Annotated in this window: 55 protein-coding genes (2 of these 55 cut by a window edge); 28 read left to right on the top strand and 27 right to left on the bottom strand. The window is 30.8% G+C overall.

The genetic code is table 11. The features are described 5' to 3' along the window. The 3 genes from ES045_RS02055 to ES045_RS02045 form a co-directional block, all read left to right on the top strand. Window positions 1–245: the end of a 2-hydroxyacid dehydrogenase gene (locus tag ES045_RS02055; protein ID WP_147111584.1), read on the top strand. 694 nt of this gene lie to the left of the window's left edge; the window shows 245 of its 939 coding nt (coding positions 695–939); its start codon lies beyond the left edge, outside the window; the stop codon is at window positions 243–245. A gap of 120 nt (window positions 246–365) precedes the next feature. Continuing rightward, the gene (locus tag ES045_RS02050) at window positions 366–704 is read left to right on the top strand and encodes a hypothetical protein (RefSeq protein WP_147111582.1); all 339 of its coding nucleotides are present in this window, start codon (window positions 366–368) and stop codon (window positions 702–704) included. Window positions 705–716: 12 nt separating this feature from the next. After that, a complete protein-coding gene (locus ES045_RS02045) occupies window positions 717–1115 on the top strand; it encodes a DoxX family membrane protein (RefSeq protein ID WP_147111580.1) in 399 nt (132 codons plus the stop codon). A gap of 143 nt (window positions 1116–1258) precedes the next feature. Here the strand turns inward: ES045_RS02045 and ES045_RS02040 are convergent, their stop codons facing one another. Genes ES045_RS02040 through ES045_RS02025 form a run of 4 tightly spaced genes read right to left on the bottom strand, consistent with a single transcriptional unit; the run spans window position 1259 to window position 7902 of the window. Beyond that, on the bottom strand, window positions 1259–2116 hold the full coding sequence (locus tag ES045_RS02040) for a class I SAM-dependent methyltransferase (RefSeq protein ID WP_147111578.1): 858 nt from the start codon (window positions 2114–2116) through the stop codon (window positions 1259–1261). Window positions 2117–2169: 53 nt separating this feature from the next. Continuing rightward, on the bottom strand, window positions 2170–4047 hold the full coding sequence (gene mnmG / locus ES045_RS02035) for a tRNA uridine-5-carboxymethylaminomethyl(34) synthesis enzyme MnmG (RefSeq protein WP_147111575.1): 1878 nt from the start codon (window positions 4045–4047) through the stop codon (window positions 2170–2172). A 40-nt stretch (window positions 4048–4087) separates the two neighbouring features. Next, the gene (gene ybeY, locus ES045_RS02030; RefSeq protein WP_147111572.1) at window positions 4088–4504 is read right to left on the bottom strand and encodes an rRNA maturation RNase YbeY; all 417 of its coding nucleotides are present in this window, start codon (window positions 4502–4504) and stop codon (window positions 4088–4090) included. After that, a complete protein-coding gene (locus tag ES045_RS02025) occupies window positions 4504–7902 on the bottom strand; it encodes a DUF4175 family protein (RefSeq protein ID WP_147111568.1) in 3399 nt (1132 codons plus the stop codon). Before ES045_RS02025 ends, ybeY begins: the two co-directional genes overlap by 1 nt. Window positions 7903–8145: 243 nt before the next feature. Here ES045_RS02025 and gltX point away from each other — a divergent pair, with 243 nt between their 5' ends. Continuing rightward, on the top strand, window positions 8146–9666 hold the full coding sequence (gene gltX / locus ES045_RS02020) for a glutamate--tRNA ligase (RefSeq protein ID WP_147111565.1): 1521 nt from the start codon (window positions 8146–8148) through the stop codon (window positions 9664–9666). A gap of 150 nt (window positions 9667–9816) precedes the next feature. Then, window positions 9817–10743, top strand: a complete 927-nt coding sequence (locus ES045_RS02015; RefSeq protein WP_189662997.1) for an SPFH domain-containing protein — start codon at window positions 9817–9819, stop codon at window positions 10741–10743. Window positions 10744–10900: 157 nt separating this feature from the next. Here the strand turns inward: ES045_RS02015 and ES045_RS02010 are convergent, their stop codons facing one another. The 3 genes from ES045_RS02010 to rnr all read right to left on the bottom strand — a co-directional run bounded on the left by ES045_RS02010 (window position 10901) and on the right by rnr (window position 14157). After that, the gene (locus ES045_RS02010; protein WP_147111562.1) at window positions 10901–11089 is read right to left on the bottom strand and encodes a twin-arginine translocase TatA/TatE family subunit; all 189 of its coding nucleotides are present in this window, start codon (window positions 11087–11089) and stop codon (window positions 10901–10903) included. 62 nt (window positions 11090–11151) lie between these two features. After that, window positions 11152–11841 (bottom strand): head GIN domain-containing protein, encoded by a 690-nt coding sequence (locus ES045_RS02005; protein WP_147111559.1) that lies wholly within the window; start codon window positions 11839–11841, stop codon window positions 11152–11154. A gap of 90 nt (window positions 11842–11931) precedes the next feature. Then, a complete protein-coding gene (gene rnr, locus ES045_RS02000; RefSeq protein WP_147111557.1) occupies window positions 11932–14157 on the bottom strand; it encodes a ribonuclease R in 2226 nt (741 codons plus the stop codon). Window positions 14158–14295: 138 nt separating this feature from the next. Here rnr and ES045_RS01995 point away from each other — a divergent pair, with 138 nt between their 5' ends. The 4 genes from ES045_RS01995 (at window position 14296) to ES045_RS01985 (ending at window position 17268) form a co-directional block, all read left to right on the top strand. Then, window positions 14296–15222 carry a diacylglycerol/lipid kinase family protein gene (locus tag ES045_RS01995; protein WP_147111555.1) on the top strand — a complete coding sequence of 309 codons (927 nt, stop codon included), beginning with the start codon at window positions 14296–14298 and terminating at the stop codon, window positions 15220–15222. 233 nt (window positions 15223–15455) lie between these two features. Further along, window positions 15456–15629: a hypothetical protein gene (locus ES045_RS16285; RefSeq protein ID WP_189662996.1), complete on the top strand. Its 174-nt coding sequence runs from the start codon at window positions 15456–15458 to the stop codon at window positions 15627–15629. Between the two features lie 656 nt (window positions 15630–16285). Beyond that, window positions 16286–16720 (top strand): ribose 5-phosphate isomerase B, encoded by a 435-nt coding sequence (gene rpiB / locus ES045_RS01990; RefSeq protein ID WP_147111552.1) that lies wholly within the window; start codon window positions 16286–16288, stop codon window positions 16718–16720. Between the two features lie 101 nt (window positions 16721–16821). Next, complete coding sequence (locus tag ES045_RS01985) at window positions 16822–17268, top strand: GNAT family N-acetyltransferase (RefSeq protein ID WP_147111550.1); 447 nt, start codon at window positions 16822–16824, stop codon at window positions 17266–17268. Here ES045_RS01985 and ES045_RS01980 read toward each other — a convergent pair. The 3 genes from ES045_RS01980 to ES045_RS01970 are packed head-to-tail and all read right to left on the bottom strand — an operon-like array spanning window position 17265 to window position 21266. Next, window positions 17265–19820, bottom strand: a complete 2556-nt coding sequence (locus ES045_RS01980; RefSeq protein ID WP_147111548.1) for a carboxypeptidase-like regulatory domain-containing protein — start codon at window positions 19818–19820, stop codon at window positions 17265–17267. The genes ES045_RS01985 and ES045_RS01980 overlap by 4 nt on opposite strands. Further along, window positions 19783–20697, bottom strand: a complete 915-nt coding sequence (locus tag ES045_RS01975) for a FecR family protein (protein ID WP_147111545.1) — start codon at window positions 20695–20697, stop codon at window positions 19783–19785. The genes ES045_RS01980 and ES045_RS01975 overlap by 38 nt, the downstream gene beginning before the upstream one ends. Before the next feature lie 59 nt (window positions 20698–20756). After that, complete coding sequence (locus ES045_RS01970; protein ID WP_147111543.1) at window positions 20757–21266, bottom strand: RNA polymerase sigma factor; 510 nt, start codon at window positions 21264–21266, stop codon at window positions 20757–20759. 180 nt (window positions 21267–21446) lie between these two features. Here ES045_RS01970 and ES045_RS01965 point away from each other — a divergent pair, with 180 nt between their 5' ends. From ES045_RS01965 to ES045_RS01955, 3 genes are all read left to right on the top strand, one after another. After that, window positions 21447–22499: a hypothetical protein gene (locus ES045_RS01965; protein WP_147111541.1), complete on the top strand. Its 1053-nt coding sequence runs from the start codon at window positions 21447–21449 to the stop codon at window positions 22497–22499. Window positions 22500–22602: 103 nt separating this feature from the next. Next, window positions 22603–23385: a membrane metalloprotease gene (locus ES045_RS01960; RefSeq protein ID WP_147111538.1), complete on the top strand. Its 783-nt coding sequence runs from the start codon at window positions 22603–22605 to the stop codon at window positions 23383–23385. Window positions 23386–23410: 25 nt separating this feature from the next. Further along, a complete protein-coding gene (locus ES045_RS01955) occupies window positions 23411–23998 on the top strand; it encodes a porin family protein (protein ID WP_147111535.1) in 588 nt (195 codons plus the stop codon). 180 nt (window positions 23999–24178) lie between these two features. Here the strand turns inward: ES045_RS01955 and ES045_RS01950 are convergent, their stop codons facing one another. Both ES045_RS01950 and ES045_RS01945 read right to left on the bottom strand, forming a co-directional pair. Beyond that, window positions 24179–24745: a pseudouridine synthase gene (locus tag ES045_RS01950; RefSeq protein WP_223267163.1), complete on the bottom strand. Its 567-nt coding sequence runs from the start codon at window positions 24743–24745 to the stop codon at window positions 24179–24181. A 4-nt stretch (window positions 24746–24749) separates the two neighbouring features. Next, the gene (locus ES045_RS01945; RefSeq protein WP_147111532.1) at window positions 24750–25541 is read right to left on the bottom strand and encodes an aldose 1-epimerase; all 792 of its coding nucleotides are present in this window, start codon (window positions 25539–25541) and stop codon (window positions 24750–24752) included. Window positions 25542–25654: 113 nt separating this feature from the next. Here ES045_RS01945 and recA point away from each other — a divergent pair, with 113 nt between their 5' ends. Beyond that, window positions 25655–26662, top strand: a complete 1008-nt coding sequence (recA, locus tag ES045_RS01940; RefSeq protein ID WP_147111529.1) for a recombinase RecA — start codon at window positions 25655–25657, stop codon at window positions 26660–26662. 76 nt (window positions 26663–26738) lie between these two features. Further along, window positions 26739–27275 carry a GNAT family N-acetyltransferase gene (locus tag ES045_RS01935; protein WP_147111526.1) on the top strand — a complete coding sequence of 179 codons (537 nt, stop codon included), beginning with the start codon at window positions 26739–26741 and terminating at the stop codon, window positions 27273–27275. A 1-nt stretch (window position 27276) separates the two neighbouring features. Here ES045_RS01935 and ES045_RS01930 read toward each other — a convergent pair whose 3' ends face one another. The 3 genes from ES045_RS01930 to ES045_RS01920 form a co-directional block, all read right to left on the bottom strand. Then, entirely contained in the window at window positions 27277–27429 is a 153-nt protein-coding gene (locus ES045_RS01930; RefSeq protein ID WP_147111524.1) for a PspC domain-containing protein, read from the bottom strand. Between the two features lie 88 nt (window positions 27430–27517). After that, window positions 27518–27949: a dUTP diphosphatase gene (dut, locus tag ES045_RS01925; RefSeq protein WP_147111521.1), complete on the bottom strand. Its 432-nt coding sequence runs from the start codon at window positions 27947–27949 to the stop codon at window positions 27518–27520. Beyond that, window positions 27930–28823: an alpha/beta hydrolase gene (locus tag ES045_RS01920; RefSeq protein WP_147111517.1), complete on the bottom strand. Its 894-nt coding sequence runs from the start codon at window positions 28821–28823 to the stop codon at window positions 27930–27932. The genes dut and ES045_RS01920 overlap by 20 nt, the downstream gene beginning before the upstream one ends. Window positions 28824–28918: 95 nt before the next feature. Between ES045_RS01920 and ES045_RS01915 the strand changes: the two genes are divergently transcribed. From ES045_RS01915 to ES045_RS01905, 3 genes are read left to right on the top strand one after another with little or no spacing between them, the layout of a single operon-like run. Next, entirely contained in the window at window positions 28919–29914 is a 996-nt protein-coding gene (locus tag ES045_RS01915; RefSeq protein ID WP_147111513.1) for an NAD(P)H-dependent glycerol-3-phosphate dehydrogenase, read from the top strand. A 43-nt stretch (window positions 29915–29957) separates the two neighbouring features. Continuing rightward, window positions 29958–30617: a hypothetical protein gene (locus ES045_RS01910; RefSeq protein ID WP_147111511.1), complete on the top strand. Its 660-nt coding sequence runs from the start codon at window positions 29958–29960 to the stop codon at window positions 30615–30617. A gap of 3 nt (window positions 30618–30620) precedes the next feature. Beyond that, on the top strand, window positions 30621–31889 hold the full coding sequence (locus tag ES045_RS01905) for an MFS transporter (protein WP_147111508.1): 1269 nt from the start codon (window positions 30621–30623) through the stop codon (window positions 31887–31889). Window positions 31890–31954: 65 nt separating this feature from the next. Here ES045_RS01905 and ES045_RS01900 read toward each other — a convergent pair whose 3' ends face one another. Continuing rightward, window positions 31955–32716 (bottom strand): DUF547 domain-containing protein, encoded by a 762-nt coding sequence (locus ES045_RS01900; RefSeq protein WP_147111505.1) that lies wholly within the window; start codon window positions 32714–32716, stop codon window positions 31955–31957. Window positions 32717–32738: 22 nt separating this feature from the next. Between ES045_RS01900 and ES045_RS01895 the strand changes: the two genes are divergently transcribed. Further along, on the top strand, window positions 32739–33443 hold the full coding sequence (locus tag ES045_RS01895; RefSeq protein WP_147111502.1) for a TIGR04283 family arsenosugar biosynthesis glycosyltransferase: 705 nt from the start codon (window positions 32739–32741) through the stop codon (window positions 33441–33443). 57 nt (window positions 33444–33500) lie between these two features. Here ES045_RS01895 and ES045_RS01890 read toward each other — a convergent pair whose 3' ends face one another. Further along, the gene (locus ES045_RS01890; protein WP_147111498.1) at window positions 33501–33836 is read right to left on the bottom strand and encodes a hypothetical protein; all 336 of its coding nucleotides are present in this window, start codon (window positions 33834–33836) and stop codon (window positions 33501–33503) included. Window positions 33837–33980: 144 nt separating this feature from the next. Next, on the bottom strand, window positions 33981–35627 hold the full coding sequence (locus ES045_RS01885; RefSeq protein WP_147111496.1) for a glycerol-3-phosphate dehydrogenase/oxidase: 1647 nt from the start codon (window positions 35625–35627) through the stop codon (window positions 33981–33983). Between the two features lie 168 nt (window positions 35628–35795). Here ES045_RS01885 and ES045_RS01880 point away from each other — a divergent pair, with 168 nt between their 5' ends. Continuing rightward, window positions 35796–36230, top strand: a complete 435-nt coding sequence (locus tag ES045_RS01880) for a TerB family tellurite resistance protein (protein ID WP_147111493.1) — start codon at window positions 35796–35798, stop codon at window positions 36228–36230. Between the two features lie 17 nt (window positions 36231–36247). Here ES045_RS01880 and ES045_RS01875 read toward each other — a convergent pair whose 3' ends face one another. Beyond that, window positions 36248–36724: a pyridoxamine 5'-phosphate oxidase family protein gene (locus ES045_RS01875; protein ID WP_262712855.1), complete on the bottom strand. Its 477-nt coding sequence runs from the start codon at window positions 36722–36724 to the stop codon at window positions 36248–36250. A 137-nt stretch (window positions 36725–36861) separates the two neighbouring features. Here ES045_RS01875 and ES045_RS01870 point away from each other — a divergent pair, with 137 nt between their 5' ends. Next, on the top strand, window positions 36862–38337 hold the full coding sequence (locus tag ES045_RS01870) for a Na+/H+ antiporter NhaC family protein (protein WP_147111490.1): 1476 nt from the start codon (window positions 36862–36864) through the stop codon (window positions 38335–38337). A 640-nt stretch (window positions 38338–38977) separates the two neighbouring features. Here the strand turns inward: ES045_RS01870 and ES045_RS01865 are convergent. The 8 genes from ES045_RS01865 to pheS all read right to left on the bottom strand — a co-directional run bounded on the left by ES045_RS01865 (window position 38978) and on the right by pheS (window position 47749). Next, window positions 38978–39373: a hypothetical protein gene (locus ES045_RS01865; RefSeq protein ID WP_147111487.1), complete on the bottom strand. Its 396-nt coding sequence runs from the start codon at window positions 39371–39373 to the stop codon at window positions 38978–38980. A gap of 9 nt (window positions 39374–39382) precedes the next feature. Further along, window positions 39383–39934 (bottom strand): TetR/AcrR family transcriptional regulator, encoded by a 552-nt coding sequence (locus ES045_RS01860; protein ID WP_223267161.1) that lies wholly within the window; start codon window positions 39932–39934, stop codon window positions 39383–39385. 55 nt (window positions 39935–39989) lie between these two features. Continuing rightward, window positions 39990–41408, bottom strand: coding sequence for an efflux transporter outer membrane subunit (locus ES045_RS01855; RefSeq protein ID WP_189663011.1), 1419 nt, complete (start codon window positions 41406–41408; stop codon window positions 39990–39992). 4 nt (window positions 41409–41412) lie between these two features. Then, window positions 41413–44556, bottom strand: coding sequence for an efflux RND transporter permease subunit (locus ES045_RS01850; protein WP_147111477.1), 3144 nt, complete (start codon window positions 44554–44556; stop codon window positions 41413–41415). Window positions 44557–44578: 22 nt separating this feature from the next. After that, window positions 44579–45712, bottom strand: coding sequence for an efflux RND transporter periplasmic adaptor subunit (locus ES045_RS01845; protein WP_147111474.1), 1134 nt, complete (start codon window positions 45710–45712; stop codon window positions 44579–44581). A gap of 13 nt (window positions 45713–45725) precedes the next feature. Further along, a complete protein-coding gene (locus ES045_RS01840; protein ID WP_147111471.1) occupies window positions 45726–46229 on the bottom strand; it encodes a GbsR/MarR family transcriptional regulator in 504 nt (167 codons plus the stop codon). A 237-nt stretch (window positions 46230–46466) separates the two neighbouring features. Next, window positions 46467–46730 (bottom strand): hypothetical protein, encoded by a 264-nt coding sequence (locus ES045_RS01835; protein WP_147111468.1) that lies wholly within the window; start codon window positions 46728–46730, stop codon window positions 46467–46469. Beyond that, a complete protein-coding gene (pheS, locus tag ES045_RS01830) occupies window positions 46730–47749 on the bottom strand; it encodes a phenylalanine--tRNA ligase subunit alpha (protein WP_147111464.1) in 1020 nt (339 codons plus the stop codon). Before pheS ends, ES045_RS01835 begins: the two co-directional genes overlap by 1 nt. Window positions 47750–47961: 212 nt before the next feature. On the opposite strand from pheS, the gene gdhA (ES045_RS01825) reads away from it, so the two are divergent. From gdhA (ES045_RS01825) to ES045_RS01790, 8 genes are all read left to right on the top strand, one after another. Further along, window positions 47962–49305: an NADP-specific glutamate dehydrogenase gene (gdhA, locus tag ES045_RS01825; RefSeq protein ID WP_147111461.1), complete on the top strand. Its 1344-nt coding sequence runs from the start codon at window positions 47962–47964 to the stop codon at window positions 49303–49305. A gap of 115 nt (window positions 49306–49420) precedes the next feature. After that, complete coding sequence (locus ES045_RS01820) at window positions 49421–52453, top strand: PEP/pyruvate-binding domain-containing protein (protein ID WP_147111458.1); 3033 nt, start codon at window positions 49421–49423, stop codon at window positions 52451–52453. A gap of 179 nt (window positions 52454–52632) precedes the next feature. After that, complete coding sequence (gdhA, locus tag ES045_RS01815; protein ID WP_147111454.1) at window positions 52633–53970, top strand: NADP-specific glutamate dehydrogenase; 1338 nt, start codon at window positions 52633–52635, stop codon at window positions 53968–53970. An 85-nt stretch (window positions 53971–54055) separates the two neighbouring features. Then, window positions 54056–54679, top strand: coding sequence for a LysE family transporter (locus tag ES045_RS01810; RefSeq protein WP_147111452.1), 624 nt, complete (start codon window positions 54056–54058; stop codon window positions 54677–54679). Further along, the gene (locus ES045_RS01805; protein WP_147112110.1) at window positions 54654–55307 is read left to right on the top strand and encodes a LysE family transporter; all 654 of its coding nucleotides are present in this window, start codon (window positions 54654–54656) and stop codon (window positions 55305–55307) included. The genes ES045_RS01810 and ES045_RS01805 overlap by 26 nt, the downstream gene beginning before the upstream one ends. A gap of 6 nt (window positions 55308–55313) precedes the next feature. Beyond that, complete coding sequence (locus ES045_RS01800) at window positions 55314–56159, top strand: alpha/beta hydrolase family protein (RefSeq protein WP_147111447.1); 846 nt, start codon at window positions 55314–55316, stop codon at window positions 56157–56159. Window positions 56160–56181: 22 nt separating this feature from the next. Further along, window positions 56182–57264 carry a DNA polymerase IV gene (gene dinB, locus ES045_RS01795; protein ID WP_147112107.1) on the top strand — a complete coding sequence of 361 codons (1083 nt, stop codon included), beginning with the start codon at window positions 56182–56184 and terminating at the stop codon, window positions 57262–57264. A gap of 57 nt (window positions 57265–57321) precedes the next feature. Beyond that, window positions 57322–57671 carry the start of an NAD(P)/FAD-dependent oxidoreductase gene (locus tag ES045_RS01790; RefSeq protein WP_147111443.1) on the top strand. It continues 817 nt past the right edge of the window, so 350 of the gene's 1167 nt are visible here — the first part of the coding sequence; the start codon lies at window positions 57322–57324; its stop codon lies beyond the right edge, outside the window.

The following is a 57671-nucleotide window of genomic DNA, read 5'->3' as shown; positions in this document are numbered from 1 at the left end:
CTACAAAAGATTTAGTTGCTGCTTTAAAAACCGGCAAAATTTTAGGAGCAGGATTAGATGTTTTAGAATATGAAAAATCTTCTTTCGAAAACCTATTTTCTGAGGATAAAATGCCAGAAGCTTTTCAATATTTAATCAATTCTGAACACGTAATTTTGTCTCCTCATGTAGCAGGTTGGACTGTTGAAAGCAAAGAAAAATTAGCACAAACAATTGTAAATAAAATTAGATTAGCATTCATATAAACTATTGATTATATGGTTACTACGTTAATAATTACACTTTTTATGTAATTACTGATTTGCAAGTTTACAAATTCCGTATAAAAATAATAAAGACGACTACTTTTAAAAAAAAACATATTTATGATAGATAATAAAGATGGTTTAAAGCCAAAAGAAATCAAAAAAAACAGTGCTAAAGAATCTAATAAAACATTAGAAAGTTTAAAAAAACAAGCAGCAGAATTAAAAGAAGAAGCCAAAGAAGCCTTTGATATTGCTAAAGGAAAAATTAATGAAAATCTTTCTGACGAAAATATAGAAAAAGCTAAAGTAAAATTAAGCAAATATGCAGAAGACGCTAAAGAAGTGTTTGATGATGTTTCTAAAAAAGCTTCTGAATTTGCAGAAGACCCAAAAGAAGAAATTGAAGAAGCAACTAAAAAAACAAAAACGTTCTTTCAAAAATTATTCAGAAAATAAAAATTACAGCTTATGAACTTTTTATCAAATTACCCAACAGAAGTATTAATACTACTTTTTTTAATTGTCACTTTTATACAATCTGGCGTAGACAAACTTTTAGATTGGAAAGGCAACGTTTCTTTTATCAAAGAACATTTTAAGCATTCACCTCTAAAAAATAGCGTCCCGTTATTATTGGGTATTATTTTAATTGTAGAATTAGTCGCCGGAATTTTAATGATCATTGGTGCTTACCAATTATACACATCCGAAGCAAAAGAAATTGCTTTACTAGGAATTGAGCTTTCTGCGATCACTTTAATTTTCTTGTTGATTGGACAGCGTCTTGCAAAAGATTATGCAGGAGCGATGTCTTTAGCCGTCTACTTTATCATAACAGTATTCGGTATTTTCTTATTAAATAGCTAAAAACTATTTTAAACAAAAAAACTATAAATTATACTTATTTAAAAAGGGCTTAAAACATACGTTTTAAGCCCTTTTTAAATTTCAACAAGGTATTTACCTACCACAGGTAAAAATCTTTTATGTTTCACTATTAAAAGTTGAATTTAGTAGTTTTTTATCACATAAATAAGCGAAGAATACTCAGAAGACGTTCTTGCATTTAGATTTGACATAAAACCTCTATATAAAGCTGTAAGCGGTTTCGATTTTCCTGTTCTGTATTTTTCACTTAACAACGAAACATAATAACTATCAAATTTCATTGGCAACGTATCTTCTACAATCATTTCTACTTCACAAAATAATTTATGAATAGAAGTTTGTGAAAAATGCCAAAGATGTCTCGGTACATCATAAGCTGCCCAATCTTCTTTATAAAAATTTGCGTCACAACTTTTATAATTTGGCACTGCTACAACAATCCTTCCTCCTGCCTTTAACAAACTCTTTAAAGTTTTAATTGTATCCTTTAAATTCTCTACATGTTCTAAAACATGCCAAAGTGTAATTACATCAAATTGCTGACTGGTAATATCTGATAGTTTTTCATTTAAATGAATTCCCTTTTTTTCTGCAATATTTCTTGCATCTAAACTTGGTTCAATTCCTAAAACTTGCCAGTTATTATTTTTGCAAACTTTTAAAAAATCACCTGTTCCAGCACCAACATCTAATATTGTTTTTGCTTCCGTTTCAAATGAATTTAATAAAGATAGTTTTTGTTTTAAAGTATGGTTTTTTACAGTTTGATAGATTTTATCAAAGAATGTTTTTTTACTATCTGTATGCGAAATATAATTCTCGCTCTTATAATAATTTTCTATATCTGCAGGAACAGGAGATGTTACCAACATCTCATATTCTTCATTTTTCATTATTTCAAAACTGTCTCCAGAAACAGTATTATCTTTACAATTTAAAAGGGGTATTAAATTTGTATAGAGTTCTTTTTCATTCTCCATATTGTTTTAATTTTAATATTGTTCCACGAGGAACATTAGCACTTTTTATTTTTTTATCTTCCCATATACACTAAAAGTACAGAAATATCACTGGGTGAAACACCGCTAATCCTACTTGCTTGCGATATAGAAGTAGGCTTAATTTTATTCAATTTTTCTGTAGCTTCAAAAGAAAGAGATTTTACTTTTTCATATTTAAAATTAGAAGGTATTACAACATTCTCTAGCCTATTTAATTTATCTGCATTATTCTTTTCTTTATCTATATAACCAGAATACTTAAGGTGAATTTCGGCTTGTTCAATTACATCTTTAGCAATAGTATTTTCTTCTATAAATGCTTTTAATTTTTTAATGTTTTCAAAATCTGAAAACGATAATTGTGGTCTTGAAGCAATTTTAAAAAGCTTCATAGATTGATTGACCAATGCTAAATTCTTTGCTTCTAAAATAGGATTCACCTCTTCTTGCTTCACACTTGTTTCGTGTAAAAACTTAATAAGCAATTCCGTTTTTTCTTGCTTTTCTAAAACACGATCCATTCTCTCTTTAGATGCCAAACCTAATTTAAAACCTAAAGGAGTTAATCTTAAATCTGCATTATCTTGTCTTAATAACGTTCTATATTCTGCTCTAGAAGTAAACATTCGATAAGGTTCTTCTGTTCCTTTTGTAATCAAATCATCAATTAAAACACCAATATAAGCTTCATTTCTTTTTAGAATAAAAGGCTCTTTTCCTTGCGTTTTTAAAGCGGCATTTACACCTGCCATTAAACCTTGTGCCGCCGCTTCTTCATACCCTGTTGTTCCATTAATTTGTCCGGCAAAAAACAAGTTCTCTATCAACTTTGTTTCTAAAGAATGTTTTAATTGTGTAGGCTGAAAGAAATCATATTCTATAGCATATCCATATCTTAAAAACTTTACGTTTTCAAAACCCTCTACAGAACGAATTGCTTTGTCTTGAATATCTTCTGGAAGTGATGTTGAAAATCCGTTTACATACATCTCGCAAGTAGTCCAACCTTCTGGTTCTACAAAAATTTGATGTCTATCTTTAGTTGCAAAACGATCTATTTTGTCTTCAATTGACGGACAATATCTAGGACCTGTAGATTGTATTCTACCGTTAAACATAGGTGAACGATCAAACCCCTCACGAAGTAAATCATGCACATCTAAATTGGTATACGTAAGCCAACATGAGCGTTGTTTTTTTAAAGCACTAGTAGTTGGCAAATAAGAAAATTTCTCTGTTATTTCATCTCCTGGTTGCTCTAACATTTTAGAATAATCTAAAGATCTACCATCTACCCTTGGAGGGGTTCCTGTTTTCATTCTACCAGATTCAAACCCTTTCGCAACCAACTCTTCTGTGATTCCTGTAGAAGCTCCTTCTCCTGCTCTACCACCACCAAAACTTTTATCGCCAATATGAATCAAACCATTTAAAAAAGTTCCTGCAGTTATAATTACCGTTTTTGCTTTTATTTCTAACCCCAAAACCGTTTTTACACCGATAATTTTATTGCCATCAAATAACAAACCATTCACAGAATCTTGATAAAAATCAACATTCTCTGTTTGCTCTAGCATTGTTCTCCAGCTCTCTGCAAATTGCATTCTGTCAGATTGTACCCTCGGACTCCACATTGCCGGTCCTTTCGATTTATTTAGCATCTTAAATTGAATGGCAGTTTTATCTGTAACAATTCCGCTATAACCTCCTAAAGCATCAATCTCTCTTACAATTTGTCCTTTTGCAATTCCTCCCATCGCAGGGTTGCAACTCATTTGTGCAATGTTTTGCAAATTCATTGTAATTAACAATGTATGCGCACCCATATTTGCACTTGCTGCTGCTGCTTCACTACCTGCGTGACCACCACCAACTACGATAACATCAAATGTTGTTGAAAATAAACTCATTTTTTATGGTTCCACGTGAAACGTGGTTTTAATATTCTGATTATAAATTATTTAACATCAATAGAGAAGCGTTTTCTTGCATTGTCATCTCTTTTTGATCTTCTTCGGTCTTGTCTGTAAAACCTATGTAGTGTAAAATGCCATGAATCATGACTCTTTGTAATTCTTCTAGGAATGTAACCTTAAAATCATTGGCATTGTCTGCCACTCTTTCTAGAGAAATAAAGACATCTCCATTAATTAACTTCCCTAAAGAATTATCAAAACTAATAATATCTGTTAGTGTATCATGTTGCAAGAATTCAACATTTAATTTATGAAGATATGCATCGTCACAAAAAATATAATTTATTTCACCTTCTTCGCAATCATGTTTTAAAATGATTTTCTGAATCCAGTTTTCTAAAGAACTTTCGTTTTCTAACGTAAAATCAGTTTCGTAATTAAAAGTAATCATTATTTTATCTTCTTTGGCTCAGAAAAATATTCACGAACCTTTAGTTTATAATTTTGTTGCAAAGGTAATGATTGTCTATTTAAAATCTCTATTTGATTGTAAAACTGCTTTTTAAATTCTAAAGCTTTTATTTGATTTCTTTGATACTCTTTTAAATTTGCGCTAGACATGCGTTTGTTATCTTTTCCTTGCTCTAAAGCAGCTTTGTCTAACTTTAACAATTCATAATTTAAACGTTGCATTTTCTGAATTGTTACCCCATTAAAACCTTTTTCTAAAATTTCATTTTCTAACTGCTCCATCGTCTTCAAAACCTTTTTTGCATCTCCGTTTCCATTCGAATTCCCATTTTCAGATTCTTTAATTGCGTCTTGTAATTGTTGTCTTAATTGCGATTGCTGTTTATAAATCTCATACAATTCGCCATCTAAATCTTCATTTTCTCCTGTTGCGTTTCCTTGCCCGTTTTTACCATTTTCACCAGACTTACCTCCTTTACCATCTTTACCCTTGTCGCCACTTTTACCATTTTTTTCTTCTTTACCTTTATCACCTGGTTTTTTACCATCTTTTCCTTTACCTTCTTTGTCTCCAGGTTTTTCCCCTTTCTTCATTCCTTCATTCATTTTTTCTGAAAGCTCTCCTTGTTTTTTGATGATATCTGGCAAACTAAATCCTTTTCCTTTGCCCTTTCCTTTGCCCATTTTCATGGAAGCATTTTTCATACTATTTAGCATATCACTTAAATAATCTGCCAAATTGTTTGTAGAAGTCATTACATACCGTTGATTCGATATTCCATTATCGAATCTGTTCTCAGAAAAATTTTCTAATGATTGTTCTAAATTGTAATGTGCAGTAGATAAATCATCTTGAATTTTGGCAGATATTTTAGGCAAACGCATAGACAGCACATACAAGCTATCATCTATATGCTCAAAATACGTTCTAATATCATTCTGTTCTTTTAAGTCTTTCCCAAAATCTGGATGTGATGTAGAAATAACATCAAACTTATTCATTAAACCTTCTTGCTTAAAAGAAAAGGTAACTAAGTTTTCTAAAATTTTACGCAAGTCTTCCATGTTTTCTTCAATAGACTCTCCTTCCATTTCTAACATTGCCTTTCGCATTTTGGCACTCATCTCTTTCATTTTATCTGCGCTCTTTTTCTGACTTTTCTTAACAGATTTATTGTCTTTCTTTTCTAAATTTTCTTCCGATTTTTTTAAAGCTTCATCAATAGCTTCTTTTTCATCTTCCACATCTGGCAACTCCATTGGTTCTTTTAATTTCTCATTATCTTTTGCTAATTCGTCTAGTTGTTTCTTTAATTCCTTAAATTCTTCGTTTATTATCTTTTGTGCTGCTAAAGTTGAGTTTTCCTTCTTTTCTAAACCTTCTTGCTTTTTTGCTAATTCTTCTAATTTATTAGCAATTTGCATGGTTTTTTGCTCCACGTAAAAACGCTTTACCAATTCTAATGTTCTTTCTAAACTGCGCTCTTGTTGTTTATTTTGTTGCGCTAATTCTTTTGCTTTTTTAACCAGTTCTTCCTTATTTAATTTCTCTGCTAACTTTGCAATTTCATCTAAAAGTTTTTGTTGTCGGTCGGTTTTTTTAAGTTCTTCTATCCGTTTTTTTAACTCTTCTTTTTTATCTTGAAGGCTTTGATTCTCTTCCTTTTTTTCGTCTAAGTTTTCTTGCAACTTATCTGTCTGGCGTTGCATCATTTTTTTATATTGTTCTTGCCGTTTTATAAAACTTTCTACTTTCTTTTTATCATTCCAACTTACTTTTTTCTTATTTTGTAGTTCTTCCTGAATTTTATCTAACACTTCTTGTTGCTTTTGTTGTTTCTGTATAGAGTTCTCTAAACTATGAATAGTGTTTCTTTGTTCTTGCAACAACTCCTCCTCTACTTCATCATTTGTTTTTTGTCGGTAATTAAAAACCTTACTTTTTGCTTTCTTATTTCCGTTCACTGCATCATTATCATACACTTCAAAAAATAGTTCATAATTGGTTCCTTTTTGTAAATCTAACCCTTCCGGAAACTGGTAAAAAAATGTTTGCACATTTGCTTTAGAAATTGGTAAAATATACCATTTTGTGTTCTGCGGATTATTTTCGTCGTAATACACCAATTGTAATTTATTCAAACCATAATCGTCTGAAACCTGACCAGCAAATTGTGCCACACCTCTAGAAATAGAATCGATATTTGTTTGAACAGAAATTTCTGGAACTTCGTCTTTTATTACATTTACAGAAAATTGTAGCTTCTCATAATCTTGCAAATTTTTATTAGATGACGAAATTTGATACATCAACGGATTTCGAATTCGTTTAGAAAATTCAAAATTATCTTTAGAAACTTTTTTAAAAACATTTCTTTTGTCATTATTAATAAATACAACTTCATCTGTTTGCGATGCTGCAACATTCCAAATAATATGGGTTCCTTCTGGTACTAATAAATTTCCAGAGTTCGGAATAACCTCATTTTTCTTTCCAATATAAGAAGGGTATTTTAATGCCAAAGAAATATTGTTTATTGTAGGAACATTAATCACCTTTATTTGAAACTCTTTAGATTGTACTCCATTTGCTGCTACATGAAAATTAATGGGTTTTTGAACATCCGAAAAAGTGTAAGAGAAACTTCCGTTTTGGTTATTTTGTAAATAATATTGCTGATGATCATACACTATTTTTGCTTCCGAGGGTAAAACTTCCCCGATGGTTTCAATAGCAATTAATATAGATTTTCCTTGAACAACTTGCAGACTTTTATTATTTAAAGAAAAGGCGAAAGGTGCTGGTGGTAGATATGCAGTTCTATAATTTACAACTCGATCTAAACTTTTTGTAAAAATAGCATTATTACCTGATATTGAAGTAATTAACCAAATTAAAACAGGTACCATTGTGTATTTTAAGTATTTTGTATTCTTACTAAAATCTACTGCTTTTACAAACGGAATGGGTTGTAATTCTGCTGCTTTTTGGTTGATACTTGCCAATAACAAATCTGACTGATTAGAATTCTCTTTAAGTTGTAAAACGTTTAATAATTTGTCTTTTACTTCTGGAAAATGGTTTCCAATAATTTTTGAAGAATCTTCTAGAGATATTCCCTTTCGCAAACCAATCAATTTAAAAATAGGCATCGCGATAAAACGAATTATTAAAAAGACTTCAACCAAAATAAATAACCAAAATAAGATGGTTCTAGCAGTTGGTTTCAACCATAAAAAATACTCTAAAAATAAAGTGAATAATAAGTACAACAATCCCAAAGAAAAGAATAAAATAATTCCTTTAATTAGTTCGTTTACATAATATTTTCTGGTAAACTGATGTAGTTTATCCTCAATTGTTTTAAATCCGCTCATAATCAACTAATAAAAATACTATTTTTGAGATGATTAGCAATGAAATAAGTTGTTAAAAGGATTTTGAAAGTTTTTTAAATAAACTTTATTTTGTGAAATTCGAAGGTCTTTTTTCTATACTCTAATTTCTATTCTCTCTTTTTAAAACTATCTTTGCAGCACGAAAAAAAACACCTTAAATATTTTTTATGGTGCATTAAAAATATCTTTTCCAGCATAAGCAGGAATCAAAAAAACAAAAAAATGGAATCTAATGTACGTGTTCGTTTTGCACCAAGTCCTACAGGACCTTTACATATTGGTGGTGTAAGAACTGCTTTATACAATTATTTATTTGCTAAAAAATACAACGGAACTTTTGTCTTACGTATAGAAGACACAGACCAAACCCGTTATGTTGCAAATGCAGAACAATATATTATAGACGCTTTAGAATGGTGTAATATTCCTTTTGATGAAGGTCCGGGGAAAAACGAAAAATTTGGTCCTTACAGACAATCAGAACGTAAAGAGTTGTACAAAGAATATGCAGACAAACTTATAGAAACAGGTTGGGCATATTATTGTTTTGATACTTCAGAAGAATTAGATGCACATAGAAAAGGCCATGAAGTTGAAGGAAAAACCTTTATTTATAATTGGCATAACAGAGCAAAAGGACGTTTGGTAAACTCATTGGTTTTAACTGATGAAGAAGTACAAAACAGAATTAATTCTGGTAAAAATTATGTAATCCGTTTTAAAACGCCGCAAGATGAACTTTTAAGAATGGAAGATGAAATTCGTGGAAATATTAAAATTGATACGAATACTTTAGATGATAAAATTTTATTTAAAGGAGACGGAATGCCAACCTATCATTTAGCAAATATTGTAGATGATCATTTAATGGAGATTTCGCACGTAATTCGTGGTGAAGAATGGTTGCCTTCTATGCCATTGCACATTCTATTATACAGAGCTTTTGGTTGGGATGCACCTAAATTTGCACACTTGCCATTAATTTTAAAACCTGTTGGTAAAGGAAAATTAAGCAAACGTGATGGAGATAAACTAGGTTTCCCTGTGTTTCCTTTAGAATATACAAACGAAGAAACAGGAGATGTTTCACGTGGTTATAAAGAAGATGGTTATTTTTCTGATGCGTTTATAAACATGTTGGCTTTCTTAGGATGGAATCCTGGAACGGAACAAGAATTGTTCTCTTTAGAAGCATTAATTGAAACTTTCGATTTGAAACGTGTTAGTAAATCTGGTGCAAAATTTAGCCAAGAAAAAGCAAGTTGGTTCAATCAACAATACATGCAAACAAAAGATGATGCAGCATTAACAGATTTATATCTTCCTATTTTAGCCGAAAAAGGAATTGCTAAAGACAAAGAGTTTGTTCTAAAAGTAGTTTCATCTATAAAAGAAAGAGCCGTTTTTGTAAAAGATTTTTGGGATTTATCAAGTTTCTTTTTTGAAACTCCTACTACATACGACGAAAAAGCTAGCAAGAAAAACTGGAAGGAAGGAACTTCTGAATTAATGACAGCATTAATTGCTGTTATTTCTTCTATTGAAGATTTTTCATCAGAAAATACAGAGAAAGAAATTAAAGAATGGATTACTGCCAAAGAAATTGGTTTTGGTAAAGTAATGCAACCTTTACGTTTAAGTTTAGTTGGTAAATTAGCAGGCCCCCATTTATTTGATATTATTGCTATGATTGGTAAAGAAGAAACTATAAAAAGAATCGAAAACGCAATTGAAAAATTGTAGTTTTTCTTTAAGATAAAGTAAAGCCTCTCAATAAACTTGAGAGGCTTTTTTGTTTTTCACTGTAACAAATCTATTAACCTGCGTGCTATGGTTAACTACTATAATTCAGTATCTTTACTAAAACAATTAGTAACCACTAAAATTATAACTATGATACCTTTTTTACCCATTCTTATTGGATTAATAATTTTATTTCTTTTTGCTTCAATTTTTACTGTAAAACAGCAAACAGCCGCTATTTTAGAACGTTTTGGAAAATTTCATAGCATTCGTCAATCTGGTTTACATTTAAAAATACCTTTAATAGACAAAGTTGCTGGGAGATTGAGTTTAAAAATTCAACAGTTAGATGTAATTATTGAAACAAAAACATTAGATGATGTTTTTGTAAAATTGAAAGTTTCTGTACAATATAAAGTAGTTACAGAAAAAGTATATGATGCTTTTTATAAATTAGATTATCCTCATGACCAAATAACTTCTTATGTATTTGATGTTGTAAGAGCAGAAGTTCCAAAAATGAAATTAGATGATGTTTTTGTAAAAAAAGATGATATTGCCTTGGCTGTAAAAGCAGAATTAAATGATGCGATGATGGATTATGGTTTTGATATTATTAGAACTTTAGTTACCGATATAGATCCAGATCCTCAAGTAAAAATAGCAATGAATAGAATTAATGCTGCTGATAGAGAAAAAACAGCCGCACAATATGAAGGAGATGCACAACGTATATTAATCGTTGAAAAAGCAAAGGCAGAAGCAGAAAGCAAACGTTTACAAGGACAAGGTATTGCAGACCAAAGACGTGAAATTGCACGTGGTTTAGAAGAGTCTGTAGACGTTTTAAATAGAGTTGGTATCAATTCTCAAGAAGCATCTGCATTAATTGTTGTAACGCAGCATTATGACACTTTACAATCTATTGGTAGTGAAACCAACAGTAATTTAATTCTATTGCCAAACTCACCACAAGCAGGTAGTACCATGTTAAATGATATGGTTGCAAGTTTTACTGCAAGTAATCAAATTGGTGAAGCAATGAAAAATCAAAAAATCAAAAAGAAAGATTCTTAGATTCTTCTTAAGAAAATATAAAAGGCTTTTAAATCAATTCTAAAACTTACTATCTTTAAGTTTTAGAATTGATTTTTTTTTAACTTAAAAACTAAAAAAGCTCAACTTGTGTGTACAAATTGAGCTTTTTTACGTTTTAAAAGTAATATAAAGTAGTTTACTTCTTTTCTTCTAATTGTTCTTCTGGTTCTTCTTTAGAAGCGTTTTTAAATTCTTTAATTCCGCTTCCTAAACCTTTCATTAATTCTGGTATTTTCTTACCACCGAAGAAAAGTAAAACAACTACAACAATTATAGCTATTTGCATTCCACCTATCATTCCGAAATATATAGATAAACTATTCATCCTTTTTTAATTTTATTAGTCACAAATATACAAAAAAGGTTGTGAAACCAATCTTTTCTAAATTAGTTTCTTTTTTCAATGATACCACCAATTACCTTTTTATCTTTTACAACCTCTGGGTTTCCTTTGTAAAAAATAGTACCTCCAAAACTAACTTTAGCATTTAAAGTTTGGCCTGCAGTTACTTCTGCTTTGGCACCTGTACCAGATTTAACAGAACTGTTACCAGCAGCTTCTAAATTAAAACCATGGTAAATACCGTACAAGTCTACATCTACTTCCTGGTTTTTTGCGGTACCAGAAACTTTTATAATACCACCAGATATGGCAATAATAGTTAAATGATTGGTTTTTGTGGTTAGGTTTATAAACCCTCTTTCTTGTGCGTTTAATTCTACTTTATCTTGATTAAAGTCTTTGCTTGTAAGTGTTGCACCTTCATTAACATCAATTATATTGATATTTTTGTTGTAATAAACCTTAATAAAAACTTCTCCTTCTGCAGAATTATTTGCAGGCTTCAAGGAAAAAGGTAAAGATAATTTTAATGTATTATTTACATTTTTAATTTTCACCATTTCAGATTTATCACCTGTAATTTCTAATTTCTGATCTGCAGATTTAATCAATTCTACTTCTATACCATTGTAAACTTTAAGTGTAGTAAAATCACCTAAGTTTTGGTTTATTGTAGTTTGTGCAAAAGTTGTTATGCTAACAATGAGTGCACAGATAAAACTTATTTTTTTCATTTTTAAAAGTTTGATATGATGATTAGCTCAATAATTATACCACCATAAAGATTTTTTCTATCTTTTATTGCAGTACATCTAATAAACTTATTAATCTTCAATTAAATTAAAATCTAAATGTTTGCGTTCTAAATCGGTATTTTTAACTTTTACTTTTACTTCATCCCCTAGTTGATACATCTTTTTAGAAGATTTACCAATAACAGCATATTGCTTTTCATCATAGACATAATAATCACTTTTTATGTCTCTAATTTTTACCATTCCTTCACATTTATTAGAAGAAATTTCTACATAAATACCCCATTCTGTAACACCCGTAATTACACCTTGAAAAACTTCATCTTTATGATCTTGCATGTATTTAATTTGCATGTACTTAATAGAGGACCTTTCTGCTTTAGAAGCTAATTCTTCTCTATTTGAAGAATGTTTACATTTTTCTTCGTATTTATCTGCTTTTGGCGTGTCTCCGCCATCTAAATAGTGTTGTAGCAATCTATGTGTCATTACATCTGGATACCGTCTAATTGGCGACGTAAAATGACTGTAATAATCAAAAGCCAATCCGTAATGCCCAATGTTCTGCGTTGTATAGACCGCTTTAGACATGGTTCTAATGGTTAAGGTTTCAATCATATTAGATTCTGCTTTACCATGCACATCACTTAATAACTTATTTAAAGAGTCTGATGTAGTTTCTTTGGTATCTGTATTTATGCTGTAACCAAATTTACGAACCATGTTTTGTAAGGAAGCTAATTTTTCATCATCTGGTTCATCATGCACTCTGTAAATAAATGTTTTATTTGTTGCTTTTCCTTTAGAGAAACCAACAAACTCAGCAACTTTTCTATTTGCCAATAACATAAATTCTTCAATTAATTTATTTGCATCTTTAGACTCTTTAAAGAAAACACCCACTGGGTTTGCTTCTTCGTCTAAATCGAACTTCACTTCTACTCTATCAAAAGAAATTGCGCCTTGTTTCATTCTTTTCTTTCGAAGAATTTTAGCCAATTCATCTAACTTTAAAGTGGCTTCTACAATTGCTGGTGTTACCGTATATTCTTTGTCTGTAATAGAAGTATCAACTGGCATTTCATATGGTTGAATATCGTCAGATAATGTACAGTTTTCTATAATCGCTTGTGCTTCTTCATAGGCAAAACGTTGGTCTGAATAGGTTACTGTTCTACCAAACCACTCTCCTATTATTTGAGCTTTCTCATTAATTTCGAACACTGCAGAAAAAGTTAACTTTTCTTCGTTTGGTCTTAAAGAACAAACACCATTACTTAACATTTCTGGTAACATTGGTACTACTCTATCTACTAAATAAACAGAGGTTGCTCTTTTATAAGCTTCATCATCTAAAATAGTTTTAGGTTCTAAATAATGCGAAACATCTGCAATATGAATTCCTATTTCGTAATTACCATTTTCTAATTTGGTAAATGATAAAGCATCATCAAAATCTTTTGCATCTTTAGGATCTATCGTAAAAGTTAAATCTTTACGCATATCTCTACGTTTAGAAATTTCTTCTTTTGTAATTTCTAAGGATAAATTTTCTGCTTCTTTTTCTATCTCTGGTTCAAACTCATAAGGCAAATCATATTCTAATAAAATAGAATGCATTTCTGTATTATGATCTCCTGGTTTCCCTAAAACTGTAGAAATTTTACCAAACGGGTTTTTAGAATTTTTTGGCCAATCTAAAATGGTAGCTTGTACTTTGTCACCATCTTCTGCCCCATTCATTTTATTTTCTGAAACAAAAATATCTGCATACATTTTGTTATTATCCGGAATTACAAAACCAAAATTTTTGTCTTTATTTTTCTGTAAAACACCAACAAAATCGGTTTTAGCACGTTTTAAAATTTCTACAACATCTGCTTCCATTTTCTTTCCGCTTCGTTTTTTATAAACGTAGGCTTTAACGGTATCTTGGTGCAAACCTTTACCTAGGTTACTATTCGGAATAAAAATATCATCCTCAAAATCATCACTAATAAAATACCCATTCCCCGTAGAAGTAATATCTAACGTACCAATAGCATATTTTTTATCAATATTTACTTGAAACTTACCTCTGTCTGTTTCTTTAATTTTTTTATCTGCAGTTAATTCTGCTAATTTCTGAATGATCTGATTTTTTCCATCAGTATCATTAATTTTTAATTTTGCAGCAACTTGTTTGTAATTATAAGTTTTAGTGCTGTCTTCGTTTAAAACTTTAAATATATTTTTGGTTAAGTCTCTAACAACATTCCCTTTCTTTTTATATATTTTTTTCTTCTTTTTTGTCATTTATACTGTATTATTTATGTCAATTTATTGTTTTTAACAAACTGACTACTCTGCAAATTACAATTATTCAATCAATTTTGTATTAAAAAACTGTTATGAATCTATTTTGTAATTTGGCGTACTATTAATTTATTATTTATGTCTCATATTGATACAATCAATACTAATTCTTGGTTTATAATTGCAAACCCTGTTGCTGGAAATCGGAATTTTTCTAAACGATGGAAGGAAATTCTACAATTACTAAAAAACAAGAATTTAGACTATTCTTTTTCTTTTACTCAGTTTTCTAAACATGAAATTGAATTGACACAAAATGCGATTCAAAAAGGATTTAGAAACATTATTTCTGTTGGTGGAGATGGCACACTACACAATGTAGTTAACGGAATAATGCTGCAAAGATATGTAAAAACTTCTGATATAACTATTGCAGTGCTTCCTTTGGGAACTGGAAACGATTGGATTAAAACTTACAACATTCCTAATTCAATTGAAAAAGCAATAGAAATCATCTCTAAAAGGAAAACAATTTTGCAAGATATTGGGGTTTTAAAAACAGAAAATAAAACTACCTTTTTTAACAACATCGCTGGTTTGGGATATGATGGGTACATTGTTGATAAACTAAAATCTCTGAAAAAATTTGGTCCTATTTCTTACGTATTAGCCGGAATTTATGGTTTATTTTTTTATAAAAAATCGATATTTAAAATTATTATTAATGGTAAAACAATAGAAAACAACTGTTTAATGGCTGTTTTCGGTATTTGTAAATTTTCTGGTGGCGGAATGCAGTTTACAGAAAACGTAAATTCTTCTAATGGTTTATTAGATATTACAATTGTTAATAACCTTACTTTTTTTGATTTAGTGCTGAATTTACCTAAATTATATTCTGGTAAAATTGTACATCACAAAAAAGTAGCAACCTTTAAAACGAAAGAGATTTCAATTATTCCAAAAAATTCAAAACCAATTATTCAAGCAGATGGAGAATTAATTGAAACTGGTTCGGTAAATGTTAAAATTATAGAAAAAGCGATACGGTTTGTAGTGAATTAATTAATAAAAATTTATAATATTTCACTATGAAGTATGAGTAATTTCATAATTTAAAGAGTAACTTTATGATTAAAGCATCTCTATTTTAAGTGGAATTATCTTAGTTAGCCAATTTATATACACTGCTTCGATATTTTATAAATTAAAATTTTAATAAGTTAAAGAAATCATAATTTTTTTGTAACGATTTCTAAATTAATGCGTCTTTATAGAAAGGTACTCTTTATTTTAAGATGAAAAATTTATATAAAATTATCACTTTATTCGCTATGATCTTTATTACAGGCATTTTTGTTACTGTACTAACGGTAAATTCTTCTTTAAATACGTTTGAGAATCCGAATAAAACTGTTGAAGTTCAAAAAGACACTTTATATCTATTAAAGGCAGAAAAAAAAACAGTTTAACTAAAACGGATTCATTTTTCTTCTTTCACTCCTTTCTCATTTTTCAAATTTAAATACGATTCTAAGTTGAAGTTTTTTTTAAATTTATTAAATTCTAACTTTTAGAAAGCAGCTCTTTTTTACTTTTTTCACAGTTATCAACATTCTATACTATTATACTTTTTTCTTTTATTAAATTTTAAAAAACAATGGTGCTTATTATAGTGTGTGAATAGCTACTATAAAATTGTAATTTTTTATTTTAATATGTGAGTTATTAAAAAGCATCTACACTTTATGAGCTATTTAAAAGCTTAAAAATCAACTTAAAAATAGAGTTGTTAACAATAGTTATAAACAGCTATTCACTTTTTTTCTGAACAAGTAATATGCGATTCTATGTAAACAAAACGTAAATTTTATGTTGATAAACTTTTATCAAAAATCAATAAAAAAAGTTGTGTATGTGGTAAGCTCCGCTGTATTGCAATAAAAATTAAATTTACCAAATAAAGTTACGAGTTTATCATTACAACTTCTTAACATTGTCTTAAAAAGCTAAAAACTTAAAAATTAAAGAGTTATTAAAAAGGCTAAAATTTTGATTGTTTATAACTGTTGATAACCGTTAGTTTCTGTACTTTTGCGGAAGACAACTAAATTAAAATCAACTTATTATGACAATTGCCATTGGTAACGATCACGCCGGAACAGAATACAAGTTCGAAATTATAAAACATTTAGAAAATAAGGGGTATAAAGTTCTAAATTTTGGAACCGATACAAATGATTCTATGGATTACCCAGATGCAATTCACCCAACAGCAGATGCTGTAGAAAGTGGTAAAGCAGCTTTAGGTGTTATTTTGTGTGGTTCTGGTAACGGAGCGCAAATGACGGCTAATAAACACCAAGGTATTAGAGCAGCACTTTGTTGGAACAATGAATTGGTTGCATTAACAAGACAACACAACAACGCTAATATTCTTACTATTCCTGCACGTTTTGTGTCTTTACAGCAAGCGATTGGTTTTGTAGATATTTTTCTTGCTACAGAATTTGAAGGTGGAAGACATGGTACACGAGTGAATAAAATTTCTTGTGCTGGTTAGTCATCTGTCATTACAAGGAACGAAGCAATCTTTTTATTTACAGAGAGCTTGCTCCGTTCCTAGTAATAAAAAAAAATAAAAATAAGTATTGGACAAAGTATATGAACTTCAAAATAAAATCCTTTTCGGAATTAACCACAACAGAACTTTATAATATTCTTCAACTACGTTCGGAAGTTTTTGTGGTAGAACAAGATTGCGTGTATCAAGACATCGATTTTAAAGATCAAATATCTTTGCATGTTTTTGGTATAAAAGAAGATAAAATAGTTGCGTACACTCGTATTTTTAAACCAGGAGATTATTTCGGAAATGCAAGTATTGGTAGGGTAGTGGTTGCCACTGAAGAACGTAAATATGGTTTTGGTCATGCTGTTATGAAAGCTTCTTTAAAAGCGATAAAAACTCATTTTAAAGTGGATCAAATTACCATTTCTGCTCAAAAATATTTAAAGAAATTTTATGAATCTCATCAATTTATTCAAGTAGGCGAGGAGTATTTAGAAGACGGAATTCCGCATATTAGAATGGATAGAAATTCTAATTAAAAACGAACTCTAAAACTTAAATTTGGGGTAAAAGGCAAAGAATAATTATTTACTCTTCTTACATTATTTACATTTGTATTATCTACAACATAGTAAGAATCTATTGTGTTTTTTTGGTCTGTAATATTTGTAAAACCTAAACGAATGTTGGCTTTTATAGCCTTAGAAAAATCGAATTTATAACTTCCAGAAAGATCTAACCTAAAGAAATTATTTAGTTTTTCTTTGTTAGGATTGTTATAATTTACAATTGTTCTATTTCCATTCTGTATGGTTTCATTACCTTTAATAGGTTTTGTATATGGTTTTCCAGAACGTAAAACGCCGCCAAAAGAAACTTTTAATTTTTTAGAAAAACTATAATTAAAAGCAGCACTTAATGAGTGTGAAATATCTAAGTTATTAGAAAATGTTTCCGGATTAAAAACATCAAATGTATAATCGTTTTTAGAATAGGTATAACTTACCCAAGTACTTATATTTTCAGTCTGCTTATTTGCTATAAATTCTACTCCTTTAACTTCATAATTTCCAATAGAATTAAGGTTTTGTGTATTGTTATAAAAGCCCTGGTTAGCAGCTGTAATTCCGTCTACTTTTTTACGAAAACCAGTAATATCTATGTATAATTTATTCTTAGAATATGCAACTCCAACAGAGAGTTGTTTACTTTTTACTATGGGTGTATTTTTATCATCAGAAAGAACCCATCTTCGTTTTTCTATTCCTAAAAAATTGTCTTCAAAATCTATTTTTTGCGCAGTTGTTTGGTTTTTAAACTCCCCTTCTAGATTTACAGAAAATAGAGAATTTATTTTTTGTCTAATATTTATTCTTGGTTCAATTACAAATTTATTAAATGTATGAAAGTAGTTTGCACGTGCACCAAACCTAGCATACGTGTTATTTTTTTTATATACAATTTCGGTGTAAAAAGCACTTTTTAACAACACATCTTTTACGGTTCTAGAAAAAGTTGGTGCATTTACAGAAGTTGTATTTTTAATACCAATCTCATTGAAAACCAATCCGTTGGTGAATTCTAAAACATCAGAAAATTCATATTTAGAATTTAGTTTTATGGCAGTTTCTAGCACATTATTAAACTGAGTTTGAAACTGATCTGTATCTTTATTATAATCGGAAGAATTTATTTTATAATCAGAAAAAAATCCAGATAAAGTTGTAGAAAATTTCGAATTCCAAATGGCATCCCAACTTATTTTTATTCCTAAATTTTCTTGTTTTAAAGTACTGTTTTCTTCAATAGTAGTATTATTAGCAGTGTATTTTTCTAAGTATTCTAAATCGTTTTTAATATGGATAAAATTAGTTCTAATAGAATGATTATAAGTCATATCATATAAAACTTTAAATGAATAATCATAGAAATAAAATTCTGATTTTGTATTGTTTACATCATTAGAAGAAATAGAATTGTCTTGAAAACTCCGAGAGAAATAATTATTATAAGTTGGTGTATTTAAGTAATCTGTAAAAGACCTTCTTGCAGAAATATGTAGCTCTAAATTCTCTTTGACAGGAACTTGTACAAAAGCATCTGCACTTAATAAATTAAAGCCACCACCACCAGAAAGCTTGTTGGTAATTCTGTTAGATGTTTCCATATTTATAGTAGAAGAAACTCCGTCTGAAAAAGCACTACTTGTACCATTTTTAGTTACAGAAACTTGCTTTGTTAAATACGGATTATACGCAGAAATAAGACCAAAAAAATGACCTGCATGATACATTTTAATTCCGTCCCAAAGTATTAAGTTTTGGTCATTTGTACCACCTCTTACGTTAATATTAGAAATACTTTCGTTTACACTTTCTACACCTGGCAAAATTTTGATGGTTTTTAAAATATCTGGCTCTATTAAACCTGGTAGAATTCCGAATTTCTCTGTATTTAAAACCGTACTTCCGTCTACGTTTTTTTGCAAACCTGTGGTTAGAAATTTAGACATTCTAATTTCCGATAATTCTTCTACTTCTTCTTCTAAAAGGATTTGTTTGCAATTGGAAGAAAACAACTCTTTGGCAGCAATTGTTTTCGTTTTAAAACTGATAAAAGAAAGACTTAAAGTTGCATTTACAGGCACATTTTTTAAATAAAAAACACCTTTATTATTGGTAGTTGTACCTAACTTGTAGCCGTTTACTTTTACAGATGTTAACAGTAAAGGTTCTAAATTTTTTGAATCTAAAACGGTTCCGCAAACAGCAATAGTCTTATTTAAGAAAGAGACAGTTACATATCTATTGTCTAAAGTTTTAAATTGTAAAAATGTTTTTTCGTTTAAAAAAACCAAAAGTTTTTCTATAGAAATTTCTTTATCTGGTTTGTTAATAAAAATGGTTTTTACATCAGCATCAGAATAAGAAAACCTAATATCATAGCTTTTTTCTAGTTTGACTAACAAGGAAGAAAGGGCTACTTTATTCGAAGAATTTTGAGCATAAGTAACACTAACAATACATATAAAAAAGATATAAAAAAGTAAAAACTTATGTACCATAGTTAAAGATAGTAATTTTTTTACCATCAATTTTATACGATAATTGCAACGGAATTGTTACAGATTGCAATGCTATATTTATATCGGTATGTGTAAAACCACCAGAATATAAAACGTCTAAATCAACCTCTATTGTTTCAATTGTATAATTAAACTGATGTTCTATTTCTTCTAAAACAAAGCGCAAAGAGGTACTTTTAAAATTCGTTTCTTTTTGCAACCAAGATTTCTCATGTACATCAAAAGTATTATTGGTGTCTATAACGCCGTTTACTACTTTAAAAATGGTTCCTTTAGGTAAACTCACAAGTGTGTCTTTATATGCTACACTAACCAAACCTTCGTACGTTTTTACTTCAAAATAATTGTTTCTTTCTTTTACATTAAACTGCGTTCCAAGAACAGTTACTGCACCAATTTCTGTATTTACAGTAAACTTTTTTCCTTTTTGAACCTTAAAATAAGCTTCCCCGTCTAAGGTTAAACTTCTGTTTTCTTCCCAGTCCTTTTCAGCATATGTAATTTCTGAATTTGCGTTTAAAATTACTTCCGAATTGTCTGGTAAATTAAAGTTTTTTGTTTGTGCAAACTCCGTTTTAAAACTAGAATTATTACTGTATAGTAAGAAATATGAAGTTGTTAACAAGATAGCAATTGCTGCAGCATATTTATACAAAATCTTAAAATTAAAAGATACAACTTTTCCTTTCTTAGCGGTGTTTTTTGTTTTTAATTTTAAAGCTGCAAGCGCTTGTACCACATTAACTTTTGGTGTTTCTAATTGTGCCGAATAATGGGTAATTTTTTCTAAAGTTTTAAAATCATCTCTTTCTTTTAAACGCGCTAATTCTTCATCAGAAGTATCTCTGTTTAGCCATTTTAAGATGTCTTTCTCGTTTTCCATTCTGTATGCTTCTATAAGTGTAACAACTAGAAAGTAGTTTACCCTACCTTATATTGGTATTAAATTCCATCAATTTTAGTTCTCAGCTTTTTTAATGCTGATGACATTCGTTTTTCTACTGCTTTTTGAGAAATTTCTAGCAATTCTGCAATTTCTCGATATTTTTTCCCATCAATTCTATTCATCAGAAAAACCTCACGTTCTCCTGCTGTTAAATCTTCAATAGCTCTTTTTAATTTGTCTTTAAATTCTTCTTCTTCTAATAAATAATCCGGACTTTGATTATCAACATCTATGTAAGGACTGCTTTTAGCGTATTCGAAAACCACTTTTTGGTGCTTCACTCTGTTTAGAAAAAGATTGTTAACAACTGTAAATAAGTAAGACTTTGCTTTCGAAAGATCAATCTTAGCACAGTTTTCCCATATTTTTATAAAGGCTTCTTGTGCTAAATCTAAAGAGGTGTTTTTATCGCCAGACTTGTAGTATGCAAAATTACTAGCAGACTGTATATGAGAAGTATAGAACTCGTTAAAATAAATTTCGTCGCAAAGAGACTTATCATTCATAGAGGTAATTTAAATAATAAAAGTAAAAATTTTTGATGACAAAGGTAGGGTAAATAAATGTTTAGTTGTTTTACTAACAGAAGGGCAAACAATTAGCCATTCAAAAAAAAGCAGGGTAAAATAAAACAAAGTTGTTTTACTCACACAAACAAGAAATATTAATTATTAAAACGTATTAAAATGAAAACATTAAAACTATTTACAGCAGTTGCATTTACAGCAATTATAGGATTTACTTCTTGTCAATCTGAAGAAAGCTCAGAAGTAGGAACAAACCCAAACGCAAATTCATCTACATCTAAAACCGCTTCTAATTATGAAAGAACAGCGATGAATGATGGCTCTAATGATGATTTTTTAGACGGTAATGCGTGTACAGAATTATTATTTCCATTAACAGCAACAGTAAATGGACAGCAAATTACTATTTTAAGTAAGTTAGATTTTTCTGCCGTTTTAAATATCATGGGAGAATTAAATGACGATTCTGATTCTGTAACTTTTAACTTTCCTATTACTGTAAAAACGAGTAGTTATACCGAAGTAGTGGTAAATAATCAATCAGATTTAGATGCTTTAAAACAAGAATGTGAAAATGCAGCATCTCAAGGGCAAGATGCAATTTCTTGTATAGACATCGATTTTCCTGTAACCATGTTAACGTATAATGTAGGTTTAGAACAAACAGGAAGTGTTGTATTACAATCTGAACAAAAATTATATGCTTTTATGACAGGTTTACAAGGAGGTGAATTATTTACTGTAAACTACCCAATAAATGCTACGTTAAGTAACGGAACGTCTGTACAAATTAATTCTGATGCAGAATTTCAAAATTCAATTTCAGAATGTGTACAAACAGAAGAAGAAGAAGAGGAAGCTGCAGCATCTGCAGAAGAAGTAGAAGCAGTTGTAACCAATACAAAATTTAAAGTAGAAAGCTTTATTACAGCAGGTGTAAACACAGCAACAGATTATGCAGATTGGTCTATCGAATTTACAAACGATTTAAAATTAATTGCTAAGAATAATGTAAACGCAACAGTATCTGAAATTGAAGGAACGTACAAAGTAAGTTCTGAAATGGCAGTATTTTTAAATGTAGCTTTTGGCAGTAATAACAGTGTAAGCGCTTTAAATAACAATTGGGTTGTAACTACTTACAGCAACACTGTAGTTGCTTTACAAAGTAAAACAGATGCTTCTGTAACTTTAACTTTTAAGAAAATTTAAAGAACTCTAACAAATTAAAGAGCAAAAGTATAGTTAGTTGGTGATAACTTTACGACTATTACAAGAATACGTACTAGTTGTAAAGTTTTAAATTAATAATAAAATGAACATAAATTTTTTAAAAGTAGTTTTAGTTTGTAGCATCCTTTTTTCTTGTACATCAGAAACAGAAGAAAGTTTAGATGGTGGCACAAACGGAAACACAAATTTTGTATCCAATAGGCAAGCCACAGGTTCATCTGCAAATGATTTACTTGCTGCAAATACCTTTAAAAAAATAATTGTTGAAATTGCATATATCGATGGTTTTGAACCTACAGAAAAAGCAAAAAACAATTTTAAAAAATTTATAGAAAATCGCACATTTAAACCAGAAGGAGTTGTCTTTATTGAAAATAAAATTCCAGCTACAGGAAAAACAGTGTATACTTTAGAGGAAATAATTGCTATAGAAAAAGAACAAAGAACACAGTACAACACAAACTCTACCATTGCAGTTTGGGTGTTATTTGTCAACGGAAAATCGTCTAAAGACACCAATCAAGGGGCTGTTTTAGGGACTGCCTATTGGAATACTTCTTTTGTAATTTACGAAGAAACAATTCACAATTTAAGTGATGGTACTTTCGAACCAGAAAGAAGTTTGTTAGAAAGCGCTGTAATTAATCACGAATTTGGTCATATTTTAGGATTAACAAATTTAGGAAGCGATTTACAAAGCGATCATGAAGACGCAGCCCATCCGAATCATTGTATTGTAGAAGACTGTTTAATGTATTGGGCGGCAGAAACCAGTCAAGGAATTGGTAGTATGCTTTCTGGAGGCAACGCACCTAATTTAGACGCGCAATGTTTGGCAGATTTAAAAGCAAATGGCGGAAGATAATTTGATAATTTAAATAATTAAAAAGATGAAAACAATATATATAGCAATCGCTTTAATAATTACTAGTGTAGTATCATTAAGCGCACAAGACAGAAAAAATAAAGCAACAGCAGGTATTAAAGGAGGATACAATCTTTCTTCTGTTAGTTTTGATGGAACTTCAGAAACTTCCAAATTACACGGATTTCATGTTGGTATTTATGGGGAATCTTACATTGGAAAATACCTTTCTATTCAACCAGAAATTTTATACTCGCAACAAGGATATAAAATTGTAGATGATAGTGGCACCTACACACAAAAGTTAGATTATATAAATATTCCATTAATGCTGAAGCTATATCCAGTAAAAAGTTTCTTCTTAGAAGCAGGACCACAAATAGGGTTTTCTATTGCACACAAAGAAACCTTCGATTCTGGTTTTATTTTATATGATACTTCGGAAGAATTTGAGCCTAATAATTTTGATTGGGGTGTAAATTTAGGAGCAGGTTTTAAAAGTGATGCTGGTGTAAGCTTAGGTGCAAGATATCATATTGGACAAAGTGATATTTATGATGAAGACAAACCCAAAAATAGAGTTTGGCAAATCTATCTAGGATTTGAATTTTAGATTTTATAAAGCAAAAAAGAGAAGTAATTTACTTCTCTTTTTTTGTTATTTTATATATCAAGTAACCAAAACCAACAACAAAGTGTAAAATTATTATTGCAGCTACTATGTATAAAGTGGTGTTAGAAGTATTCATACCACAAAACTATAAAGATATTTCTTCTTTTTGTGTGATATTTATCACATAAAAGTAGCAACCTCTTTTACACCGCTAATTTCTAAATTACCCAATTCTATTTCACCAATTCTTACCCGAATTAAACGTAAAGTTGGCAAACCCACGGCAGCAGTCATTTTTCGAACTTGTCGAAACTTTCCTTCTCTAATAATAATAGAAACCCAACTTGTTGGACCATGCCTTTCATCTCTAATTTTCATGCTTCTTAGTGGAAATTTAGGATCCTCTATCATAAAAGCTTTTCCAGGTTTTGTCATGTATTTTTTTCCGTTGAAACCTATTTCTACACCTGTTTGTAATTGCTCAATTTCTTTTTGGGAGATTACTCCATCAACTTGTACGTAATATTCTTTTTCGTATTTATTGCTTCTAATTTCTGCGGAAACTTTGCCATCTGTTGTTAATAAAAGCAATCCTTCCGAAGGCACATCTAGTCTTCCAATTGCCATTGTTCCTTCAGGAAAATCATGCAAATCACCTAACAATTTTTTCTTCCGCTTTGCAGGGTTTACAAATTGAGAAATCATTCCCCAAGGCTTGTGAATAATAAAGTGACGGTGTTTTTCTATCAAATTATAAAATTTTAATGGCTACAGAAAAAGTGTTTTTTCCTTCGGATAAAGTCATGTTTCCTTCAGAAAATTTTTGGTCTGTGTAAGAAGTATACTGCGTAATTGGCTCAATGCAAAGCATATTGTCAACCTCTGTCCATAACATAAAATTATGGAAGTTTTTTGTTGAAATTTCTACATCGTTCCTATCAATGTTTTTTAAGACTAATTTATCAGTATTTAAAATAGGAAACGCATTAGCGCCTGCGTTGTAGACGTCTTTTAGAGTAAATATTTCACCATTTGATTCTATACTTTCAGTACCAGAATTAGACAATAAAAAAGCAGGATGATACCCCAACATAAAAGGCATTCCTTTTTCTGATTCGATGATAAATTCAATTTTCAAAACATTATTTTCTATGGTAAAATGTTTTTCAAAAGTGAAATCGAAAGGCCAAAATAAATATTCTTCAGTAGATTTTTTAGGAAACTTACTATTTACTATCTGCGTATTTTTTTTATATTTTTTGATAAATTTTGCACTGTTTTCATCCGAAGAAATTAAAGCATATTCTAATTCTCTTAACAAACCATGTTGATCTAAAATTGCATCACCATTTTTGGTATGAACTCTAAAATTATTTTTAGAAGTTGGTCCTATTACAGGAAACATTTCATCATCAGAATTACGCCATCCTTTGTTTCCTTTTTGATGAATATACTCTAGATTATCTTTCTTTAAACTTAGTAATTCTCCTTTTCCAATAGTAACTTTACACGCTTTATTTTTTAATAATATTGATGAACTCATTAATCTTAAACTTTTTGTAAAAATAGTACAAATTTGAATGAGATTTTTTAGGAAACTAATTTTAGAATTTCGTAACTTGTGACACTTATTCAAAAACAAAAACAGCAAGATAAATGGCGACAGATAAAGAAAAAACAGCAAAATTAAAAGCGCTTCAACTTACTCTAGATAAGCTAGATAAGACGTATGGTAAAGGTGCTGTAATGAAATTAGGTGATGTAGTTACTGAAGATATAGATGCAATTTCTTCTGGTTCTTTAGGCTTAGATTTAGCTTTGGGCGTTGGTGGTTATCCAAGAGGAAGAGTTATTGAAATTTACGGGCCAGAATCTTCTGGTAAAACAACTTTAACATTACACGCAATTGCAGAAGCTCAAAAAGCGGGCGGAATTGCAGCCTTTATTGATGCAGAACACGCATTCGATAAATTTTACGCAGAAAATTTAGGCGTAGATATAGATAATTTAATTATTTCTCAACCAGATCATGGTGAGCAAGCATTAGAAATTGCAGAAAACTTAATTCGTTCTGGTGCAATAGATATTGTTGTAATTGATTCTGTTGCAGCTTTAACTCCAAAAGCAGAGATTGAAGGAGAAATGGGAGATTCTAAAATGGGGCTTCATGCACGTTTAATGTCTCAAGCATTACGTAAATTAACAGGTACCATTTCTAAAACAAAATGTACTGTTATTTTTATCAACCAATTAAGAGAAAAAATTGGGGTAATGTTTGGTAACCCAGAAACTACAACGGGTGGTAATGCATTAAAATTTTATGCTTCTGTGCGTTTAGATATTAGAAGAAGAACACAAATTAAAGACGGAGACAAAGTTATTGGAAACAGTACCAAAGTTAAAGTTGTTAAAAACAAAGTGGCACCTCCGTTTCAAATTGCAGAATTTGATATTATGTACGGACAAGGAATTTCTAAAGTTGGTGAGATTTTAGATATTGGTGTAGAATTAGGTATTGTTAAGAAAAGTGGTTCTTGGTTTAGTTACGGAGAAACAAAATTAGGTCAAGGGAGAGATGCTGTTAAGGGGTTAATTAAAGACAATCCTGAATTAGCAGAAGAACTTGAAGGTAAAATAAAGATTGCTATTGAAAATCAAGATTAAGTTTTAAAAGTTCCAACTATTATTATAAACTGCTGTAGAAGTAATCAATCTGCAGCAGTTTTTTTATTCTTAAATTATGATTAAAGTAACAGAAAATATACAATTAAAAGAAATTTTGATTACAGATTCAGCAACGTTATTTAAGTTGATGAAAGAAATTTACCCACTTGCATACAGTCATTTTTGGACGGATAAAGGAAGCTGGTATCTAAACTCTCAATATTCTAAAGAGCATATTTTAAAAGAATTATCTGAACAAAAAGCAAACTATTATTTTATTCTTTTTAAAGATGAAATTGTTGGTAATTTTAGATTTGTTTGGGATGAAAATTTAGCAGGTCTATCCGAAGAAAAACAAGTAAAATTGCACCGTATTTATTTACATCCAAAAACACAAGGAAACGGAACAGGAAAAAAACTACTCTCTTGGTTATCAAATAAAGCCATTAAAAAAGGCTATAAAATTATTTGGTTAGACGCAATGGATGCGCAACCACAAGCTTTTCAATTTTATAAAAAGTTGGGTTACCATTATTATTCTCACATTTTTTTACCCTTTAATTTATTGCATGAAGAGGTTCGAAAAATGAGTCAGTTATATAAAAAACTCTAAATTATTCTTTAGATAATATTTTTACCAACCAAAGAATTAGATATGCGCCAAGACCAAAACCGGCTAATAAAACTAACAACACAAATAATATTCTAATATTTTTTGCTGAAAACTGTGTTTTTGTACTCAACCATTCACATACTCCTAAAATCATATTTTTGTTTTTTTTAGATTCTCGCCTTCGCGGGAAAGACCATTATAAAGAAATCCAAAAACAATTGTTTTTGGAAACATTTTTGTATTTAAACACCCGTGCTTCCAAAACCACCTGCACCACGTTCTGTTTCACTTAAAACGGTTACTTCTTGCCAGTGTACACGCTCATGTTTTGCAATTATTAATTGCGCAATTCTTTCGCCATCATTTATAACATATTCTTGGTTAGAAAGATTTACTAAAATTACACCAATTTCTCCTCTGTAATCTGCATCTACTGTTCCTGGAGCATTTAATACAGTAATTCCTTTTTTAGCAGCTAAACCACTTCTTGGTCTTACTTGTGCTTCAAAACCTATCGGTAAGGCAATAAATAAACCTGTTTTTACAATAGCTCTTTCTAAAGGTTTTAATGTAATTGCTACATCAATATTTGCTCGTAAATCCATTCCTGCAGCACCTTCAGTTTCATAGTTTGGTGTGGCGTGTTTCGATTTATTAATTATTTGTACGTTCATTGTTTAAGTTGAATAAAAATGTTATTGTTTCTAAAAATTCTGCTTTCCAGAAAGACTCGGTGTGTTTTCCTTCTGCTACAATTTTTGTTTGAATATTTTCTTTGGGAAAACCCTTTTCTACTAATAGTTTTGCCATGTTTTCTGTATCAGGAACCATGGTATCTCCTTCTTTTCCTCCTACTAGGAAATACAGTTTTGTATTTTTCTGATTGCCTTTTTCACTTGCAAAATCTTGCACTTTCTCTGAAAACCAAAAAGAAGTAGAAAGTGCACCAATTTTACCAAAAACTTCTGGATATTTTAAGCCACCATAAAAAGAAATTAAACCTCCCATAGAACTTCCTATAATTCCAGTAAATTCAGCCGTTGGTTTTGTACGATACTTCTTATCTATTATTGGTTTTAATTCTTCAACAATCATTTTTAAATAATTATCTCCGTTTCCTCCTCCGTATTTTTCATGAATCCAAGGCGAATATTCATCCATTCGTTCTTTCGTATTATTAATTCCAACAACTATAAATCCTTTTTTTGTTTTTTGATAAAGAGTATTTAACGTTTCATCAATTTCCCATTCTCCAACAAAAGAAGTTTTATTGTCAAATAAATTTTGAGCATCATGCATATAAATAACAGCATATTTTTCTTTAGAAGAATAGTAGTTTGGTGGTAAATATAACCAAATTGCTCTTAAAACCTTTTCTCCTTTAAGGTTTGTTACAGAAAGAGGAGCCTCTAAAAAAGATACATTTGCTGCTTTTGTAGATTTTATTTCTTTAGTTTTAGACTCTAATTGCTCTTTATTTTCTAATTTTTCTTTACAGGAAAGGATCAAAAAAAGAAATGATAAAAAGAGTAATAAATAGGTTTTCATAAAAAGAAATTGAATTCAAACAAAGATAATAAATCATAGAAGCATTCTGTATAAGTTAATAGTTTTCTTACTTTTGATTTATAAATAGAAAAATAATGAACGAACAACCAAAAATAGCGGTTTTAGGTGGCGGAAGTTGGGCAACAGCTATTGTAAAGATGTTAACAGAAAATCTTGAAACCGTTGGCTGGTATATGAGAAGTAAAACTTCTATAGATCATATAAAGAAAAATAATCACAATCCTAAATACCTTAGATCTGCAGATGTGTATGCAAGTCAATTAGACTTATCTAGCGATATTAATAAAATAGTTGCAAATTATGATGTACTTATTTTTGCCATTCCTTCTGCTTTTTTAATGAGTGAATTAGAAAAACTAATAAAATCACTAGACGGTAAAATTATATTTTCTGCAATTAAAGGAATTGTGCCAGAAACAGGTTTAATTGTTGGCGAGCACTTTCATAAAGAATATAATATTCCACTTGATAATATTGGGGTAATAACAGGACCTTGTCATGCAGAAGAGGTTGCAATGGAAAGGTTGTCTTATTTAACAATTGCTTGTCAGAATCAAGATAATGCAAAATTAATGAGCAAGTCTTTAAAAAGCTGGTATATAAAAACAAAAATTTCAGACGATATTATTGGTACTGAATATGCGGCTATGTTAAAAAATATATATGCCGTTGCAGCTGGTATTGCCCATGGATTAGGATATGGAGACAATTTTCAGTCTGTTTTAATGAGCAACGCTATTCGTGAGATGAAACGTTTTATTAAGAAAGTGCACAAGATGAAAAGGAACATTAACGATTCTGCTTATTTAGGCGATTTATTGGTTACAGGTTATTCTGTTTTTAGTAGAAACAGACAGTTTGGTAATATGGTTGGTAAAGGATATACTGTAAAATCGGCTCAAATGGAAATGAGCATGGTTGCAGAAGGATATTATGCGACCAAAAGTGCTTTTAAAATGAAGGAAGAAAACGGCGCAAAAACCCCCATTATTGATGCTGTTTTTAATGTCTTATATGCGAATAAAGATGCTAAAAAAGAATTCAAAAAGTTGACGAATAAATTGGATTAATTGTTTAATTTTGAACATTATTATGTTTTATTAAACAATTAACATGAAAACAATACAAGAAGTTGTAGAAAGTACAATTAGAAAAACACCATTCATTGAAGAAGCTTTGCACGAAAAGTTAATAAACGTTTCTTCTTTGGCAAGAATTATTTTACCAGAAGTTTCAACTGCTTTAAAGAAAGATGTTAAGGTTGGTGCAGTAATGATGGCAATTAACAGATTGTCTCCTGCAAGTGAGTTGCGTATTCGAAAAAATATTAAAAAACTTGCTTTAGATTTAGGTGATGTAATTGTACGTTCAGATTTGTGCGATTTTACGTTTAAAAACACCACTTCATTATTAAAGGAAATTGCAAAAATTTTAATGAAATCGTCTGAAAGTTCAGATTATTTTTTAACAGTTTCTCAGGGTATTTTCGAAACCAATATTGTTACTAGTAAGAATTTACAACCTTTTGTAAATGAAATTTTCGAAAAAGAAGCCTTAATCTCTAATGTATTAGAATTGGCTTCTATTACCATAAAACTTCCAAAGGAAAATATAGAGCAATCTGGTATTTATTACTTTATTTTAAAACAATTGGCTTGGGCAGATATTCCTTTACAAGAAATTATTTCTACTACAAATGAAATGACAATTGTTGTAAAAGATAAAGACATCAATCAAACTTTTGCTATTTTAATGGACATGAAATTGAGCTAATAAATGAGGAAACAAGATCCTTATGCAGCCTTAAGAATTAAAGAATTCAATATTTTTTTATTCGTTAGATTTCTACTAGTTTTTGGTTGGTCTATGCAATTTATTGTCATCGAATGGCAAGTATATTCAATTACAAAAGACCCACTTTCTTTAGGTATTATTGGTTTAATGGAAATTATTCCGGCATTTTCTATGGCGTTATTTGCGGGGCATATTGTAGATCAAAGAGAAAAAAGAAACTTGTTAGCCTTTTGTACAGCAGCTTTTTCGTTGATTAGTTTAGGCTTATTTTTATTAACCACAGAAAGTGTCATTGCAAGTTGGTCTACAAATTCAGTTTTATATTCCATTTACGCCTTGGTGTTTTTTGGTGGATTTTTACGTGCATTCTTCGGACCAACAATTTTCTCTTTAGTAGCCTTATTGGTTCCAAAAAAAATATATCATAATGCAGCAACTTGGAGCACAAGTACCTGGAAAACAGCTTCTGTTTCTGGAGCACTTGGTGCAGGTTTTTTAATTAGTGGTATTGGTGTAGACAAAACGTTATGTCTGGTTTTTATCTTGGTGATATTATCCTTACTATTCACTTTTTTAATTAAAAAGAAACCAATTTTAAATACAAAAATTGGCGAACCAATGAAAGAAAGCTTAAAAGCAGGAATTAATTTTGTTTTTAAAAATAAAGCAATTTTAGGAGTTTTAACATTAGATATGATTGCTGTTTTATTTGGTGGAACGGTCGCAATTTTATCAGTTTTTGCACAAGATGTTTTAAAAGTTGGACCAGAAGGTTTTGGTATTTTAAACGCTTCTATTTCTATGGGAAGTATTCTAACCATGTTTTTAACAACCTACATTCCTATCAATAAAAATACCGGTAAAAAAATGCTTATTTCTGTTTTTGTCTTCGGATTAAGTATCATCGCATTCGGACTTTCATCTATCTTTTGGGTAAGTATTTTGGCTTTGTTTGTAAGTGGTGCAGCAGACGGAATTTCTATGGTTATTAGACAAACTATTCTACAACTAAAAACACCAGATGACATGCGAGGTAGAGTTTCTTCTGTAAATTCTATGTTTGTAGGTTCTTCTAATGAATTGGGTGCTTTTGAAAGTGGTTTAGCAGCCAAAATAATTGGGCCTGTTGCTGCCGTAGTTTTTGGAGGAACAATGACCATAATAACAACAGTAACAATGGGTGTTGTAAACCCAACTTTACGCGATTTAGACTTAACAAAAGAAATAGAGGAAAACGAAAAAGAAGATTAAAAAAAACCTTTAAACCTTAAAGGATTTTTTTAATCTTCTTTTCTTATTGATCAACTCAGAATAAATTACTTCGGAATTTTTCTAAAATTCCCTAAACTCATTGTCCAATCATAGTTGTTAAATTCTAAATTTTTAGGTTTTTCTGGTGTAATTTTATATTCTTTTAAGATTTCTCTTGCGCCACACAAACCTCCAAAATCTGCTCTAAACCAAGAAAATAAAGAAACAGACGTTGCTGTTTTTGTTTCTTTATTATAGGTGGTTTGTTCTTTTAAATATTCTGTTGTCATAAAGTTAAACGCTGTATCTAACGCTTCTGGTGTAAATTTTGCAACCGGCGGACAACTTTTTGCGCCACAATTTAATGCAAAATGAATTCTCCAATCAATATCTTTTACACGTAATTTACGCTCCCACTTTGGTCTAAAATATTTCCTTAAATATCCCCAACTTAATTTTATTCTAGATCTTCTTAAAATATCATGCTCAATAGCATCAAAAGATAAAGTTTCTCCTGCTATTTTTACACGCTCTTTCTTAAAATAAGCACCTCTATCTTCATATTCTTTAGGGTTTTCTGCTAATGAAATCTGTATAAATGAATTGTAAACATTTACCCAAAAAGCAATTTTTTGTTTGTCGGTTTTAAGTTGACTTACCAAAGCTTTTAAAGTACTTTCTTCTAATATTTTTACTTCTTTTTTATAGGATTTTCCATCCATAATGTTTTGTAATAAAACTTCAGAAACTTCATTATAATTTACACTATCTTGTGCACTAATACTAAAAGCTGATACTAAAAAAAGTAGTATAAGAAACTGTTTCATATAAATTTACGTAAGTTTAAATATGTTATTAAGTATTATTATTCCGGTATATAATGAAAAAGAAAACCTTCTAAAGAGGTTGTCGTTTTTATGTGAACAAGCTAACAAATTTCCTTTAGAAATTATTATTTCTAACTCACCAGAAACATCAGATGAAAGCCCAGAAGTTTGTAAAAACTTTTCTAAAGTTACTTATTTTACAAGTGATAAAAAAGGAAGAGCAGCACAAATGAATTTTGGCGCTAAAAAAGCACAAGGAAATGTATTGCTTTTTTTACATGCAGATGTAACATTGCCTAATGATTTTTACACACAGATTATAGAAGCAGTGGCATCCGGAAATAAAGCGGGCTTTTTTGCGTATAAATTTGATAAAGATTCTGCTTTTTTAAACTTCAATAGTAAATTTACAACCAAAGACGGTTTATTTTCTGGAGGTGGAGATCAATGTCAGTTTTTTACTAAAGAAACTTTTAAAACGTTAAAAGGATTTAATGAAAACTTCTGCATTATGGAAGATTTTGAAATGATAGACAGAGTTCGGAAACAGCAAATTCCGTTCGTAATTATTCAGTCTAAAGCAATTGTAAGCGCTAGAAAATATGAACGTAACTCTTGGTTGAAAGTAAATTTAATTAATGGTTATGTGTTCTTAAAATACAAATTAGGAGTTTCTCCAGAAAAGCTTCGTAGAACATACAGAACTTTGTTGCGCGAAAGTATCTAAAAAAAACCGTTTTTTGAATTTCAAAAAACGGTTGATAATATTATTTAAATAAAAAAATTATTTTATTAATTTAAGAACAGTTATAGATTTAACCTTCTTTTTTTCTCCGGTTAAATCACCTTCTTCATCCATTAATTCAATTTCTTTTTCTACCCAAGTAAGCGTAAATTTTTTATTAAGATTATCGTCATCATATAAACTAATTTCTATGTCTTCATGAACGTCATAAAATAAAACTTCTTTTTTATCGATCGTTATAAATTTAAAGTAATCATCCTCTGTTACTTCAATAAAAGTTGCTGTTAACGTATTTTCTTTTTGTACTTTTTTAGAAGTAAAAGAAAGAGATGCAGAAATAAATAGCACGAATGCTACGCTGTATAATGTTTTCATAATTTTTAATTTTAAGGTTTATTTTTAATACATATAGTAGCGGTTCTTTTTCTTTAAAAGAAACTGCTTTTTGTTGATGTAAAACGAACTATATCTTCATAGGCCTTAAGATTAGAAATCTGTATATCAAATATAAGTTATTTTTTAATTGAATGTTATAACAGCAGTTAATTTTTCCTCTAACGCTTGTTGCTGGTTTTTAGCCGTTTTTTCATCCCAAGAAAAATATTTTTTAAATTCAGTAAGAACAAACTCTTTATGTAGATGCACGCTTTGTGTGTCAAAAAATAAACGGCCTGTTCTGCGCATAAAAAAATCTGTTGGTGTACAAGTCATTTCGTTTTCTATAGAAAACCAAACTTCTGCTTTTATCATTTTTTCAGCCTGATTTTCACCCATTAAATCATCAAACTTTTGCAAAATAATATCGGTTTGTTTTCCGTAATTATAAATTAAATATTCGGCATATTTTCTATCAAAATCTACTTCATTTATTCTATTATGAATGGCATCAATATAACTATTAACTTCACTAGAATCTGCAAACTCACCACCAGAAAGTATAATTTCTTTGGTTTTAATTTCTTCAAATTCGGTATCGAATCTACGTTTGTATTTTTTGGCAACTAAATCTACAATTCGTTCTGCCATTTTACGATACCCTGTTAATTTTCCACCAGCAATAGAAATCAATTCAGTATCAGAAACAAAAATCTCATCTTTTCTAGACAATTCGGAAGCAGATTTACCTTCTTCATGAATTAAAGGACGCAAACCTGCCCAAGAAGATTGCACATCTTCTAGAGAAATATGAATGTTAGGAAACATGTTATTCACAGCAGAAATTAAATACATAGCATCTACCAAGCTTGTATCTACATTGTCTTTATCTTCTTGATAATTGGTGTCTGTGGTTCCGAAATACGTTACTTTTCCTCGCGGAATTGCAAACATCATTCGTCCGTCTGGGACATCAAAATAAACAGATTGTTTTACAGGTAATTTTTCATGCGGCACAACTAAGTGAACTCCTTTTGTTAAGTGCAATCTTTTACCTGTTTTAGAGTGGTTCGTTTGACGTAAATTATCTACCCAAGGGCCAGTTGCATTCACAACATACTTGGCTTTTATGTTAAAATATTTGTTGGTAAACGTGTCTTTTACAGTTGCACCAACCACCCTATTATCTTCATAAATAAATTCGGTTGCTTCTGTATAATTTATAATTTTCGCATCGTAATTTAAAGCTGTTTTTAAAACTTCTAGGGTTAAACGCGCATCATCTGTTCTGTATTCTGCATAATAACCAGCGCCGTTTAAAATACTTTCTGGCAACAACGGTTCTTTTTCTAAAGCTTCCTCTTTATCTAGCATTCTTCTTTTATCTTCACCTTCTACGGAAGCTAAAATATCATAGACTTTTAGGCCAATAGAGGTTAGCCAAGAACCATATGTTCCGCCATCAATTAAAGGTAAAATCATCTTTTCTGGAATCACTAAATGTGGCGCTAATTTGTGCACAATTGCACGTTCTGTTCCTACTTCTTTTACCAACCAAAAATCGAATTGTTTTAAATAACGCAAACCACCATGAATTAGTTTTGTAGATTTACTAGAAGTACCAGAAGCAAAATCATTTTTTTCAATTAAGGCTACTTTCATTCCTCTAGAAGCTGCGTCTAAAGCAATTCCTGCGCCTGTAATTCCGCCACCAATAATTAGTACATCAAATTCTGATGCCTGTAGTTCTGTGGTAATTTTTTCTCTGTTGAAGTAAGAAAAGTTGCTCATATAAAAAGTTGAATTTATAAATAGGTACCTGTTACAAATGATATCTTTTAGCAAAGTACAAAAAAGCAAAACATTCGATTTGTATTTTTAGAATATTTTTGTGTAAAATTGTTATTTTTTTAATACTATTTTTACTACATTTTATTTACATTTATAAAAAAAACCAAAATGGCAATATCAGATTTATATACAAGCGGACAACACAAACAAGAAATTGGTCATTTTGCCAATATTGTAAAAATTGCAAAAGCAGACGGAGAAATTTCAGAGATTGAAAAAGAATTGTTAATTAGAGCTGGAAAAAACTTAAATATCACTTTAGAAGAATCGATTCTTATTTTAACAAGTCCAGAAAAATATCCAACAAATCCACCAGTAAGTTATGACGATAGAATAGAGCGTTTATATCGTTTAACAAGAATGATTATGGCAGACGGAGAAGCAAAGTTGGTAGAAGTTAAAATGATGCAGAAAATTGCCGTTGGTTTACATTTTTCTGTTGATAATGCAGAAAAAGTGTGCGATGAAGCTATTTATTTAGTTAAAAATAACAACGATTTAGCAGATTTTACTGCAGCAATTAGAAAAGTAGATCGCGCTTAACTGTTCTTCTTTTTATTTTAAAATATGTGTAGGCAAACCATCGATACTTGTTTGGTTTTTGTCTTCCCAGTAGTGCTCAATTCCTTTTTTCCTTGCTCTGCGGCCCAATCATTTAATTGATTTCGTTCACTTTTAAATTCGAAAAAAGGAATTGACATTCCGCAAGAAGTTTGAGCAGATTCTAAGTGAATATCAAATATTTGACGTGTGCCTGGAGTTTCTGGAAACAATGCAATTAATTCATTCCAAGTAATATCTCCTTTTTTAATTTCTTTCCCCTTACCGTATAATCTCAGAATGTTTGGTGCACCATCAAACGCACAAAACATAAGAGTAATACAGTAGTTTTCTATTAAATGTGCCGCTGTTTCATTGCCGCTTCCGGTAACGTTTAACCATAAAACTCGGTTTTCATTCATCACTCTAAAAGAATCCATTCCTTTAGGCGATAAGTTTATGCGTCCTGAATTGGGAGCAGTTGCAACAAAGAATATTTTCTGTGCCTCTATAAATTTTTGAAGTCGTGAGGTAATTTTGGTGTAAAATTTAGGCAGGTTAAAATTCGTATAAGATTGCGATTTTACTAATTATCATTTTAATTGTTTATTTTAGACAAAAAAATACTTTTTGTATGGAATATGGATTTCTTTCAGTAATACCGCCAATTGTTGCCATTATTTTAGCCTTAAAAACCAAGCAAGTATATATTGCTTTGTTGTTCGGAATTTGGTTTTCTTGGTTGATCATAGAAGGATGGAACCCGTTAGCAGGAACTTTAGCAATGATTGAAGGAATGGTAAACGTTTTTCAATCGAAAGGAAATACAAGAACCATTATGTTTAGTGCATTGGTGGGCGCATTGTTAATTTTTATTCAATATTCGAGAGGAGTAGAAGGTTTTATCAATATTATCAACCGAAAATTAGTAAAATTAGAAGGTAAAAAAACGGGGTATAGTAGAGTCATGGTTCAGGTTTTAGCAACGGTAACAGGGTTGCTTTTATTTGTTGAAACCAGTATTAGTTCTCTAACTGTAGGAACTTTGTACAGACCAATCTTCGATAAATTAGGAATTCCGAGAGAGAAATTAGCCTACATAGCAGACTCTAGTTCTGCGCCTTCATCCATCTTAATTCCCTTTAATGCTTGGGGAGCTTTCATTATGGGTTTGTTGTTAACACAAGGAATTGACAAGCCATTTTCTGTAATGATTGCGTCTATTAAATATAATTTTTATCCGTTATTGGCAATTACAATTCTGTTCATTGTTATTTTTACAAAGAAGGATTTTGGCCCCATGAAAAAAGCCGAAAAAAGAACCAGAGAAACAGGGGAGTTAATGAACAAAGGCTCTAAACCAATGGTTTCTGATGAAATTACCTCTTTTCCGCCAAAAGAAGGAATTGAAGCGAAAGCGTATAATATGATTGTGCCGCTTTTGGTAATGGTTTTTATGATGCCAATAAATTTAATCTATACCGGTTGGAGTGCTGTTGAAAATGCAACCTCATTTTTTAACCATGCTACAGAAGCAATAGGAAAAGGTTCTGGGTCATCTTCTGTTTTATATGCTGTAATTACGGCTTTATTGGTTGCCATGGCAATGTATTTCATACAAGGAATTATGAAGCCAAAAGAAGCTGTTAATTTAACTTTAAAAGGAATAAGTGAGCTAATGCCGTTGGCATTGTTAATGTTGTTAGCATTTGCTATTGGTGATGCTTGTAAAGAATTAGAAACCGGAATTTACGTTGCCAATGTTACCAAAGAATGGTTGTCGCCAGAATTGTTACCTGCAGTAGTTTTTATCATTAGTTCTTTTATTGCTTTTTCTACCGGAACCTCTTGGGGAACGTTTGCAATTATGTTGGCAATTTCAATACCAATGGCAAACATTCATGGTTCTGATGTAACTATAATAGTTGCTGCAACTTTAGGAGGCGGAATTTTTGGAGACCATTGTTCGCCTATTTCAGATACTTCTATCATCTCTTCTATGGCGTCTGCTAGTGATCATATAGACCATGTAAAAACACAATTACCGTACGCATTAGTTGGTGGTGTAATTACCGTAATTATGTATTTAATTATTGGGTTTTTAGGATAATGTCATTGCGAAGAAGAATCACGAAGCAATCTGTTGTATTAAATGAATTTTTTGTAGAATTTGGGCGTTACCACAAGGGTCGCGCTTTCCACTATATCTTTTTGCGAAAAACAAAAAGGATGCCGTTGCAATCGCTAACGCGAGCTTATTAGCGAACAAACTGCAATTATGTTTAGGTTGTCATTTAGAAATGAGCTTTTTTAAGCGATTGAGAAATCTCACATTTAGCTTGTCATTTTGTTTAATTTTTCTGAGTTTCATCAAAAGAAAACCCTTACGGTACTCGTTAAAAACGAGCACTAGCGTAAGAGAAATGTGTGAGTTTTGTTAAGAGTTTTATGGTATTACTGTTATGCGACTTCTCCTCACGTTCGAAGTGATAGTTTAGTGTTTTTATTTAATTTTATAGATTTATTTATATCATCAATAACCACACAGTTTGTCATTTCGAAATGAGCTTTTTTAAACGATTGAGAAATCTCATAATGCTTGTTCGTTTTTTTGTTATCAATACAATAATACTTTTCTGAACGCAAAAGTGATAAGTTTAAAGGTTTTTTGAACTCTTCATTAAAATAAAAAAACCTCTTTAAGTTTTAAAACTTAAAGAGGTTGATAAATATATATATGAAATATCTTTTTACTCAGCTAAAATACCACGTTTTTTAATCTCATCAATCATACGTAAAGCACCTTGTTTAACGGTGTTTTCTTTAAAGAAAAATGTTTTTTCGTGTAATGTGTTTCCTTCAAAAAAAGAAACCTGAAAACGATTGTTTAAAACGAACAGTTCTGGTTGAATAAACTCAATCTTAGCAAAAGAATTGGCAGGGAGTTTGTCTAATTTTTTACGCAACAAAGAAGTTGTTTTTGTTTCTGAAAAACCCTGAGAAACAATCACCATCATTTCTAAATCTACCTTTTTATTATTAATGATATAAACATTCCAATCATCCGTTTTATAAATATCATTGTATTCATAAACTACTGCCATTTCTAGGTCTGTAACTTCTGGTATTTGAATGTCTTTTTTCATAAATAATAATTAAGAAAATAATTTATTTGTGTCTTTGTAATTTGTTGTAATAAAACCTCTTAAGCTATTTATAATTAGATGCTCAAAAACAACAGCTACACTATAATCTTCAAAGATATTTTTTGGTTCAAAAACTATATTTTGGAGTTTTGTAAAATACAAATCGCAAAACAAATCTAGGTTTAAATTTTTGCGAAGATACTCTTTTTCTATAGCCTCTTCAAGCAAAGGTTTTAATGTGCTTTTTATAAAATAACTTTTAAAATTTTCGAAGATAACAGCTGCATTATGGTAATATTTCTTAATTCCGTATAAGAATGAAGGCTTAAAATAATTTAAATATTGAAAACTATTTTTCTGAATTAAGACGATTCTCTCTATAGGATCTTTTGTGTTTTTTAAAATTTGATGTACTTCATGCAGGTATTTATCAATAATAAAACGAATACCTTTAGAAATGAGCTCATCTTTTGTTTTGAAGTGTTTGTAAATAGTTTTTTTAGAAATACCAAGTTCAGAAGCAAGTTCGTTCATAGAAAAACGCTTGCTTCCAAATTTGATAAAGTTTGTAATAGAACGTTCTAAAAGTTCTTGTTTACTAACCCCTTTTAATTATTTACTTTAAACCACCTCCCAAAGCTTCATACAAGTTCACAACAGATTGTAGTTGTTGTAATTTGCTGCCAATAACCTTAATTTCTACACTTAAAGCACTTTGTCTAGCAGTTAATAGATCTAAATAAGTTGCGTATCCGTTTTTTAACAATTCTTCAGAATTTTCTGCTGCTTTACGTAAAGCTTCCACTTCATTTTTTAAGAATTGAAATTTTCTGTTTTCAGAACTGTAAGCATACAAGGCATTAGAAACTTCGTTCCCTGCAACTAACAATGTTTTCTTAAACCTTAACAACGCTTGTTCTTGTTGTGCAATGGCAACTTCTTTTTGTGTTTTTAGCTTTCGCTGATTAAAAAGAGGTTGTGTTAAACCACCAACAATATTGGCAAATAATGAGTTTGCGTTAAATAATTGGTCTAATTCTAAACTTTGCAATCCACCAGAAGCGGTTAATTTAAAAGACGGATATAAGTTACTTTTAGCAACATTTGTCAATTCAAAAGCGCTAATTAAACCGTATTCAGCAGCCATAACATCTGGTCGGTTTCTTAATAATTGAGAAGAAACACCTAATTTCATGTCAGAATTAATTGTTTGAGTATCTAAACTACTTCTCTTCATCTGCTGTGGTGTTTTACCTAATAAAATACTCAATGTATTTTCTGCTTTAAAAAGGGCAACCTCTAAATCTACTTCTAAAGATTTTGCATTGTTGTATTGTGCAATATTTTGATCTACTGCAACCTGGTTTGTTAAACCTGCATCTTTTAAAGCTTTAATAGTTTCTACACCAGTTTTTCTTGTTTCAATCGATTTTTTGGTGACTTCTAATTGCGCGTCTAAAGCCAAAATACTATAATAAGTAGCGGCAATGCTAGAAATTAATTGTGTTTTTACTGCTTGATGACCAGCAACACTTTGTAAAAAAGCTGCTTGTGTTGCACGTTTATTGCTACGTATTTTTCCCCAAATATCTGCTTCCCATGAAAGGTTTGCAGTAACATCAAACTGATCTGTAGAAGTGTTTGTTAAAAACGCACCGAACTGACTATTTTTAGAAAGTTCTTGATGTGTAACATTTGCACCAATATTTACAGACGGTAAATACCCCGCTTTTCCTTGTTTTGCATACGCTTCGGCTGCAACTATTTGCTGAATTGCAATTCGAATGTCCATATTATTTTGCAATCCTTCATCAATATATTGCTGTAAATAGGTGTCTGTAAACAACGTTTTCCAAGAAACATCTGCCATAGATATACTATCTGATGGCAAATTATCTGTTCTGTACAAGTTTTCTGTCTCTGTAATTTCTGGTCTTGCATACTCTTTAGCCACAAAACAACTTTGTAATGTAAAAGCCATTACAGCTAAAACCAGTCCCTTTTGAAGGGGTGTATTTTTTATAATTGATATCATATGATTAATCTTCATTTTGTTGAGAAATAACTGCTGGTTTACTAGAAACTTTTTCTTGTAACCATTGAAATAATATAAATAGAATCGGAATAACAAAGACTCCTAAAATGGTTCCTATCAACATTCCTCCAACAGCACCTGTACCAATAGAATTGTTTCCTTCAGAACCAACACCTTTTGCTAATACTAACGGCATCAATCCTAAGATAAAAGCAAATGAGGTCATTAAAATAGGACGTAAACGTGATTTTGCTCCGTGAATAGCTGCATCAACAATACTTTCTCCGTTTTTACGTCGCTGCAATGCAAACTCTACAATTAATATGGCATTTTTGGCGAGCAGACCAATCAGCATAATTAAAGCAATTTGGAAATAAATGTTGTTTTCAAGTCCGAATAAATACGTACTAATGTACGCTCCGAATACACCAAAAGGAAGTGATAATACTACGGCAAATGGTAGTAAATAACTTTCATATTGTGCACTTAATAAGAAATACACAAATAAGATACTCAACGCAAAAATGAATAGCGTTTGGTTACCTGCACTTACTTCTTCTCGTGTTAAACCAGAATACGCAATGGTGTAATTACTGGGTAATTTTGCCACTTCTTCTTCAATAACTCTAATAGCATCACCTGTACTAAAACCATCGTTTGTAGCACCTGTTATGGTTGTAGAATTAAATAAGTTGAAACGTGTTACCGACTGTGGACCATATACACGCTCTAATTTTACAAACTGTGTAATTGGTGCCATTTCACCAGAACTTGTTCTTACGTACATGGTATTTAAATCATCTACAGTTGCTCTATCATCTGGTAAAGCTTGAATGTACACTCTAAATTGTTTTCCGAATTTAGAAAAATCAGATGCATAGACGCCACCAATATACCTTTGTAATGTTGAGAATATACTATTAATAGGCACCCCTTTTTCTTTCGCTAAGGGCACATTAATATCCATTTCGTATTGTGGGTAATTTGTGTTGAAAGACGATTGTGCATATTTAATTTCTGGATGACTCATGATAGCCATCGCAAATTCTTTATTCACTTTATCTAATTCTTTAAACTCTCCACCAAATTTATCTAGTAAATTCACTTCAAAACCTGCAGAGTTTCCAAAACCACGAATACTTGGTGGTGAGAAGAAAATAATATTTGCTTCTGGCATTCCTGCTACAACTCCAAATAATTTCCCTGTAATGGCTTGCACAGATGTTGATGGATCTTTACGATCTCCCCAATCTGCTAATTTTATAATTCCGAAACCGTAATTACTACCAGCACCACTAATTAAACTTCTACCTTTAATAAAGTTTACACCTGTAATACCATCAATACCATTTATTCTTTCATACAAATCTTCTGCAACAGCATTTGTTCTATCTAAAGAAGCACCTGCTGGTAACTCGATATTTGCAAAAATAATTCCTCTATCTTCATTAGGTACAAAACCTGTTGGTGTGTTTTCAGATGTCCAGAAAATTCCAACAACAGCTAAAACTAATAATAATGCAGGAATCCATTTTCTTTTAAATAAAAAATGAAGTGACTGTCCGTATCTTTCTACTGTTGCGCTAAAGCCACGATTAAATAATGTGTAAAAACGTTTTAACGGACTCTTGCCTTTTAATTCTTTGTCTTCTTTGTGTGTTTTTAATAAGATAGCACATAAAGCCGGACTTAATGTTAAGGCGTTTACAGCAGAAATAAGAATCGCTATAATTAAAGTAACTCCAAATTGTTCATAAAAAACACCTGTTGGTCCAGAGATAAAAGTTACCGGAATAAATACAGCTGCCATCACCAAAGTAATAGATATAATGGCGCCAGAAATTTCATTCATTGCCGTTAGCGTTGCTTTTTTAGGATTTTTTTCCCCTTCATCCATCTTTGCATGCACTGCTTCTACAACCACAATAGCATCATCTACCACAATACCAATGGCGAGCACTAATGCAAATAGTGTTAACAAGTTAATAGAGTATCCAAAAACATTCAAGAAAAAGAAAGTACCAATAATAGAAACCGGCACTGCAATTGCAGGAATTAAGGTAGATCTAAAGTCTTGTAAAAATAAGAACACTACTAAAAACACCAATACAAAAGCCTCCAATAAAGTAGTGATTACTTTATCTATAGATGCATTTAAAAATAAACTGGTATCATAAGGCACAAAAATATCTAAACCTTTTGGGAGGTCTTTTTTAACGCCTTCTAAAGTGGTTTTAATATTTTCTATAATTTCTTTAGCATTCGAACCTTTTGTTTGAAAAATCCCCATAAATACGGCAGGATTTCCTAAACTCATGGCATTAGAAGAATATGATTGGGCATCTAATTCTATTTTAGCCACATCATTTAAACGAAGGAATTGACCATTTCCTAATGCTTTAATAATAATATCTCCATATTGCTTTTCGTCTTTAAAACGACCACTATAGGTTAGTGTATATGAAAATGCTTCCCCATTATTCTGACCTAAAGATCCTGCAGCTGCTTCTAAGTTTTGTTCTCTTAAAGCTGCGGTAATATCAGACGGAATTAAATTATAAGCGGCTAATTTCTCTGGTTTCAACCAAATACGCATCGCATAGTCTTGTTGTGAGAATACACTAACATCTCCAACACCACTAATACGTTGTACGGCAGGAATAACGTTTATTTTTAAGTAATTCTGAATAAATGTAGCATCGTAATCCTCATTTTCAGAATACATAGATATAAACATCAAAGCACTTGTTTCTTGCTTTTGAGTAGTAACACCATTCTGAATTACTTCTTGTGGTAATAATGAATTTGCTCTAGAAACACGATTTTGAACGTTTACTGCAGCAATGTCTGCATCCATTTCCTGATTAAAATAAACCGTAATTTCTGCGGTTCCATTATTAGATGCTGTAGAGGTAATGTAATTCATGCCTTCTACACCATTAATTTGCTCTTCAATAGGTATAATTACACTCTCTAAAACAGTTTCTGCATTGGCACCTGGGTAAGCAGCAACGACTTTAATTGTTGGTGGCGCAATATCTGGGTATTCCTCTATTGGTAGACTTGAGATACTTATAATACCAAGTACAACTATAATAATAGAGATAACTGTTGAAAGTACGGGTCTTTCAATAAATGTTTTTAACATAACTTAATAAGTTTATGGTTTGCTAGTTTTTAAATAAAGTTGCGATAGGCTCAATAGCTTTATCAAAAGGAGTTACTTGTGGTGAAATAGCCATTCCATTTCTTAATTTACCAACGCCAGATACTACAATTTGATCTTCTAAATCTAAACCAGATTTAAGAACATATAAGTTGCCTACCGCTGCTTTTACTTTTACAATTGAAGTAACAACCTTGTTCTCTTTATCTAACTTAAAAACCATAACATTTCCTTGTTGCTCGTATGTGGCTTTCTGCGGAATTACCGTTGCATTTTCATAAACAATAGGAATTTGAATTTTACCACTGTTACCATTGGTAACTAACTGATTTGGGTTCTTAAAAATAGCTCTAAAGCTTACGGTTCCGGTATTTTCGTTGATTTGCCCAGAACTTGTTTCAATTTTTCCTTTTTCTGCATACATACTTCCGTTTGCTAAGATTAAGTTTATAGCAGGAAAATTTGCTAATTTTTCTGCTAGGTTTTTACCTTCAGCATTTTGTAAAAAGTCTAAATACTGCGTTTCATTTAAACTAAAAAAGGCATACACTTCACCAATATTACTAACAGTTGTTAATGCTTTAGGATCACTTGGGCTTACCAATGCGCCTTCTCTATAATTAATAGCACCTACATTACCATCTACTTGGCTTCTTATAGTTCCATAATCTATACTTGCAGAAACACTGCTATAATTTGCTTTTGCTTGTGCTAAATTTGCTTTGGCAGTTTCTAATTGTACAGCACTTATTATATTTTTTTCTACAAGCGGAATTAACTTATCTACTTCTACCTGCGCTACATTAATACGTGCTTTTGCGGCACCAGCATCTTGACTTAAAGACTGTGTTTCTAATTTGAATAAAATTTGTCCTTTGCGTACTTTCTGACCTTCGTCTACCATTACTTTTTGAATGTACCCAGAAACCTTTGCTCTTACAGCACTGTTTACCACTCCTTCTATACTTGTAGGGTATTCTTGGTAACCTGTTATTGTTTTGGCTTGCATTTTAGCTACCGGAAAGGAAGGTGCTGGCCTTTCTACTGTAGCAGTATTTTGTTTTTCACTTTTTGCACAACTTGCAATAATTAAAAATAGACTTAGTGTTAGTAATGTTGATAATTTATGATGTTTCATTTTTTGTTTTAGTTTAAATATCGAATTTATTGTTTGTTAGTTTTGTTCTTAATTCTTCTACAGAAGCCGTTGCGCCATCTATAAATTTAATATAATCGTCATGAAAACTTAAATCGAATTTTTCATTTCCATTTTCAATTTTGTTGTTGTTTATCGTTTCTTTGTATTTTTTTAATTCTAAATGTATTTCACGCTCTTCTCCCCATTTATTTACCATGGTATTTATATGTTGCACTACCATACCTTGGTTGATAATAAAATACTTTTTACGATCTCCGGTTTTTGTGAAGTACACAATTTTATTTAAATCCTGTAAATGATTTAAGTGTGTAGAGATGGTACTTTTACTAGCACAAAGAATAGTTACCATGTCTTCAAACGTAGTTCCTTTTTTACCTGTAAGAATTATATAAGATAAAATTCTTGCAGCAACAGGGGCTAAGTGTTCTCTGTTTTCTAAATGGACTCCCAGTTTTTCAACTAAAGCCATCTTTTCTTTGCAGATTTCTTCTTTCATTTTTAATTATTTTATGACTGTTTTTGAAAACCATTGGGCTGTTTACAGTATAATTTTTTGCAAAGATATATTATTGGTTCTGAACAAACAGAACTAAGCGAAGTTAAATTAGTGTTAAATGAAAAAGCCGATAGGATTATCGGCTTAAAATTGTGTAATAAAGGGCTATAAATGCTATTTAACTAGCTTTTACAGAGTTTTTTAGAGGGGGGTGTTCTTAAATTTGAATTGATAAAATTAAGATTCCCAAATTTTATAGAAATCTTCTTTAGAGATTACATCTCCGTCGCAGTCATCAATAGTTAACGTATCTATACATAAACCACCAAATTCATCTTCTAAATTTTCTTCACTATATTTAAAAACTTTATCATTTTTGTAAATAGTGATTTGTTTTAAAACTTCATCTGCGTCATTCGTTTCAAAAAACCAAGTAGAGGTTCCCCAACTTGCATTTTCATCATCTCTTTCTTCATCCCAAAATTGTGTAAAATAATTCATTATATAACTGATTTAAATTGATCTAAGAAACGTTTGTCGTTCTCGTAAAACATTCTAATATCTGGTATTTGATATAATAACATGGCAATACGTTCTATTCCCATTCCGAATGCATAGCCAGAATACTTTGTTGGATCGATGTTTGCATTTTTCAATACATTAGGGTCTACCATACCACACCCCATAATTTCTAACCAACCTGTACCTTTGGTAATTTTGTAGTCTATTTCTGTTTCTAACCCCCAATAAATATCTACTTCTGCACTGGGCTCTGTAAATGGAAAATAAGAAGGACGCAATCTAATTTTAGACTTCCCAAACATCTCTTTTGTAAAATATAAAAGTGTTTGTTTTAAATCGGCAAAAGAAACATCTGTATCTATATATAAACCTTCCACTTGGTGAAAAATACAATGCGCTCTTGCAGAAATATCTTCATTTCTAAACACTCTTCCTGGAGAAATGGTTCTTATTGGCGGTTTATTCTCTTCCATATAACGCACTTGTACAGAAGAAGTGTGCGTTCTTAATAAAATATCTGGGTCTTGTTCTATAAAGAAGGTATCTTGCATATCTCTTGCAGGATGATATGCTGGTAAATTTAAGGCAGTAAAATTGTGCCAATCATCTTCAATCTCTGGACCTTCAGAAACAGTAAAACCAATTTTATTAAAAACTTCAATAATTTGGTTTCTTACCAATGATATTGGATGACGAGAACCTAGATTAATTGGTTCTGATGGACGTGTTAAATCACCATAAAAAGATTTTTCGCTTGAAGCCCCTGCTATAGTGTCTGTTAATTCTGCAACTTTATCTTCTGCAGATTTCTTTAAGTTGTTTAATGCTTGTCCGAAATCTTTACGCATTGTTGCGTCTACATTTTTAAATTCAGCAAATAGCTCTTTTAGCAAACCTTTGCTTCCTAAATATTTAATTCTAAATGTTTCTACTTCATCTTTGGTTGTTGCTTTAAAAGCTTGCACATCACCAATAAGTTCTTTGACTTTATCTAACATTTTTAATTCTAAATTAGGCTGCAAATTTACATTTTTTTAAAGAGTTTTAGAATGGAAATTAAAAGTATTGCTATTCTGGTTGTAAAATCGTTTGAAAACGAAGGTTTCTAGATTTAATAATTTTTGATAATTAAATACATCATATTGAAAATTAGCTATCTTTGTGTCTCAAAAAAATTTAACTAATACCATAAAAATCATATTAAAAAATTATGGAATCTAAAATAAATGCTTTTATGGATTACGTTAAAGCACGTAATTCAAACGAGCCAGAATTTTTACAAGCAGTACACGAAGTAGCAGAAACTATTATTCCGTTTATCGAAGACAATCCTAAATATCAAGGGAAAAAGTTATTAGAAAGAATGGTAGAACCAGAGAGAACTTTACTTTTTAGAGTTCCTTGGGTTGATGATAAAGGAGAAATACAAGTTAATAGAGGGTATAGAGTAGAATTTAATTCTGCAATAGGACCTTATAAAGGTGGTTTACGTTTTCACCCTTCAGTAAACTTATCTATTTTAAAATTTTTAGGTTTCGAGCAAGTATTTAAAAACTCGCTAACTACTTTGCCAATGGGTGGAGGAAAAGGTGGTTCTGATTTTAATCCTAAAGGAAAATCAGATAGAGAGGTAATGGCATTTTGCCAATCGTTTATGTCTGAGTTATTTCGTCATATTGGTGCTAATACAGATGTACCTGCAGGAGATATTGGTGTTGGTGGTAGAGAGATTGGTTTTATGTTTGGTCAATATAAAAAATTGCGTAACGAGTTTGTTGGTATTTTAACAGGAAAAGGAGCTTCTTGGGGTGGTTCTCTAATTAGACCAGAAGCAACAGGTTATGGAGATGTGTATTTTGCACAAAACATGTTAAAAGCGAACGGAGATTCTTTTAAAGGAAAAACGGTAGTAGTTTCAGGTTCTGGTAATGTTGCACAATATGCTACAGAAAAAGCAACTGAATTAGGTGCAAAAGTAGTTACATTATCAGATTCTTCTGGTTATATTTATGATGAAGACGGTATAGATGTTGAGAAATTAGCATTTGTTATGGATATTAAAAATGTAAGAAGAGGTAGAATTAACGAATATCTAGAAAAGTATCCAAACGCAAAATTCTTTGAAGGAGAGAGACCTTGGGGAATAAAATGTGATGTTGCTTTACCATGTGCTACTCAAAATGAATTAGATGGTGACGAAGCAAAGACGTTAATAGAAAATGGATGTATCTGTGTTGCAGAAGGAGCAAATATGCCGTCTACACCAGAAGCAGTTGAAATATTTCAAGAGGCAAAAATTTTATTTGCTCCCGGAAAAGCATCGAATGCTGGTGGAGTAGCAACTTCTGGGTTAGAAATGAGCCAAAATTCTTTACGTTATAACTGGACAAGAGAAAGGGTTGATGAGAAATTGAATAAAATTATGAATGATATTCATGCATCTTGCGTAGCGTACGGAACCGAAGAAGATGGTCACGTAGATTATGTAAAAGGAGCAAATATTGCAGGTTTTGTAAAAGTTGCAGACGCAATGTTAGATCAAGGTGTTGTGTAAACAAAAAACTTAATAATAGGTAGAAAGCGCATCATTTTTGATGCGCTTTTTTTATTTTTAAATTTTTTAAAAACTAAAATTTATATATTGTGTGTCAATAAACAAAGGAACTAATATGAAAGAAAATATAATAGCCAACTTAAAATCTTACGCATTTAAAGAAGTTACTTTCGATAAGTTGATGAAAAAAAGAATTAATCAGGTGTTAATCGTTTGTTCTAACTACGATTTTTACATGCTTGAGGAAGATGGTAGAATTGAGGAGCGCATTTTTAATGAATATACCTCATTAAACTTAAGGTATCCACCAAATTTTGTGCACGCAAATTCTGCAAGAAGAGCCATTAAAATGATGAACTCTCATAAAATTGACATCATTATTACTTGGTTAGATATTGGTAATTATAAAGCATTTGAAACGTCAAAAATAATTAAAGAAGCCTTTCCAGATGTGCCAATTGCGGCGTTAAGTCATGACTCGTCACAACTAAGAAGCAAGTTAAAAAAAGGGAACACCGGTATTATAGATTTTGTTTTTCATTGGAATGGAAATGTAGATATATTTTTAGCCATCATAAAATTAACAGAAGACAGAATGAACGCCGAAGTTGATATTAATGGCGTTGGTGTAAAAGCGATTTTGTTGGTAGAAGATTCTCTTAAATTCTATTCTAGATATATTCCACTTATTTATAAAGTGATCCTTAAACAAACCCAACAAATAATGTCTGAAGGGTTAAACGAGCATCGAAAGATGCTTTTAATGCGAGGGAGACCAAAAATTTTATTAGCAACAACTTTTGAAGAAGGAATGCATTTATTTGATACCTATAGAGACAATTTATTAGGCGTAATATCGGATGTTAATTATTATAAAGACGGAGTACGAAATGAAGAAGCAGGATTCTTATTTTTAAATTATGTACGAAATTACAAGCGATATTTTCCGTTTTTAATTCAATCTTCTGATGCAAGTAATGAAAAAAGAGCTTTAGAACTGAAAGGAAAATTTTTATACAAACACTCAGAAACATTAGGGGTAGACATTAGAAACTATATTGTAAAATACTTTGCTTTTGGAGACTTCGAATTTTGGGATCCAACGCAAATGAAAGTCTTAGCAACAGTTAAAGATTTAAGTGAATTTCAAAAAGCAATAAAAATTGTCACAGAAGATAGTTTGATGTATCATGCAACAAGAAGTGAGTTTTCTAAATGGTTAAAATCTAGAGCGCTGTTTCCTTTAGCAGATTTATTAAGCACTATAGAATATAATGATTTTGAAAATAGCAATCAAATAAGAGAGTTCTTAAATAGCGCTATTAAATTATATAGAATCTATAGATCTAGAGGTGTAATTGTAAAATTTAACAAACATAAATATGATGAATTTGTTCGGTTTGCAAGAATTGGAGAAGGCGCTTTAGGAGGAAAAGGAAGAGGTTTGGCTTTTATAGACTCTTTTTTAAAGCGAAATAATTTATATAACAAATATGAAGACGTAAGCATAACAATACCAAGAACCGTTGTAATAAGTACAGACGTTTTTGATCAGTTTATTGATACGCACAAATTAATTAAATTTGCTGCAGAATGTTCGGATGATGAAAAAATACTAAACGAATTTATTTCAAAAGATTTGCCAGAATGGGCTTTAGAAGATATTAAAGCATTTTTAAGAACAACCAAATGTCCAATTGCAGTAAGATCTTCTAGTATCTTAGAAGACTCTAATTACCAGCCTTTTGCAGGGGTTTTTTCAACTTATATGGTTCCAGATTCTGAAATTGATAAAAAAGTTGAAATGATTTCTAATGCAATAAAATCGGTGATGGCATCTTCTTTTTTCGAAAACAGTAAATTATATTTAAAAGCAATAGCACACACAATAGAAGAAGATAAAATGGCTGTAATTTTACAAGAGGTTACAGGTAAACAATACCAAGATGTGTATTATCCAAATATCTCGGGAGTGGCACGTTCTATTAATTTTTATCCCATTGGAGAAGAAAAACCAAATGAAGGAATTGCCAATATTGCTTTAGGTTTAGGTGAAATAATTGTAGGTGGAGGGCAATCTTTACGTTTTTCGCCATATCATCCAAAAAAAGTACTACAATTATCTTCTCCGGGTTCTACTCAAAGAAACACACAGCAATATTTTTATGGTTTAGATCTAGACCCAAATAGTTATAAAGCATCTACCAGTGAAGGGATCAATAAAAAGAAAATAACCATTAGAAAAGCCGAACATCATGGTTCTTTAAAGTTTGTAGCATCTACCTATGATTTACAAAACAATATGATTAGACCAGGCGTAATGCAAGACGGAATTCGTGTAATTACGTTTGATAATATTTTAAAATACAACACTTTTCCGTTGCCGGAAATTTTAAAAGAATTATTACGAATTGGGCAACGAGAAATGAGAAACCCAATAGAAATAGAGTTTGCCGTAAAGTTAGATGTTCCGTCAGGAAAACCAAAAGAATTTAGTTTTTTACAAATAAGACCTATTGTAGAAAGTGTAGAAACGGTAAGTAAATTGCCTGAGAACTTAGACATTTCAGACACCATCATTTATTCTGAATCTGCCTTAGGAAATGGGAAGTATGAAAACATTTGCGATGTTGTCTATGTAAAACCCAAAACTTTTAATTCAGCCAATACAAGAGACATCGCAAAAGCAGTAGAAGAAATTAATAAAAAATTTGTAGTAACAGACAAACCCTATATTTTAGTGGGGCCTGGGCGTTGGGGCTCCAGCGATTCTTGGTTAGGAATTCCAGTAATTTGGTCTCAAATTTCTGCAGCAAAAATAATTGTAGAATCGGGTTTAGAGGATTTTAGAATAGATCCGAGTCAAGGAACTCATTTTTTTCAAAATTTAACATCCTTTAAAGTGGGGTATCTAACCATAAATCCGTTTATAAAAGATGGTTTTTTTGATGTAGATTATCTAAATGAACAAGAAGCTGTTTTTGAAGATTCTTATTTACGCCATATTTCCTTTAAGAACCCACTTACAGCTGTTGTTGATGGGGCAAATAATAAAGCAGCAATTTTTAAAGCAGACATTTCATTGAAAGATATTTATACCAATGAAGAAAATACAGATGAAGAGTTGCCACCTGAGGGATTTATGTAAAAATATGTATATAATAAAAAATATCCTTCAAATATTTAAATAAATCTCATATTCGTAAAAAAGGATTATTTTTTTGTTAAATCTTAAAAAAGACCATTGAATATGTTTTTAAAAATCAATTTTAAAGATGTATTTTTGTTATTAAAATTATTATATAAATAGTTGTTAATTATATTAATATGAATATCACAGAAATTTTAACAAATCTAGAAACAAAACACCCTAACGAAAAGGAATATTTACAGGCTGTTAAAGAAGTTTTAGAGTCTATTGAAACAGTTTATAATGAAAACCCACAATATGAAGCGGCAAAAATTATTGAACGTTTAGTAGAACCAGATCGTATTTTAACTTTTAGAATCTCTTGGGTTGATGATTCAGGAAATGTTCATGTGAATTTAGGTCACAGAATACAGTTTAATAACGCAATTGGCCCTTACAAAGGAGGTATTCGATTACACCCAAGTGTAAATTTAAGCATCTTAAAGTTTTTAGGGTTTGAGCAAATATTTAAAAATGCCTTAACCACATTGCCAATGGGAGGTGGTAAAGGAGGATCTGATTTTAACCCAAAAGGAAAATCAGATGCCGAAATTATGCGTTTTTGTCAAGCATTTATGTTAGAGCTATGGCGATTTATTGGCCCAAGTACAGATGTACCTGCTGGAGATATTGGAACAGGATCTAGAGAAATAGGGTTTATGTATGGTATGTATAAAAAGCTACAACAAGAAAACTCGGGCGTTTTTACAGGTAAAGGTTTAAATTGGGGAGGAAGTTTAATTAGACCAGAAGCAACAGGTTTTGGTGGCGTTTACTTTACAAAAGAAATGTTAGAAACCAAAAATGACGATTTTAAAGGCAAAACGATTGCGCTTTCAGGTTTTGGAAACGTAACGTGGGGTGTTGCTTTAAAAATTACAGAATTAGGCGGAAAAGTAGTTACAATTTCTGGTCCTGATGGTTATATTCATGATGAAAAAGGATTTGATGATGATAAAATAAGTTACTTGTTACAATTAAGAGGAAGTAACAATGATATTGTTTCTCCGTATGCCGATGAGTTTCCAGAAGCTACCTTTTATCCAAATGAAAAACCTTGGGGTGTAAAATGTGATATTGCAATGCCTTGTGCTACTCAAAATGAGTTAAACGGAGAAGATGCAGCAAAGTTAATAGCAAATGGTGTACAATATGTAGCAGAGGTTTCTAATATGGGGTGCACTCCAGAAGCCATTCACGAGTTTCATAAGGCCAAAATTTTATATGGACCTGGTAAAGCAGTAAATGCAGGTGGAGTTGGAGTTTCTGGATTAGAAATGTCTCAAAATGCGATGAAATTAAATTGGACGAGAGAAGAAGTAGACACTAAGTTACATCAAATAATGAATTCTATACACACTGCTTGTTTGAAATTTGGAACAGAAGAAGATGGTTATGTAAACTACGTAAAAGGAGCAAATATTGCTGGTTTTATTAAAGTAGCCGATGCAATGTTAGACCAAGGTGTTATCTAATAAAACTCTTTTAAGTTATTACAAATATGAAACGCGTCAATTCTTTGACGCGTTTTTTTGTTTATTTGCGTAACTAAAATAATATATGAACTTCCTTATTTTTATGGTCTTGGGTTTTGGTATTGCAGCAGCAGGTAGTATTACTCCCAGTTTTTTAAACTTAACAGTAGTAAAATTCAGTTTAAGAAATGGTAAAAAAGCCGCATTTTATTTAATTGGTGGTTATGCAACCATTTTATTTTTTCAGGCAAATATTGGTGCTTACCTATCTAGTATTTTAATGGAAAATTCAGAATACATTACTTTAATTCAAAAAATAGGAACCGGAATTCTTTTTCTTTTATCGATTAATTTTTTTAGATTATATTATACTTCAAAGGAGAAGAAAGAGAAAAAAGAAATTCCTAAAACGAAAGCCTATTTACACGGTATCATCATGTCTTCTTTAAATACAATAGCCATCCCTTTTTATTTTACCTCAATTTCTGTTTTAATAGGTTTAGCGTATTTTGAATACTCCTATTTAAATGGATTTTACTTTTCAATTGGTTCTACATTGGGCTCTTTTACCTTGTATTCCTTATATGCTATTGTTGCTGAAAAAATTCAACATAAACTAACGTATATCGCTGCTAAAATGGATTTTATTTTAGGCTGTTTAACCGGAATTGTTGCAATTGGAAATGCTGTATATTTGTATCTCCAATAATTTATCTTTGAACCTACTTTTACTCTTTTTCTTCGGATTTTTTTTCTCTTTCGTCGGCTCTATAACGCCAAGTATGTTAAATATGACGGCTTTAAAGATTAGTTTAGAAAAAGGAAGAGAAGCGGCTAATAAATATGCGTTTGGTGTTTCTATTACTACAATTCCGCAAGTAATTACAGCAGTTCTTTTAACAAAGTACCTTGCAGAAAACCCAACAATCTTGGAGACCTTAGAAAAAGCAGGAATTCTTATTTTTATTTTGTTGTCTTATTATTTTTATAAAGCATCTAGAAAAGGTAAAATGAAGGTTGAAGAACTTAAAACGAAAAAGGAACTTCCGTTTTTAACAGGAATTACTTTGTCTGTAATAAATATGTTTGCCATTCCTTTTTTTTGCGGAATTATAGTACTGTTAGATACTTTTAAGCTGTTTAGTTTTTATTTTATTCCCGTATTATTTTTTACTTTAGGAGCTGTAATTGGTACATTTTACATCCTTTTTTTATATGGAAAGTTTGCGAAAAAAATTCAACAAAAAACAGGAAAACTAACAAAAGACATTAATATAATACTATCTATTTTAACAGGTTTCGTTGCTATTTTTACAATTATAAAACGATTTATTTAAAATAAAATGAAAAAAAACACGAATATAATTGTTGAAGGAAAACACCGTAAACCAATAGTAACAGATGTTTTTTACAAAGAAAATAATCAACCTAAAAAAATAGTTATTTTTTGTCACGGTTACAAAGGCTTTAAAGATTGGGGCGCTTGGAATTTAATGGCAGAAAGGTTTGCAAATGCAGGTTTGTTCTTTATTAAGTTTAATTTTTCTCATAATGGAGGAACCGTCGAACAGCCTATAGATTTTCCAGACTTAGAAGCTTTTGGAAACAATAATTACACCAAAGAGCTAGACGATTTAGAGAGTGTTATCAATTGGATTTCATCCGAAGAAAAATTTAAAAATGAAATTAATAGTAACGATATTTCTATTATTGGACATAGTAGAGGTGGCGGAATTGTGCTGTTAAAAGCAAATGAAGATAGAAGAGTAAAAAAGGTAATTACGTTGGCTGCAGTTTGCGATTTTGAAACAAGATCATCAACAATTGGCGATTTAGAAAATTGGAAAAAAATAGGCGTTAAATATGTTTTAAATGGAAGGACAAAGCAAAACATGCCACATTTTTATCAGTTTTATGAAGATTTTAAAGAAAATGAAACACGTTTAAATATTCAGAAAGCAGTAGAAAATTTAAAAATCCCTCAGTTGATAATTCATGGAGATAAGGATACTTCGATTTCTTTAGAAGAAGGAAAAAAAATACATTCTTGGAACTCTAAAAGTAAATTTAAAATTATTGAAGGAGCAGATCATGTTTTTAATGTTTCTCATCCTTGGAAAGAAAAAAAGATGTCTACCGAGTTGTTGATAACTACAAAATTATGCATCGACTTTTTTAATAACAAATAAATAAATCTCGTAATTTTTAATGATGGAATTACTGCCTCCTTTTAAAAAAATTATTCATGTAGATATGGATGCTTTTTATGCGTCTGTAGCAGAATTAGACAACCCAGAGTTAAGAGGAAAAGCAATTGCAGTTGGTGGTGAAGGGCGAAGAGGAGTTATTTCTGCGGCAAGTTACGAGGCGCGTAAATTTGGTGTGAAATCTGCAATGAGCGGTATGTTAGCCAAACAGAAATGCCCACATTTAATCTTTGTAAACAGCGATTTTGATCGGTACCGTGAAATTTCACAAAAAGTTAGAGAAATATTTTACGAGTATACAGATTTAGTAGAGCCACTTTCTTTAGATGAAGCTTATTTAGACGTTACAGAAAACAAGAAAGGAAATCCGTCTGCAAATGATATTGCAAGAGAAATTAGACAACGTATTTTCGATGTAACAGGTTTAAGAGCATCCGCAGGAATTTCTATCAACAAATTTATAGCAAAAGTAGCTTCAGATATTAACAAACCAAACGGACAAAAAACAGTACATCCAGATGAGGTCATTCCGTTTTTAGAAGAGCTTCCTGTTAATAAATTTTACGGAGTTGGTAAAGTTACTGCTGCAAAAATGTACAATTTAGGGATCTTCAAGGGAAATGATTTAAAGAAAAAACCTTTGGAAGAATTGGTGAAATTATTCGGAAAATCTGGAACTCATTATTATAATATTGTTCGCGGAATTCATAACAATGCTGTAAAACCGAATCGGATTAGAAAATCTCTTGCTGCAGAAAGAACTTTTAGTGAAAACATTTCTTCAGAAATTTTTATGATAGAAAAGTTAGATAAAATTGCTGATGAGTTAGAAAGACGCATGAAAAAATCGGATACTAAAGGAAAAACCATTACCTTAAAAATTAAATATTCAGATTTTACACAACAAACGAGAAGTAAGACAAAAGCAACTTTTATGCAGACGAAAAACGAGTTTTTTCCTGTGGTAAAAGAATTATTATATCAAGAAGAATTACCAAATTCTGTACGTTTATTAGGGTTGTCTTTTGGGAATTTAAACACAGAAATTACTGCACCTGTTTGGGTACAATTAAAGTTCGAATTTTAACAAAATTAATAAGATCTCACAGGTTTTAAAAACCTGTGAGATCTGCTAAAAACAAGAATGAAAGAACTTATTAAGATTAATAATGAGACTAAGGAGAGCAAAGTTGCGTTCGACGTTATTGTAATTGGTGGAGGTTTGGCGGGATTGTGCAACGCAATTCACTTATCAAAATTTGGTAAAAAAGTTCTATTGATTGAAAAAAATGAATATCCAAAACACAAAGTTTGTGGCGAATATATTTCAAACGAAGTGCTGCCTTATTTAGATTTTTTAGAGATCAATCCGTTTGATTTTGGCGCTGTTAAAATTAAAAAATTTCAATTATCAACTACAAAAAATAATCTTATTTCTGCAAAATTACCTTTAGGTGGGTTTGGAATTTCAAGATATCAATTAGATTCTATTTT

Source organism: Polaribacter sp. IC073 (genome assembly GCF_007997075.1).
Lineage (GTDB): Bacteria > Bacteroidota > Bacteroidia > Flavobacteriales > Flavobacteriaceae > Polaribacter.
The sequence above is the reverse complement of the archived record's forward strand: the minus strand, read 5'-3'. Positions and strand labels throughout refer to the sequence as shown.

What these genes read in the sequence shown, in the direction of transcription:
- ES045_RS02050 (WP_147111582.1), top strand. Translation starts at nt 366, where the DNA reads ATGATAGATAATAAAGATGGTTTAAAGCCAAAAGAAATCAAAAAAAAC.
- mnmG (WP_147111575.1), bottom strand. Translation starts at nt 4,047, where the DNA reads ATGAGTTTATTTTCAACAACATTTGATGTTATCGTAGTTGGTGGTGGT.
- ES045_RS02010 (WP_147111562.1), bottom strand. Translation starts at nt 11,089, where the DNA reads ATGAATAGTTTATCTATATATTTCGGAATGATAGGTGGAATGCAAATA.
- dinB (WP_147112107.1), top strand. Translation starts at nt 56,182, where the DNA reads ATGGAATTACTGCCTCCTTTTAAAAAAATTATTCATGTAGATATGGAT.
- ES045_RS16285 (WP_189662996.1), top strand. Translation starts at nt 15,456, where the DNA reads ATGAAAAATTTATATAAAATTATCACTTTATTCGCTATGATCTTTATT.
- ES045_RS01805 (WP_147112110.1), top strand. Translation starts at nt 54,654, where the DNA reads ATGCTGTATATTTGTATCTCCAATAATTTATCTTTGAACCTACTTTTA.
- ES045_RS01975 (WP_147111545.1), bottom strand. Translation starts at nt 20,697, where the DNA reads ATGGAAAACGAGAAAGACATCTTAAAATGGCTAAACAGAGATACTTCT.
- ES045_RS01905 (WP_147111508.1), top strand. Translation starts at nt 30,621, where the DNA reads ATGAGGAAACAAGATCCTTATGCAGCCTTAAGAATTAAAGAATTCAAT.
- ES045_RS01810 (WP_147111452.1), top strand. Translation starts at nt 54,056, where the DNA reads ATGAACTTCCTTATTTTTATGGTCTTGGGTTTTGGTATTGCAGCAGCA.
- ES045_RS01985 (WP_147111550.1), top strand. Translation starts at nt 16,822, where the DNA reads ATGAACTTCAAAATAAAATCCTTTTCGGAATTAACCACAACAGAACTT.
- ES045_RS01900 (WP_147111505.1), bottom strand. Translation starts at nt 32,716, where the DNA reads ATGAAACAGTTTCTTATACTACTTTTTTTAGTATCAGCTTTTAGTATT.
- ES045_RS01890 (WP_147111498.1), bottom strand. Translation starts at nt 33,836, where the DNA reads ATGAAAACATTATACAGCGTAGCATTCGTGCTATTTATTTCTGCATCT.
- ES045_RS01855 (WP_189663011.1), bottom strand. Translation starts at nt 41,408, where the DNA reads ATGATATCAATTATAAAAAATACACCCCTTCAAAAGGGACTGGTTTTA.
- ES045_RS01945 (WP_147111532.1), bottom strand. Translation starts at nt 25,541, where the DNA reads ATGAGTTCATCAATATTATTAAAAAATAAAGCGTGTAAAGTTACTATT.
- ES045_RS01880 (WP_147111493.1), top strand. Translation starts at nt 35,796, where the DNA reads ATGGCAATATCAGATTTATATACAAGCGGACAACACAAACAAGAAATT.
- ybeY (WP_147111572.1), bottom strand. Translation starts at nt 4,504, where the DNA reads ATGATTACTTTTAATTACGAAACTGATTTTACGTTAGAAAACGAAAGT.
- ES045_RS01960 (WP_147111538.1), top strand. Translation starts at nt 22,603, where the DNA reads ATGAACATAAATTTTTTAAAAGTAGTTTTAGTTTGTAGCATCCTTTTT.
- rnr (WP_147111557.1), bottom strand. Translation starts at nt 14,157, where the DNA reads ATGACAAAAAAGAAGAAAAAAATATATAAAAAGAAAGGGAATGTTGTT.
- ES045_RS01865 (WP_147111487.1), bottom strand. Translation starts at nt 39,373, where the DNA reads ATGAAAAAAGACATTCAAATACCAGAAGTTACAGACCTAGAAATGGCA.
- ES045_RS01910 (WP_147111511.1), top strand. Translation starts at nt 29,958, where the DNA reads ATGAAAACAATACAAGAAGTTGTAGAAAGTACAATTAGAAAAACACCA.
- ES045_RS02015 (WP_189662997.1), top strand. Translation starts at nt 9,817, where the DNA reads ATGATACCTTTTTTACCCATTCTTATTGGATTAATAATTTTATTTCTT.
- ES045_RS02040 (WP_147111578.1), bottom strand. Translation starts at nt 2,116, where the DNA reads ATGGAGAATGAAAAAGAACTCTATACAAATTTAATACCCCTTTTAAAT.
- ES045_RS01835 (WP_147111468.1), bottom strand. Translation starts at nt 46,730, where the DNA reads ATGAATTATTTTACACAATTTTGGGATGAAGAAAGAGATGATGAAAAT.
- ES045_RS02025 (WP_147111568.1), bottom strand. Translation starts at nt 7,902, where the DNA reads ATGAGCGGATTTAAAACAATTGAGGATAAACTACATCAGTTTACCAGA.
- ES045_RS01955 (WP_147111535.1), top strand. Translation starts at nt 23,411, where the DNA reads ATGAAAACAATATATATAGCAATCGCTTTAATAATTACTAGTGTAGTA.
- ES045_RS01820 (WP_147111458.1), top strand. Translation starts at nt 49,421, where the DNA reads ATGAAAGAAAATATAATAGCCAACTTAAAATCTTACGCATTTAAAGAA.
- ES045_RS01845 (WP_147111474.1), bottom strand. Translation starts at nt 45,712, where the DNA reads ATGAAACATCATAAATTATCAACATTACTAACACTAAGTCTATTTTTA.
- ES045_RS01930 (WP_147111524.1), bottom strand. Translation starts at nt 27,429, where the DNA reads ATGATTTTAGGAGTATGTGAATGGTTGAGTACAAAAACACAGTTTTCA.
- ES045_RS01915 (WP_147111513.1), top strand. Translation starts at nt 28,919, where the DNA reads ATGAACGAACAACCAAAAATAGCGGTTTTAGGTGGCGGAAGTTGGGCA.
- ES045_RS01970 (WP_147111543.1), bottom strand. Translation starts at nt 21,266, where the DNA reads ATGAATGATAAGTCTCTTTGCGACGAAATTTATTTTAACGAGTTCTAT.
- ES045_RS01920 (WP_147111517.1), bottom strand. Translation starts at nt 28,823, where the DNA reads ATGAAAACCTATTTATTACTCTTTTTATCATTTCTTTTTTTGATCCTT.
- gltX (WP_147111565.1), top strand. Translation starts at nt 8,146, where the DNA reads ATGGAATCTAATGTACGTGTTCGTTTTGCACCAAGTCCTACAGGACCT.
- dut (WP_147111521.1), bottom strand. Translation starts at nt 27,949, where the DNA reads ATGAACGTACAAATAATTAATAAATCGAAACACGCCACACCAAACTAT.
- ES045_RS01885 (WP_147111496.1), bottom strand. Translation starts at nt 35,627, where the DNA reads ATGAGCAACTTTTCTTACTTCAACAGAGAAAAAATTACCACAGAACTA.
- ES045_RS02005 (WP_147111559.1), bottom strand. Translation starts at nt 11,841, where the DNA reads ATGAAAAAAATAAGTTTTATCTGTGCACTCATTGTTAGCATAACAACT.
- rpiB (WP_147111552.1), top strand. Translation starts at nt 16,286, where the DNA reads ATGACAATTGCCATTGGTAACGATCACGCCGGAACAGAATACAAGTTC.
- ES045_RS01800 (WP_147111447.1), top strand. Translation starts at nt 55,314, where the DNA reads ATGAAAAAAAACACGAATATAATTGTTGAAGGAAAACACCGTAAACCA.
- ES045_RS01870 (WP_147111490.1), top strand. Translation starts at nt 36,862, where the DNA reads ATGGAATATGGATTTCTTTCAGTAATACCGCCAATTGTTGCCATTATT.
- ES045_RS01980 (WP_147111548.1), bottom strand. Translation starts at nt 19,820, where the DNA reads ATGGTAAAAAAATTACTATCTTTAACTATGGTACATAAGTTTTTACTT.
- ES045_RS01995 (WP_147111555.1), top strand. Translation starts at nt 14,296, where the DNA reads ATGTCTCATATTGATACAATCAATACTAATTCTTGGTTTATAATTGCA.
- ES045_RS01935 (WP_147111526.1), top strand. Translation starts at nt 26,739, where the DNA reads ATGATTAAAGTAACAGAAAATATACAATTAAAAGAAATTTTGATTACA.
- ES045_RS02045 (WP_147111580.1), top strand. Translation starts at nt 717, where the DNA reads ATGAACTTTTTATCAAATTACCCAACAGAAGTATTAATACTACTTTTT.
- pheS (WP_147111464.1), bottom strand. Translation starts at nt 47,749, where the DNA reads ATGTTAGATAAAGTCAAAGAACTTATTGGTGATGTGCAAGCTTTTAAA.
- ES045_RS01850 (WP_147111477.1), bottom strand. Translation starts at nt 44,556, where the DNA reads ATGTTAAAAACATTTATTGAAAGACCCGTACTTTCAACAGTTATCTCT.
- recA (WP_147111529.1), top strand. Translation starts at nt 25,655, where the DNA reads ATGGCGACAGATAAAGAAAAAACAGCAAAATTAAAAGCGCTTCAACTT.
- ES045_RS01895 (WP_147111502.1), top strand. Translation starts at nt 32,739, where the DNA reads ATGTTATTAAGTATTATTATTCCGGTATATAATGAAAAAGAAAACCTT.
- gdhA (WP_147111461.1), top strand. Translation starts at nt 47,962, where the DNA reads ATGGAATCTAAAATAAATGCTTTTATGGATTACGTTAAAGCACGTAAT.
- ES045_RS01965 (WP_147111541.1), top strand. Translation starts at nt 21,447, where the DNA reads ATGAAAACATTAAAACTATTTACAGCAGTTGCATTTACAGCAATTATA.
- gdhA (WP_147111454.1), top strand. Translation starts at nt 52,633, where the DNA reads ATGAATATCACAGAAATTTTAACAAATCTAGAAACAAAACACCCTAAC.
- ES045_RS01840 (WP_147111471.1), bottom strand. Translation starts at nt 46,229, where the DNA reads ATGAAAGAAGAAATCTGCAAAGAAAAGATGGCTTTAGTTGAAAAACTG.